The sequence below is a fragment of the Clostridium fessum genome (assembly GCF_027698965.1).
Lineage (GTDB): Bacteria > Bacillota > Clostridia > Lachnospirales > Lachnospiraceae > Otoolea > Otoolea fessa.
Genome location: NZ_JAQEQF010000008.1, coordinates 1 through 57,671 on the forward strand (window position 1 = coordinate 1; position 57,671 = coordinate 57,671).

Consider the following 57,671-nt stretch of genomic DNA (forward strand, 5'->3'; position numbering starts at 1 on the left):
CCTTCCGATACGGCTACCTTGTTACGACTTCACCCCAGTTATCGGTCCTGCCTTCGGCAGCTCCCTCCTTGCGGTTGGGTCACTGACTTCGGGCATTACTGACTCCCATGGTGTGACGGGCGGTGTGTACAAGACCCGGGAACGTATTCACCGCGACATTCTGATTCGCGATTACTAGCGATTCCAGCTTCGTGCAGGCGAGTTGCAGCCTGCAGTCCGAACTGAGACGTTATTTTTGAGATTTGCTCCACCTCGCGGTCTCGCCTCTCTTTGTTTACGCCATTGTAGCACGTGTGTAGCCCAAATCATAAGGGGCATGATGATTTGACGTCATCCCCACCTTCCTCCAGGTTATCCCTGGCAGTCTCCCAAGAGTGCCCAGCCGAACTGCTGGCTACTTAGGATAAGGGTTGCGCTCGTTGCGGGACTTAACCCAACATCTCACGACACGAGCTGACGACAACCATGCACCACCTGTCTCCTCTGTCCCGAAGGAAAGGCGACATTACTCGCCGGTCAGAGGGATGTCAAGATTTGGTAAGGTTCTTCGCGTTGCTTCGAATTAAACCACATGCTCCACCGCTTGTGCGGGTCCCCGTCAATTCCTTTGAGTTTCATTCTTGCGAACGTACTCCCCAGGTGGAATACTTATTGCGTTTGCGACGGCACCGAAGGACTTTGTCCCCCAACACCTAGTATTCATCGTTTACGGCGTGGACTACCAGGGTATCTAATCCTGTTTGCTCCCCACGCTTTCGAGCCTCAACGTCAGTTACTGTCCAGTAAGCCGCCTTCGCCACTGGTGTTCCTCCTAATATCTACGCATTTCACCGCTACACTAGGAATTCCGCTTACCTCTCCAGCACTCTAGTTAAACAGTTTCCAAAGCAGTCCCGGGGTTGAGCCCCGGGCTTTCACTTCAGACTTGCTTTACCGTCTACGCTCCCTTTACACCCAGTAAATCCGGATAACGCTTGCCCCCTACGTATTACCGCGGCTGCTGGCACGTAGTTAGCCGGGGCTTCTTAGTCAGGTACCGTCATTTTCTTCCCTGCTGATAGAGCTTTACATACCGAAATACTTCTTCACTCACGCGGCGTCGCTGCATCAGGGTTTCCCCCATTGTGCAATATTCCCCACTGCTGCCTCCCGTAGGAGTTTGGGCCGTGTCTCAGTCCCAATGTGGCCGGTCACCCTCTCAGGTCGGCTATTGATCGTCGCCTTGGTAGGCCGTTACCCCACCAACTAGCTAATCAAACGCGGGTCCATCTCACACCACCGGAGTTTTTCACACCGGACCATGCGGTCCTGTGCGCTTATGCGGTATTAGCAGTCATTTCTAACTGTTGTCCCCCAGTGTGAGGCAGGTTACCCACGCGTTACTCACCCGTCCGCCACTCAGTCAATCTAGCTTCCATCCGAAAACTTCCGTTAGATTGCTTCGTTCGACTTGCATGTGTTAAGCACGCCGCCAGCGTTCATCCTGAGCCAGGATCAAACTCTCATGTTAAAGTTTTGATTCCAGTCAAAATTCGCTTGGCTAATTTTAACCGTTATTACTGTTGTTTTGGTTCTTCGCAAAATTTGCATTTTGCTCATCGCGTTCAACTCGCTCATGCCTGCAAGCAGTCATGGACTTGTTTTTATCGCGAATGTTCTGAATGTTCTCTTGAACTTCAAGGCTTAACCAAAAGCCTTTGTTCTTAGAATTTTCAGGGTTTTACATACTGTTCAGTTTTCAAGGTTCCTGATGCTTTCGCATCGAACGCAGAAGGAGGGATTTGAACCCTCGCGCCGCTACTAACGACCTACTCCCTTTCCAGGGGAGCCCCTTCAACCTCTTGGGTACTTCTGCAGGTTGATTTTCATATCTTATGAAATTAATAACCGTTTTTGAAACGGAGAGAGTGGGATTCGAACCCACGCGCCCTTTCGGACAAACGGTTTTCAAGACCGCCTCGTTATGACCGCTTCGATATCTCTCCAAAAATGTGCTTAACCATTATATAATGGATATTCATTTTTGTCAAGGACTTTTTCACTTTCTTTTTGAAAGTTTTCACAATCACCTGTGCGTCTTGACTCTTTAATTTTTGTTTCCGCTTTCTCAGCGGCAACAGAACATATTTTATCACTACTAAAGTATAAAGTCAACTGTTTTTTTGACTTTATTTATATTTTTTCGACAATCGAAAAAAAGAGGACGAAAGACCCAAAAGTCCCTCATCCTCTTGATTCTATAACGTCTTCTGATTAGCCAATCAGCTTACCTACGTTCAGCTTAACGCCCGGGCCCATGGTAGAAGTCATGGTTACGCTCTTTAAGTAAGCGCCCTTTAAGGTAGCTGGTTTTGCCTTCAGGATAGCGTCAATAAGCGTCTGGAAGTTGTCCGCTAACTGCTCCTCTGTGAAGGAAGCTTTACCTACTGGCACGTGGATAATGTTAGTCTTATCAAGTCTGTACTCGATCTTACCGGCTTTGATATCATTGATAGCTTTGGTTACATCCATAGTAACAGTACCAGCCTTCGGGTTCGGCATTAAGCCCTTCGGTCCAAGTACACGACCAAGACGTCCTACAACGCCCATCATGTCCGGAGTAGCTACTACTACGTCGAAGTCTAACCATCCCTCGTTCTGGATCTTCGGGATCAGCTCCTCAGCGCCTACGAAATCTGCGCCTGCAGCCTGAGCCTCTTCTGCCTTCGGTCCCTTAGCAAATACAAGGATACGAACGGTCTTACCAGTTCCGTGCGGCAGTACAACTGCACCACGGATCTGCTGATCAGCATGACGGCCGTCACAACCAGTTCTGATATGAAGTTCTACGGTTTCATCGAATTTAGCACCTGCAGCCTTCTTCACGATGGAGATGGCATCTGCAGCTTCATAAAGGCTTGCGCGATCTACTAATTTAGCAGCCTCTACGTATCTTTTTCCTCTTTTCATTATAAAAAACCTCCTAGTGGTATTGTCGGGGAATTCCCTCCCACGTTACTGATAAACATCCCGAAAATTACTCGGCAACTGTGATACCCATACTTCTTGCTGTACCAGCGATCATGCTCATAGCAGCTTCAAGGCTTGCTGCATTTAAGTCAGGCATCTTTAATTCTGCGATCTTCTGCAGATCCTCTTTCGAGATGCTAGCTACCTTAGTCTTGTTCGGTGTAGCGGAACCGGATTTAATCTTGCAAGCTTTCTTTAACAAAACGGCAGCCGGCGGAGTCTTTGTGATGAAGCTGAAGCTTCTGTCAGCATATACAGTAATAACAACCGGGATGATCATATCGCCCTGGTCTGCTGTCTTAGCGTTGAACTCTTTCGTGAACTGTACGATGTTTACACCGTGCTGTCCAAGAGCCGGACCTACTGGCGGAGCTGGTGTAGCCTTTCCAGCAGGAATCTGTAATTTAATATATCCTGTAACTTTCTTTGCCATTGTTGGCACCTCCTATAAATTGTGGTAATTGCGGGGATTTCCCTCCCACAGGCTCATAAATGAACCTCTTTACATCATCTTCTTGATCTCTGTGAAGTTCAGTTCAACCGGTGTCTCACGGCCAAACAGTTCTACACGAATCGTCAGGGTCTGTCTTTCCTCGTTGATGGACTCGATAACACCAACGGTATCTTTCCATGCCCCTGTCGTTACAACAACCGTGTCGCCGACCTCAAAGTCAACGACAACGCCGGTTTCCTTAAATCCGAGACCGGCCATCTCCTCTTCCGTCAAAGGAACCGGTTTGGAGCCCGGACCAACAAACCCGGTCACTCCGCGGGTGTTGCGTACTACGTACCAGGTATCATCATTCATAACCATGTTGATCAGTACGTATCCGGGAAACATCTTCTTGGCAACCTGTTTATTGGCTCCATTCTTGACTTCGATAACTTCCTGCATCGGCACGGAAACCTCTAAGATCTGATCCTGAAGGTTCCGGTTCTCGATCGTCTTTTCGATGTCAACCTTTACTTTGTTTTCATAGCCGGAATAAGTATGCACTACATACCAATTTGCTTCTGCCATATTTCTCACCTTTGCCTTTACATAACGAAGTGCAGTCCAAACACGATTGCCGTGTCAAGAGCCGCAATGATAAGTCCCAGCGCAACGGAAACGGCGATGACCGCTCCAGTCTGCTTCGTAACTGTCTCTTTGTCAGGCCAGATGATCCTTTTGTACTCAGCTTTTAAACCTTTCCAGAAACTCTTTTTAGGAGCTTTTTTGGTATTTTCTGTATCACCCATTTTTGTCCTCCAAAGCGCTCAGGCAGATGCCCGATCGCGCAGAACCAACCAGTTACTCTTACTTCGTCTCTTTGTGTAACGTGTGTGTCTTACAGAATCTGCAGTACTTTTTGGTTTCCATTCTGTCCGGATGAGTTTTCTTATCCTTGGTCATGTTGTAATTGCGCTGCTTGCATTCTGTGCATGCCAGTGTAATTCTTGTACGCACAACTTCCACCTCCATTTTTCTTAGTATGCGATCTTTCCACTCTCCAACCGGAAATCTGGTTTTTGAGCATAAAAAAAAGACCTATGTTCTTCCATTCGCCCGTCTACTATATCATAAAAGAAGCGGCGCGTCAAGCAATAACTTGCCGACATTCGCCGCCTCTTTTATATTATAGATATCGTTTTCACTTAGTGCAGGCTGGAACCAGATTCTGCCCGCGCCTCATATTTCACATTATCAGGACTTACAATGATGCTATAAAACAATCAGAAAGGTTTATTCATCCACTTTCTCCTCGTTTACAGCGTCTGTCTTTTCTTCCACATTTTCATGGCTGTCTGTGGTATCCGGCTCCGCCTTTTCAGGCTCATCGGTTTCTTCCTCATCCGCCGCCTGGCTTCCGATAAAATGCGCCATTTTTCCAATCTTACCCATATGGCTTGTATCCACGCGGGTGATCTCCGGCTCATCAGCTTCCACAACATCATCCTCAAGCGCGGCGTTCTGATGCAGGGCGCCGCCCTCCTGATTCTCCGCATTTTCCGGATTTTTTGTCACGGATGGATATTCTTCCGGGTTTTCCTTGGCATCCGCAAGCTTTTCATTCATGAATGTCTCAAACTGCTTTTGCTCTTCCTCGCTGGAAAATGCCGACTTGGCGATAAACTGCCAGGTTTTCTCGTTCGTCTCAAGCAGATACATCCGCTCAATCTCAACCATCTGCTCAATGTCGCTGTAGCTGTAAGTCTTGGTCATCTCCTGTGCCGCAACCGTCATGGTCAGTGTCTTCTCATCCAGCGTCAGATGTACGACTGGGAAATTGCCCGTCTTTTCCAAATTTTTAAGTCCGCTCCGTTTCCAGATCATCCGCTCCTGGTTCTGGTTTGAAATCATGTAAAACATGCCAATGCCAACCAGCACCGCTATCACGATGGACGGTACAAGAAGAACCAGATTGCCCTTTGCCTGCATCACATTTTTTCCCAGAAAGAGAGCTAAAAATGCGACATATAAGAGTGCCGACACCATCTTCATTTTCTTGGACTCATGCTTAAGCACGTTCCAGTGAATCCAGTTTTTATAATCTTCCTTTTCAAGGCGATATTCAAATTCCTGCATTCTTTTTACTCCTTTTCTTTCTTACTTGAAATCTCCCCCGCATTCCTTCCGTCTCCTGAACCTCTTTTTGCCTCTCCCGCAAACTTTTAGATTCAAATGCTTTCTACTATTCTTTTCATCCAGAAATGCCGGAGTATTTCCACTTATAAGGCTTCCCTCTGCTTATCTTCTCTATCATATCCCACTTTAGCGTCCTTGTCCAATACAAACGGCAAAAAAACAGACTTTTTCGATCCCCGCAGACAGAAGCGCCCGGGTACACGCTTCCGCCGTGCTTCCGGTCGTATAAATATCATCCACGAGAAGCACGTTTTGCACACCACTTGCCCGGATTGCCTCCGCATCTGCCTGAAACGCCTGCTGTAAATTCTGGAGCCGTTCATCTGGATTCAGCTCTTTCAGGGGTTCTGTATTTCGTATCCGATATAAAAATTCCGGGCACACCGGCATTTCCAGCCGCTCGCCCATCCGCTTTGCCAGAACCTCCGCCTGATTGAAACCACGTTTCCGTTTCCGCGCCGGGTGGACCGGAACGGGAACCAGACCGTCAAACTGCCACTCCTCCCGATTTTCATGCTGCCTCAGCTTTTCCGCTGCAGCTTCGGCATAAAAATCGAGATATTCCCTCTTATTTTTATATTTAACCGCTGCCATCGAGCGCGCAGCTTCCTCCGTATAGTTAAAGAGTGCCATCCCACGCACAAATGACCGGCGGTGTTTCACACAGTCTGGACAATATTCGATTTCTTCACTCCAAACTTCTTTTCCACATTTCTGACAAACCGGCGATTTGACAGGCGAAAGCCTCAAAAGACACGAAGGACAGATAAGCCCGCCCTTCGGCGTCACGATCTCCCCGCAGACCGGGCAGCGCCTTGGATATAGCGCATCCAGAGCGGCGCGGGGGAATTGATTCCATTTTATATTTTTTATCACAATGTCTCCATAATTTCTTCAATGCGGTCGCGCAGTCCCGAATAGCGCTTCTGTTCCATCGCATTGTCCACCATCTGCTGAAACACATACGGGACACCGACCAGGCAGACACAGGCTCTTGCCCTTGTAACCGCCGTGTAAATCAGATTCCGCGTCATCAGCATATGCGGTCCGCTCCAGACCGGAATCACGACCGCCGGATACTCGCTTCCCTGCGACTTGTGGATCGTGATCGCATATGCCAGTTCCAGCTCCTCCAGCTGCTTGAAGCTGTACTCGACACGTTTTCCCTCATCATACTCCACGGTTACCAGCTCCGCAAAGGTATTGATCTCGCGGATGCGCCCAAGATCCCCATTGAACACGCCGGCTCCCTTGTCCACCGGGATGCCGCTGCGGTTGTAGGAAGTCCACTCAATCTGGTAATTGTTCTTGATCTGCATGACCTTGTCGCCCACACGAAACGTCGTCTCGCCATACTCTTTTTCCGCCTTTTCTGCCGATGGCGGATTTAAAAATTCCTGCAAAATGGAATTTAACCGTATCGATCCCAGCACTCCCTTCCGCATCGGCGTCATGACCTGTACCTCAAACAAATCGGCATGGACGTAATTTGGCAGTTTTTCACGTACCAGCGTGATCATTGCATTGATGATCGCATTCGGATCATCACGCTTTATAAAGAGGAAATCCCTGCTTGACTTTCCGATCGGAATGCGCTCTCCGGCATTGATGCGGTGGGCGTTGACGATAATATCGCTCTGCGCCGCCTGCCGGAAAATCCGGGTTAGCTTTACCACATGGAAACACTCTGACTCGATGATATCACGCAGGACATTGCCCGGTCCGACGCTCGGAAGCTGATCCACATCACCCACCAGAATCAGACGTGTGCCGACATTGACCGCCCGGAGCAGCGAATGCATCAGATTGATATCCACCATCGACATTTCATCGATAATGATGACATCAGCTTCCAGCGGATTGTCCTCGTTCCGCTCAAAATGCATCGAAGTCGTCCGGCTCTTCTCATCCTCCTCTGGCATTCCCGTCAGCTCTAACAGGCGGTGAATCGTCTTCGCCTCATAGCCTGTCGCCTCGGTCATCCTTTTTGCTGCGCGTCCGGTCGGGGCTGCCAGCAGGATATCCATGTCGCCCTTTTCAAAATACCGGATGATCGTGTTGATCGTCGTCGTTTTTCCGGTACCCGGACCGCCCGTGATTACCAAAAGTCCGCAGTTGACCGCCTCAATCACCGCGCGGATCTGCAGTTCATCCAGCTCGATCTGTTCCTCTTTCTGGATGACTGCCAGACTTTTCCGAATCTGTTCTTCCGATTCGGAACCAGTGATGTTTAAGTCGTGCAGCATGCGGGCGGTGTTTAGCTCGGTATAATAGTAGTGTGATGCATAAACGGCGCGTTCCGGGGCGTTTGCTATATTTGATACATTTGATGCATTCGGTTCACCCAAAACATCTGGCTGCGGCTGCATCTGCCCCGACACTGCCGATTCCGCCTGAACGAAAACATCCATTTCTGCTGTTTTCTGCTGTTTCCTCTCCCGGATCACCAGCCGTTTATCCATCTGCATATCCATCAGATGCTTGTCAATCTCGGAAATCTCAACCTGTAGAAGCTTTGCCGCCCGATCCGCCAGCTCGTCCTCCGGCAGGTATGTGTGCCCGTTCGCCGTCGCCTGATAGAGTGTATACAGGATGCCGCTCTTGATGCGGAAATCCGAATCTGCCACGATTCCTATCTTCGCCGCGATCTCGTCTGCCATCTTAAAACCAACGCCCGGAATATCGTCCGCCAGCTTATACGGATTGTTCTGGAGAATCGTGTACATTGCCGGACCGTATTCCTGGTAGATTTTAACCGCCAGATTGATGGAAATGCCATAATTTTGCAGAAACATCATCGCCTGGCGCATATCGCGCTTTTCCTCGACCTGTTCACCGATGGACATCGCCATTTTTTCACTGATTCCCTTGACCTCCGCGAGGCGTTCCGGCTCTTCTTCCATGATGCGGAATGTGTCCGCCTTAAATTTTTTAACAATCCTGGAAGCTAAAGCAGCCCCGACGCCTTTGATGGCGCCGGAGCCTAAATATCGTTCCATGGAAACAGTATCCTCAGGCGCTTTCAGCTCATAGCTTTCCACCGCCATCTGTTCCCCGTAAATCGGATGCTCGGTCATACGCCCGCTCGCCTCGATCATCTCGCCCTCTGCGATGTAGGAAAAAGTGCCAACCAGCACATATTCCTCCCCGTCGTCCAAGCCGCTGATAGAGAGAACCGTATAGCCATTGTCCTCATTGCGGTATTTTATTTTTTCAATATATCCTTTAACTGCTGCCATATTTTTATGCTATCCGTCTTCCGGCGGTTCTCTTTAATCGTAGTTTTTCTTCTCACCGTGTGCGAACTCGATAAACTTACCAGTTCCGATCGCAACTGCGGTCAGCGGATCCTCTGCGATCATCGTGGAAATGCCAGTTTTCTCCTCGATCAGGGCATCCAGACCGCTTAACAGTGCGCCGCCGCCTGTCAGTACGATACCACGGTCAAAAATGTCGGCTGCCAATTCCGGCGGCGTCCGCTCGAGTACGTTGTGAACGGCATCTACGATCTGGAGTGCCGGCTCGCGCAGCGCTTCCAGCGTCTCGTCGGATGTGACAACGATCGTCTTCGGAAGTCCGGTAACCAGATTTCGTCCGCGCACTTCCATCGTGATTACCTCCGGACGACGGTATGCCGCACCGATATTTATCTTGATCTCCTCAGCGGTTCTCTCACCGATCAAAAGATTGTGTTTCTTTCTCATGTAACGGACCAGTGCCTCGTCAAAGTCATCACCAGCCACTTTAATAGAAGTGCTGACTACGGTACCGCCCAGGGAAATAACGGCGATATCTGCCGTACCACCACCAATATCTACGATCATGTTGCCGCACGCCTTGGAAATATCGATACCAGCGCCGATCGCAGCTGCTACCGGCTCCTCGATGATCGAAACCTCGCGTGCGCCAGCCTGATAAGTCGCATCCTCAACCGCCTTGCGCTCTACCTCGGTCGCACCGCTCGGGATGCAGACGCTGATACGCGGCTTGCGGAGTGTCTTCTTGCCGACTGCCTTGTTGATGAAATATTTCATCATCTTCTCTGTCACTGTATAATCTGAAATAACCCCCTGGCGCAACGGACGGACCGCTACGATATTGCCAGGGGTTCTGCCGATCATCAGGCGGGCTTCCTCGCCGATCGCCATGATCTTATTCGTATCCCGATCGATCGCCACTACGGACGGCTCTTTCAGTACGACACCTTTTCCCTTGATATATACAAGGATGCTGGCTGTACCCAGATCGATACCAATATCATTGGACATCAACATAGTTGTTTTCCTCCTGCTCTGAATATGCACTCTTGAGTACATAAATCTATGAGTTTCATTGTATTTTATCTTCTTTATTTCAGCTTTTTTCGCTGCATCCAGCCCGCGCATTGTTTTAGAGCGGACTATACCACTTACTATTATATACAACTTTCGATTCTTTTGAAAGAGGTTTTTATTTTTTTATGGACTTTATATTTTTTTTATGAAAGGGACATATTTTAGTCACAAGTTTCTCCTATAATACAAGTATGTTATCCGAAAGGGTAACAGGCCTTTGTTTCAAGTGTTACTTGAAATAAAAAAGCTTTTTCATACTCATACCGGACGATACAAATCGTCCGGCCCCCCTAAGCCAATTTCTTTTTTATATATACCTACCATTCCCAATTTAAGAAAAACAGGAACGCCGTCGGACTCTCAGCCGATGGCGTTCCTGTTTTTTGTCAGTGCCAGGCACCTTAGAAAAAGGGCTCTATACTGAATGTTGGGGTACGCTGAAAAACATTTTTTTCTTATATTTTCAGACTCCACTCACTGCAGTCCCAGACCTTCGTTGCGAATCCCTCATAGAAATCCGGTTCATGGCAGATCAGAAGGATATTTCCTTTGTACGCCGCCAGCGCACGCTTTAACTCCTCCTTCGCCTCAACGTCCAGATGGTTCGTCGGCTCGTCGAGAAGCAGAAGGTTCGTCTCGCGGTTGATCAGCTTACACAGGCGCACTTTTGCCTGCTCGCCACCGCTGAGCACGCGCACCTGGCTCTCGATGTGCTGGGTCGTCAGACCGCATTTTGCCAGTGCGGAACGCACCTGGTACTGGGTGTAGGACGGAAATTCTTTCCAGATCTCATCGATGCAGGTCGTCGTATTGCCCGGCGCCATCTCCTGTTCGAAATAGCCGATGGAGAGATAATCGCCCAGCGTCACCTTGCCGGACACTGCTGGAATCAAACCTAAAATACTCTTTAAAAGCGTCGTCTTTCCAATTCCGTTGGCACCGACCATCGCAATCTTCTCGCCGCGCTCCATATAGAGGTTCAGCGGACGGGACAGGGGCTCGTCGTAACCGATCACCAGATCCTCCGTCTCAAAAATACATTTTCCGGAGGCTCTCGCCTCCAGGAAGTTGAACTCTGGCTTCGGTTTTTCCTTCGCCAGTTCGATCACATCCATTTTATCCAGCTTTTTCTGGCGGGACATCGCCATATTTCGCGTGGAAACACGCGCTTTATTACGTGCCACAAAATCCTGCAGCTGCGCGATCTCCTGCTGCTGACGCTTATACGCTGCCTCGAGCTGCGCTTTCTTCGCCTCGTGCACCTCGAGAAACTTGTCGTAATCGCCCACATAGCGGTCAAGCCGCTGATTTTCCATATGGTAAATGATATTTACTACGCTATTTAAGAACGGAACATCGTGTGAAATCAGGATGAACGCATTTTCATATTCCTGCAAATACCGTTTCAGCCACTCGATGTGCTGCACATCCAGATAGTTCGTCGGCTCGTCCAACAACAAGATATCTGGCTTTTCCAGAAGCAATTTCCCGAGCAGTACCTTCGTTCTCTGTCCGCCGCTCAAATCCGTTACATCGCGGTCCAGACCGATATCGGTCAGCCCCAGCGCACGTCCGACTTCCTCCACCTTCGCATCGATGGAATAAAAATCGTGGTTCATCAGAAGATCCTGGATCGTTCCCAGCTCTTCCATCATCACGTTCATCTCATCCTCCGATGCCTCGCCCAGATGGTCGCAGATTTCATTCATCTGCACTTCCAGCTCAAACAGGAAGGAAAATGCGCTCTTCAAAACCTCGCGGATCGTCATGCCTTTTTCCAGCACCGTGTGCTGATCCAGATAGCCGACGCGCACCCGCTTTGACCACTCTACTTTTCCCTCGTCCGGCTGCATATGCCCGGTAATAATATTCATAAACGTCGATTTACCCTCGCCGTTCGCACCGATCAGACCGATGTGCTCACCCTTTAACAGGCGGAACGAAACATCCTGAAAAATCGCCCGGTCACCAAAACCGTGGCTTAAATGTTCTACATTCAGTATACTCACGTGTGTACCTCTCCTATTTTTCTTTTTATTGTAAATTGTTTGTATTTGTTGAATTGTTCTTTGTTTTTCTGCAAATTTTATCCTGGAAAACAACTCCACTTCATATAAGATTTGCTTTCTGTACGTCTGCCTGCTGTCTGTGGCAAAGCCGACTTCGATTTATTGTACACGAAGCGTGCTTTTGTGGCAAGCGGAGATTTTGGAATTATCTTTTTTCACCCAGATGCCTTGAACTTTTCTAGATTTATATAGTAAGATAAGAAACAACTTCATTTTAGATACGTTTTTCAACCAATGAGAAAATGACTTGATTTTCTAAAGGAGGTTTTATGTATACCTATACCTGGTACCAATGGCTAGCTTTTTTCTATGTATACTGCTTTTTAGGGTGGATTTTCGAATCGACTTATGTTTCCCTGAAACAGAAACGGCTCGTCAACCGCGGATTTCTGCGGCTTCCGATGCTGCCGCTCTACGGTTCCGGCGCGGTGATGATGCTCTGGGTGTCTCTGCCGGTGCGGGACAGCCTGCCGCTCGTCTATATTTCCGGTTTTATCGCCGCCACGGCGCTTGAATATGTCACCGGCGCCGTCATGGAACGCCTATTCAAGGTCCGCTACTGGGATTACAGCAGCCAGCCGTTCCAGCTGCACGGCTATATCTGCTTGACTTCCTCGATCGCATGGGGATTTCTGACGATCCTTATGACCGATGTCATCCATGATCCGATCGCCCGCACTGTGCTTGCGGTTCCTCCGGTTATCCTGCTCATCTGCGATTTCGTCATCAGCGTTCTTTTCACCGCCGATGCTTACGAATCCATCAAGGCAGCCCTGGCTCTGGGTCATACGCTGGAAGCTATGACGAAGCTCAAAGCCGATATCGAAGAGCTCCAGTCCAAGATCGAGCTGTTGCGTGAGGAAGCCATTGAGCGCGGCGCCCTGACCCGTGAAGAAACAGCCGAAAAACTGGCAGCCGCCCAGGCAGAAGCCGCCCGCAGACTTGCCGCCGTCCGCAGTGACGCCGAAGAACGTCTGGCAACCGCACGCGCCGAGACTGCCAGACAGCTGCAGGCGGCTGCCACCGAACACAAAGAGCGCCTGGCTGAGACCAAGGCACTCGCCGAAAAACGCCTGTCCGATGTTCGAGAAGAAACCACCTCCCGCATCGAAGCTGCCAAAGCAGAAAACGCAGAACGCATCGAAGCTGCCAAACAGCGCGTCAACGAGCGCATTGCCGAAGTCCGCACCGAAGTCGATGCCCGCATCGCCTTCGACAACCGCCTCACCCGCCTGAGCACCCGGTTAGAAGAACTCAAACACCGCCGCCAGTCCCTGCGCCCGACTAAAAAGCTCCATGCCTTCTACCGCCGCGGGCTGCTGAGAGGAAATCCTACTGCGGTTTCGTCGAAATTTGCAGCGGCGTTGAAAGAATTAAAAGAACAAAATAGCACAAAAATAGGACCTTTCGCATGAACGAATGGTCCTATTTCTTTTAGGAACTTATTTCACATCTTCTTTTTATTTTTCTACAGCAGTCCATTGACAATCGCCATCACAGACTCGCCTACCTTCTCTGATTTCGCTGCCGCGTCTTCCAGGGAGGTACCTTTCACGCCGTAGTAGAACTTGATCTTCGGCTCGGTTCCAGACGGGCGGACGCAGAGCCATGCGTTGTCTTCCAGTTCGTAGTAGAGAACATTGGAGGATGGAAGTCCGGTCGGTTTTACCTCGCCGGTTGCCAGATCCTTGACGGTATCTGCCTTGTAATCGCGGACAGCCAGCACTTTATGTCCGGCAAAATCGGACGGTGTGTGGGCGCGGAAATATTCCATGATCTCCTGAATCTTTGCCAGTCCCTCGATGCCCTTTAAGCCGATGGACTTCACTTCATCTTTATAATAGCCGTATTTCTCGTACATCTCGACCATCGCATCCCACAGCGTCATGCCTTTTTCCTTGTAATAGGCAGCTGCCTCGCAGAGTGCTGCGGTCGCGGAAATGGCATCTTTATCGCGTGCGTATGTACCGATCAGGCAGCCATAGCTCTCTTCCATGCCAAACAGATAGGTTCCTTTGCCTTCCTGCTCATTTTTAAGAACCTGTTTGCCGATCCACTTAAATCCGGTCAGAACCTCGATGAGCTCTGCGCCGTAATTCTTCGCAACTGCATCTACCAGATTCGTCGTAACGATGGATTTAACAACCTGTCCATCTGCCGGAATCTTGCCGTTTGCCTGTTTCTGGCTGAGCACATACTCGCAAAGCAGGGAGCCGGACATATTGCCGGTCAGCGGAATGTATTCGCCGGACTTGGTATCTTTGACATACACGCCCAGACGATCGGCATCCGGATCGGTTGCCAGAACGAGGTCTGCATTTTTCTCTTTTGCCAGAGCCAGTCCCAATTCAAATGCCTCCTTTGCCTCCGGGTTCGGATAGCTGACGGTCGGGAAATCGCCGTCTGGAAGCTCCTGCTGAGGAACCACATATACATGGGTAAATCCAAGCTCTTTCATCACACGGCGTGCCGGGATATTGCCCGTGCCGTGAAGCGGTGTATACACGATCGTGATCTGATCCTGCATGCGGTCAATCGCGCCCTGATTGACTACCTGTGCCTTGACCTGTGCAATATATTTGTCGTCGATCGCTGCACCGATGATCTCGTAGAGTCCTTTTGCCTTTGCCTCTTGTGCTCCCATCGTCTTAACGGTGGAAAGATCGGTGATCGCCATAACTTCCTCAGTCACGCCCTTGTCATGCGGCGGTGTAAACTGTGCGCCGTCCTCCCAGTAAACCTTGTAGCCGTTGTACTCCGGCGGGTTGTGGCTGGCAGTGATGTTGATACCGGCGATGCAGCCAAGCTCGCGGACGGCAAAGGAAAGCTCCGGCGTCGGGCGCAGCGTCTCGAACCGGTACGCCTTGATGCCATTTGCCGCCAGTGTCAGCGCTGCTTCCTCGGCAAATTCCGGGGACATATGACGGGAGTCAAATGCGATCGCCACGCCTTTTGCCGCGCCGCCCTGCTTGATGATGTAATTTGCCAGTCCCTGGGTCGCACGGCGGACGGTGTAGATATTCATCCGGTTAATACCTGCACCGATGATGCCGCGCAGTCCTGCCGTACCAAACTCCAAATCCATATAGAAACGCTCTTTAATCTCATTTTCATCGCCCTCAATGGCGCGTAATTCCTCTTTCGTTGCCTCGTCAAAGTATGGATTTTCCAGCCATTCTTTGTAAATCGTCATGTAATCCTTCATGATTCACTTACCCCCTGCTTTCTTCTAGGATGACTTTCTTTTTCTCCATTATAGTATAATTATTCTGAAAAATAAAGAGAATTTCGGTTACTATTCTTTGTCTTTATTTTTTCTCTTTTCAAAGTTTCTCCATAATGTATCGAATACGCTTAACCAAAGAATTTATATGCATATGTAAATCAACATTTCTTATCGGATTGCCTCAAGAAAGAGGTTCCGCGCCGTCTGCTGTTCTTCCAGCTTCTGCAGTTTTTCAATGCTGCGGACTGGAATCCACGCCTTGCCTGCATTATAATAAAAATTTAACTGTTTCCAGTATTTTTCCGGATATAAAAACAGGTAATAGAGGTATGTCCGCTCCTGTGCATTCAACGGCAGAATACGATCATACGTCTCCAGCAGCCGCATACCCAGACGCAAATCCCAGCCATGCTTTTCCAATATTTTGCGCGTAAAATGATACAGGTCTTCGACCTGGACGCCCCGGTGCATCCGGTTAAATTCAATCACCGCCATCTCATTTTCTTCTGCCAATAAAATATGGTGCTGGTTCAGATCCCCGTGACACAGGTAGTTTTCCGGCTCGCCGTTCCGCTCGATCTGCGCTTTCAGCCCGCCTGCTGCTTCCTGCGCCTGCTCATAAAAGATGGCAAAGCTTCCGCTGACTGCCCTCTCAAAATCCGATTTACGCCGTTTTTTCCGGATATAATTCCGCGTACGGACAAGTTCCCGGTTGTGGCGCTCCATCTCCGCCACCGCCGGACGCGTGAGAATTGACCCCAGATTCCACGACTCATCGATCGCAATGCCGCGCAATGTCCGGTGCAGCTTCGCGATCTGCCCGACCGCCCGGACTACCTCCGCCTCGCTCTGCACACTGCACTCGCGCCCGGAAAACCATTCCTTCACAACACACCGCGTTCCATCCTCCGCCACCGACAAAAGCTCGCCCTCCCGGTTCCGCATATACTGATCGGTCCGGCATGTTTTCTGATTTTGCAGAACATTCATGATTTGTTCTTCAAATTCAAGACGTTTGACGGTCCCCTTATATTCCCGGAGGAGTTTTAACCCCTGACTCGTCTCGCAGATCCACGCGCCTCTTCCACGGCGCTTCGACTGCACTTCCAGTTCATACTGTTCCAGCACCTCGGTTGTTCTCTCGTTCACAGCTTCCCCCTCCTGCCTCTATCCGGCTGCCCGCCTTTCCATTTCCCAAAAGAATGTGGACAGCACATTTTCACGCCGGGCCACAGCTGCTGACAGCTATGTTAATTGCAACATTCACACGATTATGCAAATATGCACATCAGACACCCAGCCTGCTACTCCTAACCTATGAGAGGGGGCTTACAAATATGCTTATGCATAAATATCGCAGATTTGAAACACAGTGCACAAACTATCACACACAATCGCCAATGTGGAGTGATTACGAAATTCTGTTCATTGCCATCATTTTGACGGTATGTTACAATGATTCACGTTGGGATAAAAAAGCGGTCTGGCTATTTGTCCCAACAATCAGGCAAAAAATCAAATAATATATTTTACTGTAAATGAAAAGGAGGGCTCTCTTTGTCCATACAATCCGCTCATCGTTCCAACGATGAAAATACGCGCCCGCATTCAGGCGCAGCATCATCCCGTGAAGCTGATCTCGGCAGTGCGCCGATCGGGGCACTTCTTTTTAAACTGGCGCTCCCGGCAATTGCCGCACAGATCATCAACGTTCTCTATAACATGGTTGACCGCATGTACATCGGCCATATTCCGGACATCGGTCCCAGCGCCCTGACCGGCGTCGGCGTCACAATGCCAATTATCATGTGCATTTCCGCTTTTGCCGCGCTCGCCGCCATGGGCGGTGCCCCGCAGGCGTCGATCCTGATGGGAAAAGGCGACAAGGATTCTGCTGAAAAGGTACTCGGCAACTGTACCTTCATGCTGACCGTCATTTCGCTCGTCCTGACCGCCCTGTTTCTTGGCTTTGGGCGCCCGATCCTCCTGATGTTCGGCGCCAGTGAGAAGACAATTCTCTATGCCTGGAACTACATGAAAATCTACGTCTGCGGCACTTTCTTCGTCCAGATGGCGCTCGGACTCAATGCCTTTATCAACGCACAGGGTTATGCCAAAACCGGCATGATTACCGTTGCCATCGGCGCTCTCTGCAACATCATCCTCGATCCGATCTTTATCTTCGGACTGCATCTGGATGTGCGCGGCGCAGCACTTGCAACCATCCTTTCACAGGGTATTTCCTGTATCTGGATTCTGCGTTTTCTGACCGGAACGCATAGTACCCTGCGGATACGGCTCCGCAACCTGCGCCCGCAGAAGAAATTTATCCTGCCATGCCTGGCGCTCGGACTGGCGCCATTTATCATGCAGTTTACAGAAAGTGCACTGTCCATCAGCTTTAACACCAGCCTGTTGAAATATGGCGGCGATACCGCGGTCGGCGCGATGACGATTCTTTCCAGCGTCATGCAGTTTTCCATGCTGCCGCTGCAGGGGCTCACGCAGGGCGCGCAGCCGATCATCAGCTTTAACTATGGAGCAAAAAATATCGACCGTGTGAAAAAAGCGTTTCACCTGCTTCTGCGCTCGGCAGCCTGCTATTCCACCTTGCTCTGGCTCTTATGTATGCTGGTTCCACAGATTTTTATTTCCATCTTTACCAGCGACGCAGACCTTGCCAGCTATACCATCTGGGCGCTCCGGATCTATATGGCAGCTTCCCTGCTCTTTGCCGTCCAGCTCGCCTGCCAGCAGACTTTTATTGCCCTTGGAAATGCGAAAACATCCGTCTTTCTGGCATTGCTCCGGAAAGTGCTGCTTTTGATTCCGCTGATCTTTATCCTGCCGCATTTCGTTTCAAATCCGGTATTCGGCGTGTTCGTGGCAGAACCGATGGCAGATACGATTGCGGTGGCGACGACGGCAGCGCTGTTTTTCAGGGAGTATAAGAAATTGGGATAACTCTTTTAATCATCCTCTGATTGAAAATATTGTTGTTAAAAAAGCAAAAGGAAAAGAGACAAAATCGTTTGTCCGGCTTGTCCTGCCGGTTCCAAACGATTTTGCCTCTTTTCTCTTTTTATTTATTAATCTTCTTATGCTTTACTGGTTTTGTCATTCTGCGATTGTTTCAACACTTCCACCTCAGCCAGAAGCCGCTCTTTCTCATTCCAAGCCGGATTCTCCAGCACCTTTTCAAAGAGAAGATGCAGCGTTTTTCCAAGCGCCGGTCCCGGCTGGATGCTTGCCTGAATCAGGTCTTTTCCGGTTACCGCCAGAGTTTTAAGACGGATACAGTCACCGCGCTCCCGGATCTGCCTTGCAAGTGAGCGAACCATTTCCACCGCATCCATGCGCTCCGGCATCAGAACTTCCTGAAGGAGAAGCAGCCAGTCAAAGACCGTATCTTCCATCGCACTCATCGCGTGGCGGACAGCGCTTTCCTCCGGTTCCATCTGCGTGAATGCAAAACGGCTCAGAATCTTCGCCTTATCGATCGTGTCGTTGTCCATCTTAAGTTCTCTCAGAACCCGGACACAAGTTTCCTCGCCCGCCGGGGCAAGAAAATACGACCAGCGCAAGGCTTTTTCTGCTGGCAGATGTGCCGCAGCAGCAGAAATTTCCCCCGCCATGTCTGTCTCACATTCATGTTTCACGAACATGTGCCCCTGCTGCGCTGCCGTTTCCGTTTTGATCGCATCCTTGTCAGCAGCTGGCACATCCTTCGAATATACCTTCTCTTCCAACCTCTGCTTTGCACAGCTTTTCTGCTTTTTCCACGCCGCAAATACCTCCGGAAATGTCTTTGAAATGTACGGTGCCAGTCCTGCCGCCTCCGTTTTCCAGATAAATTCCGGGCGGTCGGACAGGAGTGTTTTTGTCAACTCCACCTGCACCCGTTCCTTGCTCACATGGACAAGGGAGGGCGCCAGCTCACAGAGCGCCTGCCAGGTCTTTTTCTCTATCGAAAATCCCAGCTGGGCCGAAAAGCGGACGGCACGCAGGATCCGGAGCGCATCTTCCGTAAACCGTTCTCCCGCATCCCCGACGCAACGGATCCGGCGCGCTGCCAGATCCTCCGCCCCGCCGAAAATATCGACAATTCCCGTTTCGTGGCTGTATGCCATCGCATTGATCGTGAAATCACGCCGTCTCAAGTCCTCACGCAGTTCGGCAGTAAATACGACTTCCTTCGGGTGGCGTCCATCCTCATATTCACCGTCAATCCGGTAGGTGGTTATTTCATATCCGATATGATCACGCATGACCGTGACCGTACCGTGCTGAAGCCCGGTGTCGATCGTGTGACCGAACACCTGCTTCACCTCCTCCGGGTGCGCCGAGGTCGTGATATCCCAGTCACCGGGAATCCGCCCCAGGATCGCATCGCGGACACAGCCGCCGACTGCAAATGCCTCGTAACCATGTTCTCGCAGCTTTCCCAGGATTTCCTCGACCTGGACCGGCATTTCTATCCGTTTTGGAATCATATTAATATGCCTTACCCCAGTAAACCATCTTCGTTGCCGGCTTGCCGCAGCATACGCAGGTGTCAGCCAGATGTTCCTGATTGAACGGGATGCAGCGGGAGGTTACGCCGACTACTTCTTTCAGTTTATCCTCGCACTCCTGATTGCCGCACCACATTGCCTTGATGAAGCCTGGCTTATTTTCTGCGATCTCCTTCATCTCATCCAGTGTTGTTGCTACATAAGTATGGGAATCTCTGTGTGCTTTTGCACGCTCAAACATATCGTGGTGAATCGTCTCCAGAAGCTCGCCAACCTTTGCTGCGATCTCATCCAGAGATACCGTAATCTTCTCATGCGTATCACGGCGAACCAGAACTGCCTGATTTTCAGCAATATCTCTCGGTCCGATCTCGACACGTACCGGAATACCGCGCATCTCGGACTCGCTGAACTTCCATCCCGGAGATTTGTCGGAATCATCCACTTTGACACGGAAGTTGGACAGAACCTCTTTTACCTCAAATGCCTTGTCCAGAACACCCTCTTTTGCCTGCTGAATCGGAACGATCATAACCTGGGTCGGAGCTACCTTCGGCGGCAGAACCAGACCATTATTGTCACCATGAACCATGATGATCGCGCCTACCATACGGGTTGTCATACCCCAGGAAGTCTGATGAACGTATTTTAATTTATTATCCTTATCCAGATACTGGATGTTAAATGCCTTTGCAAATCCATCGCCGAAGTTGTGGCTGGTGCCGGACTGCAGTGCCTTGCCATCGTGCATCAGGGACTCGATCGTGTAGGTTGCCTCTGCACCGGCAAATTTCTCCTTGTCGGTCTTGCGTCCGCGGATAACCGGAATTGCCAGGAAGTCCTCGCACAGATCCGCGTATACATTTAACATCATCTCGGTACGCTCCTGTGCTTCCTCAGCGGTTGCATGAGCGGTATGACCTTCCTGCCATAAGAACTCTCTGGAACGCAGGAACGGACGGGTGGTCTTTTCCCAACGTACAACCGAAGCCCACTGGTTGTAGTTTCTCGGCAGATCGCGGTAAGAATGTACGTCATGTGCATAAAAATCGCAGAACAGAGTCTCGGAAGTCGGACGTACACACATTCTCTCCTGTAACGGCTCTAAACCGCCCTGTGTCACCCACGCTACTTCCGGTGCGAAACCTTCTACGTGATCTTTCTCTTTTTCCAGAAGACTTTCCGGAATAAACATAGGCAGATATACGTTCTCTACGCCGGTTGCCTTAAAGCGCTTGTCCAGTTCATTGCGGATATTCTCCCAGATCGCATATCCGGCCGGTTTGATAATCATGCAGCCCTTTACACTGGAGTAATCAGAAAGCTCTGCTTTCTTTACGATGTCCGTATACCACTGGGCGAAATCTTCATCCATCGATGTGATGGCTTCTACCATTTTCTTTTCCTTTGCCATGTCGTTTCTCCTTGTTAAAAACATTTTATTGAAATCCGGCTTGCCGGATTTTGGCGCCGAGGCGCGACTGCCATCACAGCCATATTTCCCTGCGCCGAGTGTACATTGTTGTTTTTTATTTCGTAGAAATAAAAAAGCCATCCGATCCCTGCTGATCGCTGCGATCAAAGGGACCGAATGGCTTAACTTCGGCGGTACCACCCTGCTTAACCAGAATTTCGTTCCGATTCTGGCTCACTTAACTTCCGTTAACGCCGGAAATACGTTGCATTTTCATGCACAGCTCCAGGGCCGGTTCAACTTTCAGGGACACAAAAGCCTCGCACCATACGGCTTTCTCTCTGGACGTGTGTCAAAGTTTACTGATTCCTCTCTTCGCCTGTTTAGTTTCTTATTGTTTGATGTTCTAAAATCAAACGCCGGATTTCTTCCACGGCATCCACAAACTCAGCCGCGCAAATCCTGACAGTATTATGATTTTACGCCAATCGGTCGGGTTTGTCAAGGCTGGAACTCGCCCTTGTACAAGTCTTGACGATGCCTCGCATTTTTTACTCGGTCGTCACTGACTCGGTTGCGTCCGAACAAAAAATAATGTTTTTATCCCTATCTTACGAATCCTATTTTAATAAAATGTCCTCCCGGTACATCTCCGCCAGTGACCGCAGAATCTTCGCCGTCATCCCCCAGATGATTCCTTCCTCGCGGCGGTAGAAGTAGACATCGTAATGTCCGCGCCGCCAGCGGTAATCGCGTCCGCCCGGAACATCTTCAAACGGGAATGTCTCTTCCGGCACGGTCACAAGTTCTGTTTCATATCGCTCCGGTTCATGTTCCGCGAACCAGCGGAGCGGGACAGAAAAGGTATGATCAACCTCCGCCTCGGAATATGACCAGCGGTAGCCCTGCAGCGCACCTAAAAATGGAGAAATCTCCATCGCCCCGGGCGCTTCCAGCACATCCAACGGCGCGATAACGCGAATCTGGCGGCGACTGATTAAGAGTTCTTCCATCGCCTCACGGATCGCCGCCTGCTTCGGTGTCTCGTCCCGCTCAACGGCACCGCCCGGAAAACAGATTTCGCCCGGCTGAGTTTTTAAGCTTCCCGCGCGCACCTCAAACACCACGTGGTACTCCCCGCCTTTCTGAATCAAAGGTACCAGCACCGCCGCCCGACGGATCTTCTCCTTCTCCAGCCTTCCGGCTCTCCGGCTGCCCCAGACTCGGCTCATCTGCGCCAGCTCGCCGCCCTGTGTCTGTTCCAGGAATGATGCAACACATTGGTTAAATGCGTCCGGGTTCTCTGCTGCAATAAAATGGGTGCCCTCTAAAAGCCGAATCCTTGCGTTTGGCAGAGAACGTGCGATTTGGCGCGTGTGGCATTCGCGGATCATGTCGTCGCTCCCTGCTACCACAAGGACGGGCATTTTCAGGCGGTGGAGAAGTTCAGGGCGGATCCAGGGTTCATACAACATTAAGGATAAAAGCTCTTTTTTGTGTATATTTGCCTTCCGATCATTTTCCTTATTTTCAGGAATTTTTTCTTTCTGACAGCTTCTTCTCTGTTGTTTATTCAGTCCTTCCTGTCCATTCTGTTTTTCGTTTTCTTTTGAAAATTGCTTTTCTGTCCGCATTTTTCCTGCTGCCATCTGCATTTTTCCCCGTATCTGCCCGATGCCGCTTTTCTGCAGCCAGAGTTTCCCCACAACTCCCACATACTCCCGCGCCACATCCGCCAGCACGGACGGCTTCATGCCAAACGGGTTTAAGTTCGCTCCATTTAAAATCAGCCGATCGACATATCCCGGATATTTCAGTGCAAAAATCAGCGCAATATTGCCGCCGTCGCTGAACCCCAGCAAAATGATCCGCCTAAGTCCCCGGCGGTCAAGAAATCCTTTCAAATCATCAGCAAACCGTTCCAAGGTAAATGTCCCACGACCACGCGGAGAGCTGCCATGTCCACGGGTGTCCACCGCAATCACGAGATATTTTGATTCAAAAAAGGATATCTGGTTCACAAAATAGGAGCTGTCCTCTCCATTTCCGTGAAGCAGCACCATCGGCTGTCCGGAGCCTGACTCTTTTGTATATAAATTCACGTTTGTTCCTCCATATTAAATGATATGCATATTTATTTCAGCTTAACATCCAGCTATCTTCCAGCAACTCTTTCTCTGCTGTTTTCCAGAACTTTTATGCGTTTTTAATTCCTTATCTATTATATATGATCCTTTTGTCTCGCGGCAATTCTAAAAAATCCTTTCATCTCCTTAAATTTCCACATTCAAAAGCAATTTCAGATCGTCCATCCACCAATACTCCACTTTTCTCCTCTAAAAGCGCCTACTTAATGAGCATCCGCTCCTTCGTTCTCTTCCCCATACTCCTCCACAAAATCCTTAATAATCAACAGACCAATCGGACCCAGCAGAAATCCAAACAGACCGAACAGCTGCAAGCCCACATAGATCGCCGCCAGCGTTTCAAGCGGCGACAGCCCCATTTTCTTCCCCATCAGGTGCGCCTCCGTGAACTCACGCAGAAAATAACAGAGCAGATACAGCCCGAAGAGAATCAGCGCGTGTCCCCACTCCCGCTTAAACAGGAGAAAAAGACTCCACGGCACCAGCGCCGTCCCTGCGCCGAAGATCGGCAGGGCATCCAGAACCCCGATTCCGATTCCGCCCAGAATGTAATATGGATTTCCAATCAGCAAAAGCCCCGCCATCGAAAATGCCGAAGTCATCAGGAAAATGACCGACTGGGTTTTCAGCCATGCGCTTCCTGTCACCGCAAGGCGCCTGCCGAGCAGGAAAAATTCGCGGTGAAACATCGAATCAAACCGCCTCCGGCGCAGTTCGTCCATCTCCTGTAAACTCAAAATCGAGGCAATGAAAAATAAAACAACCACAATAACCGCGCGCACAATCCCCGCCGCAGCAGGAACTGATTTCTGAAGGAGCTGCGGCAGCAGGATCTCCTTGACCTGTCCACCGCCCTGCAAGCCTGTTCCGCGAAAGAGCTGCCCGATTTTACCGGCAGGCAGATGAAGGACTCGCTCGATCGACTGTTCAAATTGCTGTCCGAGCAGTGACAATTCCTCCATCCGTCCTGGAAGCTCTTCTAAAAAGTGTTCCAGCTCCTCCGTGAAACGCCGTCCCCCTGCTGCCAGCAGACCGACCAGAAAAATGCTCAGCAAAATCAGCTCCACGCCCCCGATCATACCGATGGGAACGCCGATCATGCGCCCGCGGAAGGAGATTCGCAGCCGTTTTTCGAGAAATGCTGCCGATGGCTGGAGAAGCAGCGCCATCAGATACGCTGCCAGAAATGGGAATATAAGCGGCAGCAGGTAACGGAAACTCAAATACACGCCCGCCGTGACTGCTACTGTGAGAAATGCTTTTTTCTGTTTTCTGCTGAGTGCCATCTGTCTGCTCCACCTTCCCGATTTTTTCTTTATGCCATACACCGTTATGGTTCTATGATTTCTACAGACATCCATTCAAACAAACGTCTTTTCCTTAAACCTACACGCCCTTTTTTCCGGATGTATGGCAACGAAAAACCACAGGAAACCAGTGTCAGCTCCCGCTTCTCCCGGCTCCTGCGGTCTCTTTTGTAAGCCCTCTTTAGTCGCTCCGGGGCTTACCCATGGACTTTGCCCATTTATGATTCGTACTTCCTTTGTACACACTCTAGTATGGGCAGGCTGGATAAAAATATACACGTCTTACCTTCTATTCACCCTTGACCTTTTATTTTCTTGACTTATAGAAAAGTTCGCTCACAGAACAAATTGCGGTTTGGTGGAAAACTCCATTCTTTTTCCCGTCACCGGGTGAAGGAACGATAAACGGACCGCGCACAGCGCCAGCGGTTCCCGGCGGGCACGTCCCACGGAAGCAGCCGCTGGTGCGCCATACTTGGTATCTCCCATGAGCGGTGTCCCATGCGCGGCAAACTGTACGCGTATCTGATGGTGGCGTCCTGTGTGAAGATGGATTTCCACCAGTGAACGCACGGTACCGTCTTCCTGTTCTTTTTTTTCTAATATCTGATATTCCAGCTCTGCCCGTTTCGCACCGGCGACCGACTTATCCACAATCCGGCTGGTGTTCGTTTTCCCGTCTTTCAACAGATAATCCACGTACTTACCCACATTATCCACAGGTTTTCCACATACGAGCGCCTGATAGATTTTCTCCAGTTTTCCCTCCTGTACCTGACGGCTTAAGTGCGCTGCCGCTTTCAGGTTCTTGGCATATACCATCACACCGCGCACCGGCTTGTCCAGTCGGTGGATAACTCCAACATACGGATCCACCGGGGCTGTGGACGCTTTTGGGGATAATCCTGTGGATAACTTTTTCGTCTCCTGCACCTTCTGGTGGAGATAATTTTTTATCTCGCTGACCATATCCGGCTCCAGGCGTCTCGATGTCTGCGACTCAACTCCAGCTGGTTTGACCACAACTAAAATATCTTTATCTTCGTATAATATATCTAACATAACCGATTTCCTCTCTACTTCATCCATGGATTCCCGAGCATTTTAACTTCTCAAATCATCTATGAGCCTTTTTTCTTTCTCTTCTTTAAAATTTTCATATGCAAACCATTGCATATATTTATTGCCAACTCACACGAAACGTGAAAACCTTTCGTTACTGTTCATACATTATATTATAACATATCCCATTCCCCTCTTGCATATTTTTCAGAAAAGATGTATAGTATATAAAAACATTCTATGTAGTTTTAAATACTACATATCATATTCACAATTACTTTATTGAGATTACGGCAAAGGAGGTTATCCTATGATTTTTAGTCAAAAACATACATCTGACACAACGGAACTCGTTGAAACAAAGCATCATAAATTCCACGTAAAGGATCCCGGAAGCGCGCTGACGCATTTTATCGCGATGATCGGCGCGGTGATCGCGGCAGTTCCGCTGCTTCACAAAGCGGCTGGAGAAGCAGATTCGCGCCATCTTGCGGCGTTGGCTGTGTTTATCGTCAGCATGATTCTGCTCTATGCCGCCAGCACGACCTACCACACCTTTAATATTTCCGAGCACGTTAATAAAATCCTGCGTAAGATCGACCACATGATGATTTTCATCCTGATTGCCGGAACTTACACACCGGTTTGCCTGATCGTCCTTGGAAATAACGCCGGTTACCGGCTTCTGGCGCTCGTCTGGGGTATCGCGATTGCCGGGATTCTCGTCAACGCGCTCTGGATCAACTGCCCGAAGTGGTTCTCCTCGCTAGTTTACATCGCGATGGGCTGGATCTGCGTGCTGGCGTTCCGTCAAATCGTACTGGCACTTCCGAAAAGCGCATTTCTCTGGCTGCTGACCGGCGGACTCATCTATACGGCTGGAGGCATTATCTACGCATTAAAACTGCCGATTTTCAATGAAACGCATAAAAATTTCGGTTCGCATGAGATTTTCCATCTGTTTGTCATGGGCGGAAGCCTGTGCCATTATGTGATGATGTACGCATTTGTAGCATAAGCGTGAAATACCCATTTCGTCTGACAGGCATTATGCCTCATACGTACACGAAATGCATACATTCAATTTTTTATGTCACATTCATTCTCCTTTCAAAAAAGGAACCGTCCTGATGCCAGTTGATAGACTGACCCAGGCGGTTCCTTTTCAATTCATTAAAAGCGTTTAAAAATTTTCTACGAAACTATTTTCTATGTTTTTACGTGCTTTCTCATGCTGCTCCTTTATCAAAGTCTCTTTTGATTTCCTTGTAATAAAGCACGATTCCCGTGACACCGACCAGCACTTCCGAGATCGGAAATGCAAACCAGGTAAAGCGCAGGTCAATCAGCGACAGCAGCCAGAAAATCGGAATCAGGCAGCAGATCTGGCGCATCACGGACAAAAAGAGACTGATCTTTCCATTTCCGATCGCCTGGAAGAAGACCGGGGTCATCAGTGAAAATACCGCCGGAATAAAACTTGCCCCGATGATAGGGAATGCATTTTTTCCGATCGCGATGACCTCACTGCTCTTTGAAAAAACCTGGAGCAGCTGCACCGGAAAGAAAACGAAGCAGATCACACCGACCAGCATAAACACACAGGAAAATCCATAGCTGTCCCGCATAATTTCCCGGCATCTCGCATAGCTCTTGGTTGCATAGTTAAAGCTGAGCACCGGAACGATACACGTCTGCAAGCCCATCAGCGGGATAAAGAAAAACGTCTGCATTTTATAATAAAGCCCCAGCACCGTCACTGCCGAATCTGAAAATCCGGCAAGGATCGCATTTAAGATCACGATATAAACTGTAAATAATGCCTGCATAATAATCGACGCGTAGCCAAACCAGTAGATCTGCTTGATATAGAGCGGCATTTTTGTGCGCTCTGGCAATCTGCCAACCCCGCCAAACGATGTGATGACCGCAGCTGCCACCTGTCCGCAGACAGTCGCATAGGCAGCACCCGCGACTCCCAGCTCCGGCACCGGACCGAGTCCGAAAATCAGGATCGGGTCAAGCACGATATTCGTCAGCGCCCCCACGGTCTGGGCGACCATCGGACGGTGCATATTGCCCCGCGACTGATGGACCTTCGTCCAGTTTCCTTCCAGAAATGCCCCGATGCTGCCGATACAGACAATCTGTCCGTAGATAACAGCACTCTCGATCGCTTCCGGGGTATTCGCACTTGTCAGGACATACGGACGCATACAGAAGATCGAGAAAATGGCAAATATAAACCAGGTTCCAAGCGCCAGAAGCGTGCCTGTTCCCGCTGTTTCTTCCGCCTGTCCCGGCATTTTCTGTGCATACAGGCGCGCCATGTAGGTATTCACGCCCACACCGGTTCCCACCGCCAGCGCAATGATGATGAGCTGCAACGGATAAATGACCGAAAGCGCCGTCAGCGCCGATTCGGAATATTTTCCCACAAAAAAACTGTCCACAATGTTATACATCGCCTGAATCAGCTGCGCCAGCATAACCGGAGGTGCGATTTGCAGCAATATCTTCGGAATTTTCTCCGTCCGGAAAAATTCTGTATCCGTTCCCGCCTTACTCTTCATCGTCCGTCTCCTCCAGTGCCTCTTCCAGAATCTGGTCATACTCCATAAACAGTTCCGTCATTCTGCGGATCTTGTCCTCTCCCAGACGTTTCGCCGCCCGTTCTTCCATCCGGCTTAACGAATATAATAATTTTTCCGAATACCGTTCGCCCTCCGGCGTCAAAACAAGCGCCTTTTCCTTCCCGGTGCTCTTTTCCGGATCCGCTACAAGAATCCCGTCTTTTTTCATCTCTGAAATCACATGGTTCACCGTCTGCCGCGGAAGCAGATATGAATCACAGATCTGCTTTTGCGTACAGAATCCGAATTCGCGGATGGTGTAAAGCACCAGCATCCGGTTATAGCTCACATTGTTATTCTTTGCCCACATCGAGTATATACCACGGCAGCGGATGATCGCCTGGTTGACCTGATCGTAAAGTTTTTGTATTTTATATTCCATAACCTTCCCCATTCAATCCCATTTGGGACTGAAAGAAGTATACGACAGGATTTTGAAATTGTCAATCTTTACTCGCTCCGCGATATCAAACCGATATGTTACAATGTACGAATAGTGATTTCCATGGTTTTTTAACTAATAGGCACGCACAATCATCGTCTTCCAGGAGCGGTCCTGGCATTTGTATTCCATCTGGATTTCAGTAAATAACATCCCCGCCTGCCTGTGAAACTTCGTAATCTTTGAAATAAGAAAAATATTCTGATGAAAATATCCTATATCGTTATTATCAAATTTGTTTCTGTGGAAACAAGCCGATGGTATGCTTGTTTCCACAGAAACAGTAACGTCAATAAAAATTGATATCACATTAAAAATTACACCTAAATGACTAAAGCGCCGTTCCTTTCTTCGGCGCAAAAAAACGACTCATATCGGTATGTTCCAGCGTAAGCAGTTCCACTTTCTTATCAATTCCACCCGCATACCCGGTCAGGCTTCCATTCGTTCCTACTACGCGGTGACATGGAATGATGATGGAGACCTCATTATGCCCCACTGCACCGCCTACCGCCTGCGCGGACATATGGGACGCATTTTGCATCTTCGCCAGCTTTTTTGCAATCTCCCCATAGGTAGTCGTCTGTCCATACGGAATTTGCAATAAAATCTGCCACACCGCCTGTCGAAATGCGGAGCCAGTCGGATGCAGCGGCGGAATAAAGTCCGGTTCTTTGCCAGAAAAATAAATATCCAGCCATCTCTTTGCCTCGGTTAAAATCGGGGATTCCTGTGAAATAGCTCCGTCTGGAAGTGTATTTGCAAAATACTTCTGCCCCTCAAACCACAGACCCGTGAGTCCGATCGCGTCTGCCGCCAGCAGAATATCGCCTAACTTTGATTTATATGTACATGTATATACTGTTTTATCCTTCACCGCGGACTCCTCCCAGGGTTATCGACTGCTTTTTTACATCCAATCGCTTTCTGCTTCCTCCAGCTTCTTCACAAGTGTATCTTTAAGAACCGTAAAAGCCAGAATAAAGCTATCGCGTATCAGCAGAATCAACTCGTCTATTTCATCCTCATTATATATAACAGAGGTATTGCGTTTTTTTAACATGAGTAACCATATCTCAGCATCATTGATAAATCCGATCTTATAACCAAGCTGGAAGTTAGTGATTTCTTTTTCCGGTATTCTCTGTCCCACGGATTTCCTCATGATAGAAATAATCTACGATCACCGGATGTCCCTGCGGGACTCTTCCATAAGGCATTTCATTATCCACAAAGGCACAATCATACTTCTTAGCCATTTTCTCAGCTTTTACTTCAAGTGCTTCAAAGTAGCTGCGGTTATGCTTGTTATAGATCTCGTCGTAAAGTGGTACAAGATCAGGATATTTTCCGGCGATATAATCCATAATTGTCTTTTTGAAACCGCCTCGAAGATTGAGATTTTCGAGCCAGAACAGATCGCACTGATCCTTTACCCGCTCAAAGATTGCTTCAAAATCCGTGATACCGGGGAATACCGGGGATACGAAACAGACTGTACGGATACCGGCTTCATATACCTGCTTCATAGCAGAGATACGGCGCTCAATGCTCGAAGCAGAGTCCATATCGTTCTTGAAATTTTCATCTAGTGTGTTGATCGACCATGAAACGGTTACACGTCCAAGCTTCTTCAGCAGATCAATATCCCGTACCACAAGATCCGACTTTGTGCAGATCAGAATATCTGCGTCACTGCCGATTAACTGCTCCAGAAGTTTTCTGGTATTCCCGAATTGCTCCTCCTGTGGATTGTAGCCATCCGTCACAGAACCGATGACCACACGCTGCCCGGCATATTTCTTCGGATTTTTAATTTCCGGCCAATGCTTCACATCAAGGAAAGTGCCCCATTCCTCCTTGTGCCCGGTAAAGCGCTTCATAAAAGAAGCATAGCAATACTTGCAGGCATGTGTACAGCCCACATAGGGATTGACCGAGTAACCGCCTACCGGCAGACTAGACTTAGTCATGATGTTCTTTGTTTCCACCTCACGAATGAGGATTCCATTTATTACTTCTTCCATGATTTCTGTACCTCTAACACTTTATTAAATTCTTCCGGCATTTCCTGAATCATATTTTCATCCCCTATGATAGGGACAAGGTCTTCCTTCATAAACACCGGAATGCCGAGCTTATGTGCCTGGTCCGCCAGAGACCATGCCCATTCCGGCTCCGTATGAATCTTCCTGCTCTGAGCCCCGGTCATAGTGCCGACAACGATCCAATTGATTCCGAAAAGGTCAACTGTGCCGGGATCGTCGAATAACGGTTCAAAGGTAACATGGTAATGTTTTGCTCTGACGTTTTTCCGAAGGGCGTCGATACGCCACAGTTCTGCTTTCCTCGTCACCGTAACGCCAAACCATGCGTTTTCCAGATCGGTATCAAAATCCAGCAAATCAGGTCGCTTGGTAAGGAACAGGAACTGATGCTGTGGATTTTCACGGATCTTTGCAAATACCTCGTCTCTCCATTCCGGCTTCCATCCGGAGAGATCGCTCATCCCGGTAAGAAGAAAGTTCTGCGGACGTTTCTTTTCCATCATCTTGAGCTTACTCGGAAAGAATTCAGGGTCAGCGAAGTCATCAATCATATGCCAGCGTTTCACGTTGTTGCGGGCATAGCAATATGTACACCCCACTGTGCAGCCGATGACGATATTCATGTTCTGAATCTGATCTTTGATACAAATACTCATGACTTCTGCCACTCCTCAAGATTCTTTCTGATGCGGTCGAGGCATTCCTCAAACCGGGTAATTTCTTCCTCTGAAAAACCTTTGTAGTAAATACTGCCCATCTCATCAGATACAGAATCGTACTCGCCCTTTAAGGCATGTGCTTTCTCAGTCAGAAACAGGAGTGTTTTCCTTTTGTCCGTTTCAGACTGAACACGGCTTATCAGCCCTTGATTTTCCATTCTTTCCAGCATCGTAGTAAGAGATGTTATCGCTAATCCGCATTTAATCGAGAGTGACCTGATTGAGATACCATCCTCCTGCCACAGCACATAAAGAATACGTCCCTGGGCTCCATTAAACGCATCGATATTTTTTTCGCTGAGAATCTTCTCAAAAATCCGGTCACCAAGCTGTTTTATTTTGGTGACAAGAAATCCGCCATTTGTTTTCATGCAAAAACTCCTATATAGTAGTTTATTAAAAACATACTATATAGGAGTTTTATTGTCAAGAGTTTATATGTCTTAATAGGTAAATTCCGTTTTTTTCAATTCTTCAAACTGGAATTGTTCAAGCTTTTTCAAATACTAACGTCCTTAATTCTGTTCAATAATTGATTTATAGTAGTTACCAAAGTCAGCAAGTGAATTAACAATTGGAAGCATTTTTGTTCCGAGTTCCGTTAAGCCGTATTCAACTCTCGGTGGCTGCTCATGGTAATCGTGGCGATATGCCAGCCCATCACTCATCATTTGTCTTAAACTATCTGTCAAAACCTTTTGTGAAATACCATCTATACTTCGTTGTAGCTCATTGAATCTCCATGGACGCTCTTTTAAGTTACGCAAAATCAGCAGTTTCCATTTTCCTCCGATAAGAGATACTGCTGTTGCAACTGGGCATTCCGGTAATTCTTCTTTTGCTCGCATAATTCTCACCTCCGAGTCTATTGTAACACATTCATTTTTGAGTGTACAGTTACAAAAAGGTGCGTACTTGTTTTTGTATGTGTCTCACACTATACTAATACCAAGCAACCAGAAACTACAAATTAACTATGGAGGTTATTATGGCAAATTACACAAAAACAACTATTGGAAAGGAAAACCGAATTGAGCTGCATGAAAAGTTGTCTTTAACAGGTGCAGAAATCAGTTTAAACGAACTACCTGCAGGAGCAAATGTCCCATTTGTTCATTCTCATAAAGAAAATGAAGAAATCTATGGAATTCTTTCAGGTAACGGCAAAGCCATAATTGATGGAGAAGAAATCAGTCTTTCAACTGGAGACTGGCTAAAAATCGCATCTACTGCAAAGCGTCAGTTTTTTGCATCCGATATTTCTGGAATTACTTATATCTGCATTCAGGTAAAAGAAAATTCTCTGGAACATTTTACAGCAGAGGATGCCGTAATCGGCTAATTAAAAGTATTTATTTACAGAAATGCACAGTTCCCGATATGCTAAGAACTGTGCATTCTTTTTCTTCAATTTTACGATTTCTCAATTTTTCAAACTTGAATTTGACTTGCCTATTTTCTTAAAATCTCATGTGGAGCTTCTATTTCATTTGCCAAGGTATGCTCTGTTAATTCTGACATCAATTTCAATTTTTTATTAATCAATGGTCGCATACAATTAGGAACATGTTCCTGATGCGCTCTGTGGATTGCTACACATTCCTTACAGTTTCCGTGATAACGACAGGCTTTCAGGCAAGGACAGTGATCTTTGTCTTTATACTCCTTACGAAATTCCGCTGCAAATTCTTCTTGCAGTCTCAACCCCTCGACACGGTTTCCCTTATGAAATTCTACCATTGCATCCAGTTCTTTCTGGTTCCCTTCAATCTTCATGTTATTATAGCGCCTCCATTTTCAACTATTCCTCATTTTCTGATAAATCCCGATTGTTCTAATCTTTTTTACGCCCACCTTCTTGCCCTTCGGACAAGAAGTATCCCTCGCTCAAAGAGCTCGGTCAATTCCGATTTTTCCACGTAAAAAAGGATGTGCCTTTTTGTGTAATAGGGAATTCCAGGGAATTTCCTATTACACGAGAAATTGCTCTCTCATCACAGTTCACACATTATGTAAACTGCAATCTCATCCCGCACAATCTAATTATATCGCAACTTTATTATCTCCGTTTATCCATTTATAGTCAAATACTATCATCAAATCGCCAAAATGGACAGCGCTTGCCAATACACTGATTGTTCTGAGCATAATGCGTACAATGGACTTCTGTGCATTCCATTTCGATTCCAAAATGCGTTTTTACAAAATCAACCGCCGCCAGAATCGCCAGATAAGAATCTCTTTTACAACACCTCGGACCGCCGGTGTGCGAAATCGCTTCCAGTGCTTTTGATGTCATCTGATTCGAAAGTCCCCAGGATTCCTCCGTCAGTGGCGTCGCCCCAGACAAGATAGATACAAACATACCTGCGCTGATTCCCGCTCCGCAGGCACCCCAGAATCCGCAGGTTCCTCCTGGAACGGCTTTTCCACGGTTCAGCATTTCCATCACAGATTCCCGCAGATTAATAGCACCTCCCGCATTTTTATATGCAGTAAGCAGCGCCGCTCCCACCATGACATGATGCTCCGGTCCATGCATATGGCAAAACGGTGCATCCATCATCTTCCGGACAATCTCGATCGGATTTCTGGATGTTTCGTCTATACACAGGGAAAGAATGGTGTCCAGTCCCTTCGTATGACAATCATTACAAACATAATGCCCGTTCTGGCATCTGGTCTTGCTCAATTCTTTTTTATGACATAATTCGCACTCCATCCATTCATCCTGTTCCAGATAAATAAGAGGTGCTTTACAGACAATACATTCTTCTTGCATGGGATTTCCATCTCCTTCACATTCATTTCCCGGCCAGCGCGTTGAGTTTCTGCACTATATCCATACTTCCCGACCGGAAACCTTCCAGATCGAGTGTAATGTACAGAAAACCCATTTCTTTTAATGTCCTGCAGATCGTCTCCCGCTCGGCAATCGCTTTTTCAAATTTATCCGCATCCACCTCGATCCGGACAATATCGCCATGCAGGCGCAGGCGCACATTTCCGCCAAACACGCTTCGAAGATAATCTTCGCCTTTCTCAATCCGCTTCAAAACTTCCATGTCAAAGGAAGTTCCATATGGAAGGCGGGTCGCCATACATGGCATGGACGGACGGGATGCAACGGAAATTCCTAAGTCAGCTGCAAATGCCTTGACATCCTTTTTCTCCAGTCCGCACTGTGCAAGTGGACTGACGACACCCAGCTCACGGAGTGCCTGGATACCTGGGCGGTACACATGCAGGTCGCTCTCATTGGTTCCGTCCATCACGCACGGAATCCCCTCTTCTTTTGCAAAATCCAGAAGTGTCGCGAACAGGTGGTGTTTGCAGATATAACAGCGGTTGACCGGATTCGTCCGGATGGCTTCCAGCTCCATCTCATTGATCTGGATAATTTTATGGATCGCGCCCAGCTCCTTTGCCACCCGCTCCGCGATCTCCAGATCACAGGCTGGGTGCAGCATGGTGTGAAATGTCACGGCATAAACCGGCATTCCCGTCTTCTTCGCCGTATCACACGCCAGCTTGAGAATCAGGCTGCTGTCCACACCGCCCGAAAAGGCGACACAGACCGGTGCTTTCGCTTTTTCTGCCATGAACTGTTTTAAAGCTTCTCTTTTTTCTGTCTCTGATATCATTGGTTTATTTTCCATGGTTCTTGATTCTCCTCTTAATTATCTAACGAGAATGCACTGTGCCGTTTTTCAATCTCAAAAGTGCCTACTGTAAACTAATACTTCCGTCTTCCATTACTCCGTGGAATACTTCCATGAAGCGCTTCCCTGTCTCCCGGCAGATCGCGCGCACGCTCTCATACTCCGGATAGCACGTATCCACGCCGCCGCGCGTGCAGATTTTTACCTTTGCTGCCCCGTAACGGGTCTGGATCTCCTTTACTTCCCGTGGCAGTATCGTCCTCTCTACTGGATAACGGCGCACACCAATCGTGGTCGTACAGGAGAATACAAGCTGTTCTAATTCTTCTCGTTTTTCTGCCGTTGTCAGTACATGAAGCACATACGCCGGACGGTTTTTCTTCATATATGCCGGTGTGTACCACACATCTCTGGCGCCCGCTTCCAGAAGCACCTCCATCGCATATCCCAGCGCCTCGCCGGTGCAGTCGTCCAGGTTTGCCTCCATGACCCACATGGAGCTCTCGTCGTGACCGTCTTTTCCAGTTTCTACTTCCACCGTTTTATCCGTCAGAAGCATCGCCCGCAGGATATTCGCGTGCGCGAAATCCTTATTTCCGGCGCCGATACCGATCTTTTCGATCTGGTACTTCTTCGGAAGCGCCGCTTCTGTCCGGAATGCCGCCGCGATCGCCGCGCCGGTCGGCGTTACCATCTCTCCTTCGACATCCCGAAGCGTCAGTTCCAAGCCCTGTGCCGCTGCGATATTTGCCGTCGCCGGAACCGGAACCGGCATTAAACCGTGCTGGCAGCGTGCGAATCCATGACCTTCGGAAAGCGGCGATATCACCACGCGGTGGATTCCCAGATCCTCCAGGCAGAATGCCGCACTGATAACATCCACAATCGAGTCAATTGCACCGACTTCATGGAAATGAACCTCGCTGACCGGGATTCCGTGTGCTTTCGACTCTGCCCCCGCCACAATCTCAAACATCCGGCGCGCCAGGTTTTTAACGCGGTCAGATGCATCCAGACGATCGATGATCTCGAAAATGTCATGGATGTTGCGGTGGACGTGAGGATGCATATGATCGTGGGTGTGAGCGTGATCACGGCTGTGCTCATGGTCGTGAGTGTGTTCATGATTGTGATGATGCTCATGGTCGTGCTCATCATGGCTATGTTCGTGCTCATGACCATGTTCGTGATCGTGATGATGTTCGTGGTCGTGATGATGCTCTTCTTCCTCTAAATGTACATCGAAATCATACGCATCGATTCCACATTTCTTCGTCCGCCCAAAATGCAGATGATACCCGGACACGCCCAAACTTTCCAGTGCCTGTACCAGTTTTTCCCGGCTTGCTCCAAGATCTAACAATGCGCCGACCGTCATATCTCCGCTGATTCCAGACGCACAATCCAGATATAAGATTTTCTCATCCATTTTTTACTTCTCCTTCCAGTCTTCTCTCTTTTGATACATTCCCGCTTTTCCGCTCTCATGCATCTATTGTCCTGTTTATTTCCACAATAACACAAACTTTCTATCACTCTGCCGTCTTCTTCGGCTCCCGCACCGCCAGGCGGTTGATCTGCGCCGCCAGATAGGCTGCGCCGTAGCCGTTATCGATATTTACAACCGAAATACCATTCGCACAGGAATTGATCATCGTGATCAACGCCGACAGTCCATGAAAACTTGCACCATAGCCGACCGAAGTCGGAACTGCAATGACCGGATTTTCCACCAGTCCGGCGACCACCGTGCCAAGTGCGCCTTCCATTCCCGCCGCCGCGATCACACAATTCGCCTGCGCGATCGCCTCGCGTTTAGATAAAAGGCGGTGGATCCCCGCTACCCCTACATCGTAGTAGCGTTCCACATGGCAGCCGAAAAATTCTGCCGTTTTGGCAGCTTCCTCCGCCACCGGAATATCTGCGGTTCCGCCCGTGCAGACCGCTACCAGTCCTTCCAGCTTCTGCGGCGTTTCCGATGGTTTTCTTGCCTGCAAAATTCTTGAAACCGGATCGTACTCTATCTCCGGAATGCGCGCCCGCACTAAATTCCACTGTTCCGGCGTCGCCCGTGTTCCGAGCACTTCCCCATTTTCCCGGTACAGCATCTCGAAAATATCCGCCAGATAGGCATCCGGCTTCCCTTGGCAGAACACCGTCTCCGGGAACCCCGAACGCAATTTCCGGTGCAGATCCAGCTTCGCATACCCTAAATCTTCGTAAGGAAGATTCTTGAGCACATTCTCCGCTTCCTCAATACTTGTATCCCCCCGTTTTACCTCTTCCAACAGCTTCCGAACATCCATTTTTCCTCCTCCTTACCAAATCCCGAATTATTAATCTCTTACTATCGCCCATCTTCTTGTCCTTTGGACAAGAAGCATCCCTCGCTCTTATGAGCTCGGTCAATCCCGATTTTCTCTGTCAATATGTGAACTGGCTAAACTGCTGCCATCTTTTCCTGCAATGCCTTTAAATCAATCCGCCGCGTGCAAATCCGCTTCAAAAGAGATTCCGAATGGCTCACAATCACCATTCCCAGCTCCCGCTCCTTTGCCTCCTGCAAAAGCGCCTGCCAGATCTGGCTCTGGGTCACTGCGTCAAACATCGCGGTGATCTCATCCGCCAGCAGATACCGCGGATTTGCCGCCAGCGCTCTGGCAATACAAAACCGCTGCAGTTCGCCTCCGGAAAGCTCCGATGGGAACCGATCCAGCCATTCTTCCCGGATGCCAAGCCGTCCCCGGCTCTCCTCATCCACCTGACCGCCCTCACTGAGAACCTGGCGCATCCGCCAGCGCGGGTTGACCGCCTGCTCCGGGTGCTGCCAGATTAACTGCACCGGCATACAGCCCCGGATATTCTCAATCGGTATGCCGTCAATCTCTACCGTTCCCGCCTCCGGTCTCTCATATCCCGCCAGCAGGCGACACAGCGTCGTTTTTCCATATCCGCTCGGCGCCACCAGCCCCACGCGCTCTCCCGGCTCAATTTTCAGGGAAATACGCGTCAGCACGTGGCGCCCGCCATTTTCATATGAAAAAGATAGGTTTTCCACCTTTAGTGACATCTCATTCTCCTCCAAAAAATTCATGTTCCGGCAGTGCCCGGTAGAGCGCCTGCGTGTATGGCTCTTTCAGATTCCGTCCCTCCCGGAAGTTCTCCGGCTTTACTTCCTCCAGAATCGTCCCGTCATAAAACACCAGAATCCGGTCCGCCATCTCAATCGCCAGTTCCAGATCATGAGTAATCAAAAGCACCGCTGCCCCGTCCTGTGCCATCTCTTTTAAATGACGGATCACATGGCGCGCGGTCATCGCCTCCAGCCCCGGTGTCGGTTCATCCGCCACAATCAGCCTCGGCTCCTGCATCAGTGCCGCTGCCATCAGGACGCGCCGCGCCATGCCGCCCGACAGCTCAAATGGATAACATTTTTCCACTGATTCATCCAGCCCGTACCGCTTCAAAAGCTGGCGGCATTTTGCCCGCGTCGCTTCATCTTTTCTGCCGCCGCAGATCTGATCCCCGACCCGCATCAACGGATCGAGGTAGGAAACCCCCTGCGGAATCAGGGAAATCCCATTGCCCCGCAGCCCGGCAAGCCGCGTCTCATCCAGAACCTCTCCCTGATAGGAAATTTTTCCTTCCATCCGGCAGTTGTACGGCAAGATCCCCAGAATCGCGTGCGCCAGCAGGCTTTTTCCCGAACCACTCGCCCCGACCACCGCCGTCAGCTCCCCACTGAAAAGTTTGCAGGAAAGGTCGCGGAGCGGATGGAGTTCGCGCCGTCTAAGCCCACGCGCGTACTGCGTAAAATATAAGTTTAGATTTTGAATTTTCAATATCGTCTTTTCCATGGAATCACGATTTTCACGCAATCTCCGTTCTTTGAGAACGTCTGTCTGTTCCAAATCTGATAGCCGCATCGTTTTTGATTGTTTCTGTCTTAATCGCATCATTTTATCAAAATATATGTTTTTCTGCCTCATTCCCAGCATCCTCTACTCATGCACGCTCCCCGGATCCATCAGCCGCCCCAGGCTCTGCCCGATCGCCTGAAATCCCAGCGTTACCAGCACCAGTGCCGCGCCCGGAAAGAGCGCCAGCCACCATTTTCCGGTAATCAGGTACGACATACTCTCGGATAAAATAACACCGATCGCCGGTTGCTCGGAGGAAAGGCCGAAGCCCAGAAAGGTCACGCCCGCCTCATGAAGAATCGCATGGGGAAAGAGAAGAATTAACCCGGTTACAAATTGCCGCGATACCTGCGGTACTATGTGGTTCCAGGCAATCCACCAGGGCTTTTTCCCCAGTTTTTCGGAGATCCGCACATACGGACTGTCCCGGATCTGTAAGATTTCCGCCCGCAAAAGCCTCGCCAGGGACGCCCAGTGCGTCAGGGCAATCCCGGCTGCTACACCCCGGAATCCCTTTCCCAGACTGTAGGAAATCAGGATCAGGAGAAGCATGTGCGGGATTCCCATTACCAGATTAATCAGCCCGCATACCAATGAATCCATCAGGCCCCCGCCAAGCGACGCCAGCAATGCAAGCGCCAATGCCACCGCGGCGCTGATCGCCGCGGTCAGAAGCCCCAGCCGGATGCTTAAAGAAAGCCCCGCAACCGTCCGTTTCAGCATATCCCGCCCCATCCAGTCGGTTCCAAACAGCCCGCCGGTTCCCGGAGGCAGGTTTTTTCTCGCAAAATCGACCTGCTGTGCGGCATCCTCCCAGACGATTCCAAGCACTGTCACCAGAATCAAGAAAAGGAGGGAAATTCCCAGCAGCCAGAGTGTTTTCTTTCTCATGCCCTACCTCCTTTCCTAAGTCTCGGATCGACCAGCCGGTACAGCCCATCCGCCGCTGCATTTCCTGCAAATACAAGCACGGCACTGATGAGTGTAATTCCCAGCAGAAGCGGGATATCGCTTCCCAGCCCCGCCGTGACCGCCGCCTGTCCGAGTCCCGGATAGGAAAAGACCTGTTCCACCAGCACCGAACCGCCGAAAATCTCGCTGATCGAGCCAAATTGCAGCGTAATTACCGGGAGAAGCAGGTTGCGGAGTCCATGCCGGAAAATCAGCCGCCAGCCGCTCTCGCCCCGCGCCCGCGCATAGAGTACGTAATCACTTTCCAGAATCTCAATCACTTTTTCGCGCGTGTGCATCGCAATCGAAGAAGTCCCTGTCAGTCCCAGCGTACACGCCGGCAGAAATGCGTGATACAGGCGATCCGCCAGGCTGACCTCGTCCGCCGCCATTCCCACCGGGACACTGAACCCGATTGGGAAGATGGGAAGCTGCACTGTAAAGAGAAGCAGCAGCACCAGCGCCAGCCAGAAGGACGGCGTTCCCGCGATCACGATGCAATAGCCCGTAATCAGGCGATCCACCCACTTGCCCCGTTTTGCCGCCGCTGCAATTCCTAAAAATATCCCCACGATTCCCGAAAACAGCCACGCAGACAGAAGGAGCCACACTGACGCAGACGCCTTTTCCGCGATCACCTCCAGCACCGGTCTGCGGTACAGAAGGGAAATGCCAAAATCACCATGACAGATGCCCGAAATCCAGCTAAAGAAGCGCTTCCAGACCGGCACACCAACGCCCCAGTACGCCTGCAGCTTCTCGATCTGCTCCGGCGCCATCGAGCCGAGCGCCGTCTGCCCGACATTCGTCTGCAGCGGATCGACCGGAGACATCGACACCAGCAGAAACGATACCAGACTGACTGCCAAAAGCAGCAGAATCAGGTGCAGCAGACTGCGCCCAAACCATTTCATCCTACTCATAGTACCACCGATCGACATTGTTGACGATGGACCAGCCGTGACCGTGCGGATGCACCTTCTGCTCTGCGACATGAAGCCCGTCTCTCACCCAGTACAGATGATCGACATTCACCAGCCAGATCCACGGAAGATCACCCTCGGCTGAAACACCCGTCTCGCCGTCCCACTGCGCCTTTTTCCACAATTCATACGAACTTTCCAGATCCGGTGCTGCCAAGGCCTCATCCATATAAGCGTCCACAGTCTCATTCGCATACGGCGAATATTCTGCCAGCCCCGTATCTGCCTTTGTATGGTAAATATTATAAAATTCCATCGGCGTGTGCGCGCCCCAGCCCCAAAGAAGCGGCTGCGACTGTGCTTCGTCATACGCAGTATCCCAGCCGGTGCCGCGGATCGATGCGTCAATTCCAATCTCTTTTAACTGCTGTGCCGTATCGGCTGCCAGCGCCTGACGCACCGAATCCCCGGTCGGATAGAGAAATTCCAGAATGGCTTTCACTCCATCCTTTTCGCGGATGCCGTCAGCATTTTTCTTCCATCCCGCCGCACCCAGCATCTCTTCCGCCTTCTCCACATCATAGGAAATGTTCTCCATTTCATCGTTGTACCACGGCATCTTGTCACAGACACTATATGCCGGGCTGCCGTAACCATTTAACACATGATCGATCATTTCCTGCCGGTCAATCGCCAGATTGATCGCCCGGCGCACCTGCACATCCGCGGTAAAATCATTGCCGATTTTTACGCCATCCTCCCGTACCGTCTCCGGCACTGCCGGGAGGTTAAATCCACGGTTGTCCACCGTCTCACAGTCCAAAAGACTGAATTCTGGAACCGACTGGTCTGCATAGGACGCCGCCGTGTACGCCACATCCACCTGCCCGGCGCGCACCGCCGCAAATGCCGCATCCTCTTCCATAAAGAGAATCGTGACCTGCCGCATCTTCGGCGCATCCCCATAATAATCCGGGTTGGCTTCCAGAATCACCTGCTGCCCCTTGTCCCACTGTTTCAGGATATATCGCCCGGAACCGATCGGATGTGTGCCGTAATCCGTTCCATATGCATGCTCCGGCACAATTCCCGTCACCGCCATCGTGTATGACCAGATAGCAAACGGGCGTTCCATCTCAAACACAACCGTCACATCATCGATCGCCTCCGCCTGTTTCAGCATTGAAAAATCGTTGACGGAACTCGTCTTTTTCAATGTGTTATAAGTGAATGCCACATCCTCCGCGGTCAGCGCCTCGCCATCCGTGAATTTCGCATCGTCGCGGATCGTCACCGTCCATGTCATTCCATCCTCGGAGGTCTCCACATCCGTCGCCAGATCATACCCGATACTCAAATCTGCTTCTGTCACCGTCAGGGTGCTCTGGATCAGCGGTTCATGCATATGCTCGCCCGCGCCCCAGCCATATGCCGGATCAAAGCCCGCCTCCGGCTCTGAAGTCGGCGGCATCGCGATAATAACGCTTGTTTGGGTATTTTCCGTCTGTTCTGCGCCGGAACCGCCTTTCTGCGCCTGATTTCCAGCGTTTCCGCATCCGGAAAGCATGACTGCCGCCGCTAAGGCAGTGACGCCAAGTGCCCTGGCTTCTCCGAACACCTTTCCAATGATTTTGCCTGTATTTTCTCGTTTTTTCATATTTTCTGTTGTACTCCTATATTTTTCTTTATGAAACAAAAGGATATCAGAAAAGTGCGGTCCCTGCTGAACCGCTGTACCTTCCTGGTATCCTTCTCCATTTTTCTTATTTATTTTATGTGCGGCTATTTAACTCGCTTCTCTGCCAACAGCATAGACACCTGATTCCTATTTTTTCGTTCCCCCGCTTCTGCAAGGCAGCATCTGCTTGTGCAGCGCTGTTTTCTTTTTCTTATATACATTTAGACTCATTTTAGATGTCTGTTATCTTATTATTATTCCGTCGGCGTCGTCTTTCTCACATTCGTCTCCAGGAAACGGTTATATCCGAGCCAGCCCGGATTCTCCCCGCCGCTCTTTAAGACTTCCAGCATCGTCTCCATCTTCGCATCGGTATTGTCCGCGAAATTCAATGCCAGCGCCTCCAGAAGCGCCGGTTTCTTCGGGGAACCGTACTCTAATTCGCCGTGGTGCGCAAGGATGCAGTGCTTTAACTCCGCCGCTGTCTTTGCCGGGAATCCCGGAATCTCCTTAATACGGTCTGCAACCATCATCGTGCCGATCACGATATGACCTAAGAGCTGACCATCGTCCGTATAATCATTTTCCGGAAATGCGGATAATTCCTGCACTTTTCCGATGTCGTGGAACAGCGCCGCCGTCAGAAGCAGATCGCGGTCCAGCGCCGGATATGACTTCGTGTAGAAATCACAGAGTTTCATAACACTTAACGTATGTTCCAAAAGTCCGCCCACAAAACCATGATGCACACTCTTCGCCGCCGAATGGAAGCAGAATTTCTTCACAAATGCCTTATCTTCCAGGAAATAGCTGGATGCCAGCTTTTTCAGGTACGGATTCTGGAAAGACTGCACCAGAGCCGTCAGCTCCTGATACATTATCTTGATATCCTTTGAGCTGACCGGAAGGTAATCGCTTTCCTGATACTCGCCCTCGTCCGCCTTGCGTATGCGCTTGATATTTAACTGGTTGGAACCCTGGAAAACCGTCACATCGCCGTCCACATAGACATACTGCAGCGGCTCAAAATCATTGATGCCCGGGGAACTTAAATCCCAGATTTTGCAGTCTACCGTGCCTGTTTTATCCTGAAGCAGCACGGAAGCGTACTCTTTTCCGTTTTTCGTCACCGCGTGCTGTTTCGTCTTACATAAATATACGTCCGAGACTCTCATTCCTTCCCGGAACTGTTCAATATATCTCATTCTGCCTATATCCTCCTGAATTTCTATCTGGCGCGCAGAGATACCAAAAATGGAATTTCCGTGTATCCGTCGCGCCCTTTCCGCATCACATTTACCGATACAGACACGCCGCTCGCGGAATTTTCAATCTGCGCCTGGAGATCTTTGAAACTTCCGATCTCCTTTGTGCCAAATTTCACAATAATATCGCCGGGCTGGATGCCAGCGTCATATGCCGGGCTGCCGGAGACTGCCTCCGTCACGTAAACGCCCGCCGGAATGCCGCTCCCCTGCATCGCACGGCTCACATCCTGTCCCAGGATGCCCAGATATGCCGCCGAAGCGCCATTCGTCAGCCGCTCCAGAATCGGCTTGTAGCTGGAAATGGTGTACGCCGCCGTCCGATCCGTACAGCTCTCGCTGCGGCAGGACTCCGATGTCCAGCCGACCATCTCTCCGGCTGTATTGATCAAAAAGGTACCCGTCTGCGAATTGCTGCTGATATCCGCATACAGGATCCGCGTCAGTCCATCTGTAATCTGCACATTGCGCGCCACGTAGGATACCGTTCCGAACGAAAGCGAATGCACCTGTCCGGACGGACCGCCGATACCTACGAGGACATCGCCTGCCTTGACCGTATATGAATTGGCAAGTGAAAGCACCTGCACCTTTTTCCGCTCTTCTTCCGGCAGATTGCCGGACGGCACCGCCACAACTGCCATTCCGAGCACTTCGTCAATCTGGCGCACTGTACCAGCGATCTTCGTTCCATCCGAAAATCTCACATTGATCGAATCTGCCGCCCGCACCGCATCGGCGTAAGTAAAGATCAGAAATTCTCCATCACTCTCCGCGATGACTGCACCTGCATAATCACCCGTATTTTCCACCGGATTTCCAAATATATCCGTATCCTGTTTGCCGGAGCTGACCGTCACGATCGACTTATCACCCTGTTCCCCGATTCCACGCAGCACCGACGTCATCGAATTAAAATTGTCTGCGGAAAACTGATAGCTGGAAAGCGCCTCGCTGACCGCCTCATCAATCTCCTGCTCCATTTGTTCCGGCTGCGCTGTCATATCCGCATCTGCACCGTCCGACGGCGAAACAGAGTCCGGATCGTCCTTGGAAAACTCGACTGAGGATGTCTCCTGCATCCTATTTTCCTGAAAACACCGATCCGCAAACGGCTTTACCGCCGCAAACGAAACCGCCGCGACTCCTCCAAATGCGGCTGACGCGCATACAAAGAGAGCCACCCGCTTCGCAATCTGTTTTCTGGTCAGCGGCGGCTTCACTATCGTTTCTCTCATGAATTCCCGTTTTTCCTTTTTTTCAAGTTCTTCTGAATCCGGCATTTCACTTTCCCCTTTGCATAACATATCCTAATTATACTTTCCTTCTTAAGGTTATGCAAGAAAAAAGTGCGAATGCTTGGCTAGACGGCGGGGAATGTGATATAATGTGAACACTTGACGAGGTCTTTTCGAGTCTAGTGAGAACTTATACCTGACCACTTAATGAGGTCTTTCACGAATTTAGTGGTCACGGTATCATGTGAACACCATTTAAATTAAGAGGATTACCACAACATGAATGAAAAAGCATTAAAAACTCTCGAATATACAAAGATCATCGACCAGCTCACGGAGTACGCCTCCACGGAGATGGGAAAACAGATGTGCCGGGAACTGCAGCCGTCCTGTGATCTGGGGACGATCCGGCAGAGCCAGACGGAGACGACCGATGCCCTGACGCGCGTCCGCATGAAGGGAAGTCTCTCCTTCGGCGGCGTGAAGGATGTGCGTGGTTCCATGAAACGTCTGGAAATCGGAAGTTCCCTGGGGATCCCGGAGCTTCTCTCTGTCAGCTCCCTGCTGACAGTCGCTGCCCGCGCGCAGAGCTACGGACGCCATGAGAAATCCGAAGAATTTCCAGATGATTCCCTTGATGAGCGCTTCCGCGCCCTGGATCCGCTGACGCCGGTCAACAATGAGATCAAGCGCTGCCTGCCATCCGAGGATGAGGTCAGCGATGACGCAAGTCCGGGACTTGCCAAAGTGCGCCGCTCCATGAAGATCGTGGGCGGACGCGTCCATACCCAGTTAAATTCTATTTTAAATTCCAGCCGGACCTATTTACAGGATGCCGTCATCACAATGCGCGACGGGCGCTATTGCCTGCCGGTCAAGGCTGAGTATAAATCCCAGGTTCCAGGCATGGTGCACGACCAGTCCTCGACCGGTTCGACTGTATTTATCGAGCCGCTCGCGATCGTCAAGCTGAACAACGAACTGCGCGAGCTGGAAATCCAGGAAAAACGGGAAATTGAGTTCGTTCTGGCAGCTCTTTCCAGCCAGCTTATGCCTTACACCGACGCGATCCTCTCGGATCTTTCGATTCTGGCAGAGCTCGATTTCATTTTCGCAAAGGCAGCTCTTTCCCGCCACTATAACTGCGTGGAACCGAAATTTAACAACAAACGGTATATCAATATCAAGGACGGACGCCATCCGCTCTTAAATCCGAAACAGGTCGTTCCGATCAACATCTGGGTTGGCGATTCGTTTGACCTTCTGATTGTGACGGGTCCAAACACGGGTGGTAAAACCGTTTCTTTAAAAACCGTCGGACTCTTTACCCTGATGGGGCAGTCAGGACTCCATATCCCGGCATTTGAGGGATCCGAGCTGGCTGTATTTGACAATGTATTTGCCGACATTGGCGATGAGCAGAGCATCGAGCAGAATCTGAGTACATTCTCCGCCCATATGACGAATATCGTTTCGATTTTAAATGAGGCGGACGCCAATTCGCTCTGTCTCTTCGATGAGCTCTGTTCCGGTACCGACCCGACCGAGGGCGCGGCGCTGGCGATTGCGGTTTTAAATTTCCTGCACAACATGACCTGCCGGACGATCGCAACCACGCATTACAGCGAATTAAAAGTCTTTGCGCTGACCGCGCCAGGCGTTGAAAATGCCTGCTGCGAGTTCAACGTCGAGACTCTCCGCCCGACCTACCGCCTGCTCATCGGTATTCCAGGAAAAAGTAATGCATTTGCCATTTCCCGCAAGCTGGGGCTGCCGGATTATATCATCGACGAGGCGAAAAACCAGATGGAGCAGAAGGACGAATCCTTCGAGGATCTGCTTGCCAATCTGGAAAACAGCCGCGTGACCATTGAAAAAGAGCGCGAAGAGATCGCCTCCTATAAACAGGAAATTGAAACGCTGAAGAACCGCCTCCAGCAGAAGGAAGAACGTTTCTCCGAGCAGAAGGAAAAAATGCTTTCCAAAGCCCGCGAGGAAGCTCAGAAGATCCTTCAGGATGCGAAGGACACCGCCGATCAGACGATCCGCAACATCAACAAGCTTGCCAAGTCTTCCGGCGTCAATAAAGAACTGGAAGCTGAGCGGACCAAGCTACGCGGCAAGATCCAGGATGTAGACAAGAAACTGGCAGTTAAGAAAACCGCCGCACCGAAAAAAGCCGTTTCCGCGAAAAAGCTGCGTCTCGGCGATACCGTGCGCGTTCTCTCGATGAATTTAAAGGGAACCGTCAGCTCCCTGCCGAACGCCAAGGGCGATCTGTATGTACAGATGGGAATTCTGCGCTCCCTCGTCAATATCCGCGATCTGGAAATGGTCGAGGAAGCATCCATCACCGGACCGGGACTTTCCGGCACGCATACGGGTGGTTCCCGCGGATCCGGAAGCGGAAGCAGCAAGATCAAGATGTCCAAGTCCTTCAGCGTATCGCCGGAGGTCAACCTGATTGGCATGACCGTCGATGAGGCGATCCCGGTACTCGACAAATACCTGGATGATGCCTACCTGGCGCATCTTCCGCAGGTCCGCGTCGTACATGGTCGTGGAACCGGCGCTTTGAAAGCGGGCGTACACCGCCACTTGAAGAAATTAAGCTATGTCAAGGAATACCGGCTTGGCGAGTTTGGCGAAGGCGATACAGGCGTTACAATCGTGACATTTAAATAAGAAATATCCATAACTGTGAAGGTACTGAACAGTTACAAATATCCAAAAAAACAGGAGGAATCAACATGGCTGAAAAGCAGCGCATTCTCATCGTAGATGACGACTACAACATTGCTGAACTAATCTCACTTTACCTGACGAAAGAATGTTTTGAAACGAAAATTGTCGGAGACGGGGAAGAAGCTCTCCGGGTATTTCCCGAATTTCAGCCCAACCTGATTCTCCTTGATCTGATGCTTCCGGGCATCGACGGCTATCAGGTCTGCCGGGAACTGCGAAGTACCTCCCAGGTGCCAATCATCATGCTCTCCGCCAAGGGCGAAATCTTTGATAAGGTGCTGGGGCTGGAGCTGGGCGCCGATGACTACATGATCAAACCATTCGATTCGAAAGAGTTGGTTGCCAGAGTCAAAGCCGTTCTGCGGCGCTACCAGCTGCCGGTGCAGATGCCTGCATCGTCCGTGACCGAACAGCATGGCAATTTTGTCGAATATCCGGATCTCATCGTCAACCTGACGAACTACTCCGTCATTTACAACGGACACTCGATCGAGCTGCCGCCGAAGGAACTGGAACTGCTCTATTTCCTCGCGTCCTCACCAAACCAGGTATTCACAAGGGAGCAACTTCTCGACCATATCTGGGGATATGAATACATCGGCGACACGCGGACGGTAGATGTCCATATCAAGCGGCTCCGTGAAAAAATCAAGGGCAACGACAAGTGGGCGCTGACGACCGTCTGGGGGATTGGATATAAATTTGAGGTAAAACGGTAACTGTTAGTAAAGGAACTGAACTGTTACGTGAAGAGGTAACCGGAGGTTTACCATGAAATCAAACCACTACACACATTCTCTTTATTATAAACTGCTGATCGGCTATCTCATCTTCGGTCTGCTTGGATTCATCACGATCGCGACCATCTCATCTGAGATGACCTACCACCATCTGGTGGAACGCGAATCGGAGGTTCTGTATGACGAGGCGACCATGATTGCCGATCGGTGCAGCAAAGCCTACGAGGGCAAAACCATCAATCTCGACTCGGCATACCCACAGCTCGAGGCGGTTTCCGCCTATCTGCAATCGGATATCTGGATCCTGAACCATGAGGGCACCATCGTTGCGGACAGCAGCGGCAGGCGTACCGGCATCGCAATCGACGATTTCGACCCGACCGCACAGGGCAACCGGCTCTATTCCATCGGACAGTATTACAACCTGTTTGACAGCAAAGTACTCTCCGTTTCCGCCCCGATCACAGGCAATATGAAGACCTACGGCTACATCGTGATTCATATGCCAATCCAGAACATTGAGGCGGAACAGAACGGATTTCTAAATATTATTTACATAACATCGATCATCCTGTTCTTCCTATCCCTGGTGGTGCTTCTTGTTTTTACAAAAGTGGTCTATTTCCCGCTCAAAAAGATTACGGTCGCAGCCAATGAATATGCAGCCGGAAACCTGGCACACAATATCCCGATTACCACCCACGACGAGATCGGCTATCTCGCCAGCACATTAAACTATATGTCCAGCGAGTTAAATGAAATGGAACAGTACCAGCACAATTTCATCGCGAACGTATCGCACGATTTCCGCTCGCCGCTGACCTCCATCAAGGGCTATCTCGAGGCGATTCTCGACGGCACAATCCCGCAGGAACTCTATCATAAATACCTGCACATCGTCATTTCCGAAACCGAACGCCTCAACAAGCTGACCCAAGGCATGCTGACACTCAACTCCCTGGACAGCAAAGGCTACTTAACCCGGACAAATTTCGATATCAACCGGACGATCAAGGATACCGCCGCAACCTTCGAGGGCACGTGCAGCGCGAAAGGCATCACGTTTGACCTGACCTTTGCGGATAGCATCCAGATGGTCTACGCCGATCTCGGAAAAATCCAACAGGTTCTCTACAACCTGATCGACAACGCGATCAAATTCAGCCACGAGGATTCGATCATTTACATCCAGACCTCCATCCGGTATGAAAAAATCTTCATTTCCGTCAAAGACACCGGCATCGGCATCCCGAAGGACAGCCAGAAGAAAATCTTTGAACGTTTCTACAAGACCGACTTATCGCGCGGAAAAGATAAAAAGGGGACCGGACTGGGGCTTGCGATTGTCAAAGAGATTGTTCAGGCACATGGGGAAAATATCGACGTTGTCAGCACCGAGGGCGTGGGGACGGAATTTATTTTTAGTCTGCCGAAGGCGACTGCGCTATAGCAAATTGAAACTGTCCAATTCCTTCGCAATTACAGCAAATCTTCCATCTGGCATCCCAGTGACCGTGCAAGCGCACGCACGGTTTCTGCGGATGCTTTTTGAATCTTCTTTTTTCCCTGTTCATACTGCTGAATACTCCGCAGCGTAACCCCCGATTGCTCTGAAAGATCCTTTTGGGTATATCCCGCCATCTTCCGGATCCGCCGCAACGCGTTTTTCCCCTGCTCTTTTCTTCGAATGATTCTGTCTGCCGCCTCAACAAATTTATCCTCCGGAGCTTCATGAAGTGCCGGATACATTTCCACAACCTCCCGGACCGGAAGCCCTGCTTCAATTTCCTTAAATTTCTTCTCACTGTACCACTGATAATACGCCAGTATCCAGCCACTCCAATACTCTCTGGAACAGGTAAATTCTACCTGCGGTTCCGGCAGTTCGTCCTTTTTTCCCGCTTTTCGAAGCACTTCCTCCGCAAGCTCCGTTCCAGAAAAGCCGCTCACTACTCTTGGTACACCTTCCCCAAATTTTTCTGCATACCCGGTTGTAAGAAACAATTTCCAAAAATCTTCCAGATCCATCCCACAGGCATTGACCGCATAATCTGTCATTTCCCCCAGATTCCTCATCGCATCATCCAGATATTCAATCCCATAAGCGCTCATCCTCAGCCGACACCTCCCCTCGAATCAAATCCCGCATATAAATACCGTCGATATCATCCTCTTCCACCTTTTTCCGGTATGCATTTCTAGCTTGCTCATCTCTGGCTCTTCGTTTTACATAATATTCCACTGAATCTACTCCTTCATAAGAAAGAAAGTGTATCGCCTGAAATGCCTTCTGACTCTTTAATACATACTGCTCTCCCAATTTTCCCAGCCGCATCGCATACGAAAGCTGCTCTAACGATATTTCATTATTTACAAACGCCCTTGCAAATGAAAAATACGAATCATCCGCCCGGTACCCAATCACCACATCATATCCGTCCACATCCGGGAGGAAATGTTCCAGCAGCCACTCTCTTCCCCGTTTCATGACCGCCGAAGAAAGGCGGATTTTCCGGTATTTCATCAAAATCGCCAGCCAATGAAGAACGCTGTAGTGCTTCTCCATCAAATTTAAAATCAAAAGACCGGTTTCATCCATTTCATACTGATTCACATAGCCGTCCTCCCGCTCGGCGCACGACCACTCCTTCGCCAGCTCCAGACTCTCCGTACAATAAAAGCCCTGTCCGTAGTCATTATAGACCTTTCCCTGACCATACATAGGAGTAGAAATAATTTCCAAGGAACCGTGATATAAAATTTTTCTCATTCTGAGGCAACCTCCTTATCTATTATGGGAGCAAGTAGAAACATGGGGTATATAAAAAATAGATTCGTTTTAATAAAAATAACTCTATAGAGATATTTTTATTAATATTATATCTCTATAGAGTTATTTAATCAATTTTTATTTCAGATCTTAAAAAGATATGCCACCTTACAGTACGCACCTTACACAAACTGTAACTGTCCTTTCACGATGTTTTGAATTACACCTACCGCGCCTCTTCCCCCGGAAAATGCGCGTCGGACCGCTTCAGAATCTCCCGTGCGGTCTTTGTCTTTCCAAGACCACCAAAGGTACACCGCAGTTCCAGCGGCAGCGACAGACCGATCTCATAGATTGCACCAATTGTCTCATCCAATGGGATCACTTTGTCATAGCCTGCCAGAATCATATTGGCGCTGGCGAGCGCATTGCTTCCGCCCATGATATTTTTGCCGAGACATGGCCATTCAACACGGTTTCCAACCGGATCGCAGGCAAGCCCTGTGATATTCTGAAGCCCTACAGACGCCGCATCCATACAATTTTCGATGGTTCCGCCCATCATCGCCGTGAGTGCCGCCGCTGCCATACCGGAACCGGCACCGCACTCTACCTGGCATCCTGCTACTTCCGCCGAAAACGTCGCTTCCTCTGCGAAAAAGACACCGACCAGACCCGCAACCAGAAGTCCCTGTACTACCATTTCTCTCGGAAGTGACAGCGCCCGCGCCAGTCCGATGACCGTTCCCGGCAGGCATCCGCAGGAGCCACAGGTCGGTGCTGCTACGATCACGCCCATGGAGCTCTTGCTTTCCATCACCGCCGTGATGCAACGGATGAGCTCATTGACAATCGGATCCGGAATCAGGCGTCCTGCCTGTTCGGCTGCTGCCACCCTGCTGACCTGCTCGCCCAGAATACGGTCCTGATATTTCGTCCCGGCTAATCCCGTCTCAACCGCCTGTTCCATGACCGACAAGATCTGTTCCATCTGACGGTATACGGCTTCTCTCGACTGACCGCCCCGACAAGCTTCATATTCCAATGCATACTCCCAGGACTCCATCGGATGCTCTTTCGCATAATCAACCAGGGCGGCTGCCGTTGAAAATGGAACCTGACAGGTTCTGCTGGAATGCGTCGGAAGCACCGGTTCAAGATAGCACGCCTGGTTGACACCCGCCACATCACGGACGGCTTGGATCACATTTTTTGTCAGCGGAACAGCTAATTTCCAATTATATAAGATCTGACCATTTTTCTGATCGCTCTGGAAAAATTCAGCATCCGGCAAAAGTGCTTCTATTTTTTTCTCAATTCCCGGTGCCACATCCGCAATCACCAGAAGCTCATAGAAATCTCCGGCTATCTGCACCGAAAATTCCTCGTATTTCTGCATCTCGACCATACCGCCGCCGACTGCGATCGCCTCCCAATGCACGACATTTCCATTCTGGTCCCAGACCTCTGCCCGGTAATTGCCCGGATGCTCTGCCCCATAATCAAGGATCCGGTATTCAATCTCCAATCCCCGTTCTTTCGCAATCGCCTCATACTGTGCGACATCCGGCGCATCCAGCTCCATATTCAAAAGCCCGCTGGCAAATCCCATATCCGTTCCGTGTCCCGTGTGCGATGCCGCCAGCGCACCATTGACATCAAAATCAACAATCGCTTTTTTCACCGGTGCATCCAGAGATTGCCGGATCATGGAGGCGATCCGCGCCGCCCCCGCCACATGGGAACTGGAAGGTCCGCGCATCACCGGACCGAGCACATCATTGAAGATACTGCAGGGTAGTTTTTCCATGGTTTGTCCTCCTTTTTGTATCAATCATTCCATGTTTTTTATTCATCATTTTTGATTCGTGTTTTTGTAAAGGAAAAGGGAACGTCCAACTTCAACGTCCCCTCTCGTTTCTATCGTCCCATTAAAATAAATGGAATTCTGGATACTACCGGAACATTCGTAATAATCGCTAATGCTGCCAGCATCGCTACCAGGAATGGTATTGCATTTCGAACCGTATCTCCAAATTTACATCTTGCAATATTGGTTGCCGTGTATAAGCAGACACCTACCGGCGGAGTTGCCAGACCGATGGTCAGGTTCAGGCAGACAATCATACCAGTCTGAATTGGGTCAACGCCCAGGCTTGCCATCGCCGGTGCCAGAATCGGCGCTACCAGCATGATTGCCGGAGCACTATCCATAAACATACCAACAACCAGAAGAACCAGATTGACCAGTAACAGTTTCACTGCTAAAGAAGTATGAAGACCAACCAGCATATTCGTTACAGAAACTGCCCATCTCTCATTGGAGATAACCCATCCAAACAGATAGCAGCCGCCGACAATCAGCATAACCGTACCACTGTCGATCGCGCTGTCGATAATCGATTTCCAGAGCTCTTTCCAACCAACGGTTCGGTATACAAATACCGACAGAATCAGGGAATAAAGAACCGCTGCCGCCGCTGCCTCGGTCGGAGTAAAGAAACCACCCATGATACCGCCAACAACGATGATCGGAAGTCCGATACATGGAAGTGCCTGTCTGGTTGCTTCCCATTTTTCCTTCCAGCTTGTCTTAGGACCTGCTGAAAAATCACGTTTCACTGCAAATACATAGACAACCAGCATCATGATAATACCCATCAAGATACCCGGTACTACTCCGGCGATAAACATATCGCCAACGGATACCTTCGCTGCCGCACCGTAAATAACAAATGCCAGACTCGGTGGGATAATCGGGCAGCAGCAGGATGCACACGCGGTCAGACCTGCTGTAAACGCCGGATCATACTTTTCATCCTTCATTGCCGGAATCATCAGGCATCCAACTGCCGCCGTACCAGCTACCGCCGAGCCTGAAACTGTACCAAACATCATACATACCAGAATGTCTACCATCGCCAGACCACCCTTGATATGTCCAACGAATGCCTGTGCGAAACGAACCAGACGCATGGTAATACCGCCGTGATTCATAATATTTCCTGCCAGAGCGAAGAATGGAAGACAAAGCATGGTAAAACTATTAATACCATAGATAATTCGCTGCGGAACCAACGCCAGGTTGGCATCACCGGTACTTAAAAGCGCATAGGAGACCGTCGCTACGATCAATACAAAAGCAATCGGAACGCCTAATGCAAGAAACAAGAAAAAGCTTCCAAATAAAATTATACTGCTGAACATATTGACCTCCTACTCTTCATCCCCCGGAAGAGGAATCTTTTTCGCTTCCCCGTAACATATATTTTCAAGAAGCTGCACAAATGTATAATAAATCATAATGAGACCGCTGACCGGAAGGGCTGCATAAAAGAGCGCCAGCGAAACCTTGATCGTCGTTCCCAGATGTGGAATCTGTGCAACTGTATAGTTCCAACCTGAAATTGTAAATAAAACAAGTGCAAATAATAAAATCACATCCGCCAGAACCAGCATAAACTGACGTGTTTTTCCATGGCACAAGTTAATTACCATGTCAACACCAATATGAAGCAGATGACGGCTTGCTACGGCACTGCCAAGCATCGTGGTCCAAACGAAGATATAACAGGAGAACTCCGTTGCCCATGGCATCGTAGCTCCAAACCATCGCAAAATAAACTGGCCGATTACCGCGATACATAAAGCAATTGACGTAACCCCTAATGCAACTCTGGCAACCGTATTGATCACGTCGCCAATCTTGTGAAGTTTTTCAATCAATCCTGCCATTTTTCTCCCCTCTTTGTAAATGTACTCCCGAAAACAGGCTCCGGGAGTACATGATAGTTCAAAAATTATTGTACTTTATTTCGCTGCGCGAACCATCTCAACCAGACCTTCCCAGGTCGGATGTGCCGCGTACATTTTATCATATACCGGAGCAACTTTTTCTTTCCATGCATCAATATCAGTCGGACGTGTTACGGTATAACCTTTTTCTTCATACTCAGCAATCTTTGCCTCGTCATTTTCCAGGAACCAAGCTCTCTGCTCTTCGCCTGCTTTTATAGCTGACTCTTTCACGAGTTTCTGGTCTTCTTCGCTTAAACCCTCATACCATTTTGAAGAAGCAACAATGATACCGCTGGAATAGTAATGATGAATATCGCAGATATTATTAATAACCTCAATATAACCATCTGCTACTGCATATAATGCACTATTGTCTGTTCCATCTACAACGCCATTCTGAAGTCCTGTGAACTGCTCACCAGATGCCAATGCAACCGGTGTAGCACCAAGTGCTTCGTAGGTTGCCACGCAAACTTCATTCTGCATGGTTCTCATACGAACGCCCTTCATATCATCTACGGTATTAATTGTCTTATCTTTAGTCAGGATATTTCTCCAGCCATCCTCATGGAAACCAAGTCCTGTAATTCCATCAACCGCGCTTAACTGCTCCAGAAGGGAATTGCCAAATTCTCCCTCCAGCGCTTTATTGACATTATCCTCATCCTCAAACAGGAATGGAAGCTCAAAAATACCTAAATCTGGTACAAATCCGCCCAGTGCACCAGTTCCTACCCAGCCGATTTCCAGGTTATTATTCTGAACCATCTCAACACACTCAACCTCGTCGGTTGTCATATCGCCTGCATAAACCTCTACTTTAATCCGTCCGTTGCTGCCCTCCTCGACCAGCTTTTTAAAAGCATTCGCACCGTAATCATACGGAGAACCGGTTCCACATACATGTGCTACACGGATCGTCATCTCCGCTCCGGAAGTATCTACGCTGGAACCACTATCTGCTGCTTCGGTTCCGGCTGCAGATGCGGATGAAGAAGAATTTCCGCCTGAACACCCCGCCATTGCCATCGCTCCGATTACCAATGCCATCGTACCGCAAAGCCATCTCTTTTTCATAAAGTATCCTCCTTTATACTGTTTTTATGTGAACTCCCGAGGTACTTCTTTCCCTCAGAAGTACCTCCCTGTACCTTTAAACTCTTATTTTATTTCTATCGATTTAGCCTAATAAGAAACCTTCCGGGAATGGATCGTCCGGATCGAATAACCATGTACTCTCTCCCATCACAAACGCCCGTCCGCTGATCTCCGGTACTACTGCCGGAATTCCTGCCACCTCTGTCTCTTCAACGATATGGCAGTGGAATAAACTTCCAATCAGGCTCTCATGCACAAACGACTGTCCGACTGCCAGCTTTCCTTCCGCATGAAGAAGTGCCATCTTCGCTGATGTACCGGTTCCGCAAGGGCTTCGGTCAATCGCTGCCGGGGGAATGACAACTGCATTTTTTACATCCGAAACCCCTTCTGTACCCGGTTCGAAAAATTCCACATGCGTTACCTGGTTCATGATTTCCAGATACGGATGCTTGACTGTTACCTGCTCATTGATAAACTTTTTAAGATAATTTCCTTTTTCGACAATCTCTTTTGCATTTTCTTTATCCAGCTTTAAGCCCATTGCCGATGCCGGTACTAACGCAAATACATTTCCACCGTATGCGATGTCTAACGGAATCTCACCATATCCAGGAACCTGTACCTTTACATCCCGATTCATCACAAATGCCGGAGCATTTTTAAAGGATACCCGCACCGCCTTGCCATCTTTTACCTCAATTTTCACTTTTACCAGTCCAGATGGTGTATCTAAGGTCGCATATGTATACGGTTCCTCCGCTTTTAAGAGTCCGCTTTCAATCAGTGCCGTTGAAACTCCGATCGTATCATGTCCGCACATCGGCATCCAGTTTCCAACCTCGTAATATAAAACACCAAAATCTGCCTCCGGATTGCACGGCTTGGTAACAATCGTTCCGGACATTACGTCATTTCCACGCGGTTCAAAACAAATTGCTTTTCTCATCCAGTCCTGTTCCTGCATCATATAGAGCATCTTTTCTTCCATCGTGTTCCCCGGAATTTCCGGAAATCCCGATAAAATGGTTCGGGTTGGCTCTCCCTCTGTATGTGTCTCGATACAGGTTACTGCCTTTCTCCCCTTAATCTCCTGCAAACAAAATTCATTCTTTTTTTCCATAGGCTCCTCCGTATTAAAAATTTTGTCCGTTCTCTTTCAGTTTTCTGAAATCTCGTTGTTAAAATCATATCATGATGAAAACTTTCAAAAAACATCATTTTTAATACAAAGTTTTTTGTGTTTTGGTTATTATGATGCATGACGTCAGTTAACGGTAGATACTTTCGATTCTATCATAGTATACTTTTGGATACTTTTTCTATTTTC

General features: G+C 49.4%; 51 protein-coding genes, 2 tRNA genes, 1 rRNA gene and 1 other annotated feature. Of the genes, 7 read left to right on the forward strand and 47 right to left on the reverse strand.

Annotated features, from left to right (window positions below; translation table 11 throughout):
• From PG862_RS10665 to PG862_RS10725, 13 genes are all read right to left on the reverse strand, one after another.
• Window positions 1-1,510: ribosomal RNA gene (locus PG862_RS10665) — 16S ribosomal RNA — on the reverse strand; the annotation flags it as partial.
• Window positions 1,511-1,766: 256 nt separating this feature from the next.
• A tRNA-Ser gene (locus PG862_RS10670) sits at window positions 1,767-1,855 on the reverse strand.
• A gap of 44 nt (window positions 1,856-1,899) precedes the next feature.
• A tRNA-Ser gene (locus PG862_RS10675) sits at window positions 1,900-1,985 on the reverse strand.
• 268 nt (window positions 1,986-2,253) lie between these two features.
• The gene (rplA, locus tag PG862_RS10680) at window positions 2,254-2,949 is read right to left on the reverse strand and encodes a 50S ribosomal protein L1 (RefSeq protein ID WP_022359097.1); all 696 of its coding nucleotides are present in this window, start codon (window positions 2,947-2,949) and stop codon (window positions 2,254-2,256) included.
• Between the two features lie 67 nt (window positions 2,950-3,016).
• Window positions 3,017-3,442 (reverse strand): 50S ribosomal protein L11, encoded by a 426-nt coding sequence (gene rplK / locus PG862_RS10685; RefSeq protein ID WP_022359098.1) that lies wholly within the window; start codon window positions 3,440-3,442, stop codon window positions 3,017-3,019.
• Between the two features lie 69 nt (window positions 3,443-3,511).
• Window positions 3,512-4,030, reverse strand: a complete 519-nt coding sequence (gene nusG / locus PG862_RS10690) for a transcription termination/antitermination protein NusG (protein ID WP_022359099.1) — start codon at window positions 4,028-4,030, stop codon at window positions 3,512-3,514.
• Between the two features lie 17 nt (window positions 4,031-4,047).
• Window positions 4,048-4,251, reverse strand: coding sequence for a preprotein translocase subunit SecE (gene secE / locus PG862_RS10695; protein ID WP_022359100.1), 204 nt, complete (start codon window positions 4,249-4,251; stop codon window positions 4,048-4,050).
• Window positions 4,252-4,309: 58 nt separating this feature from the next.
• Window positions 4,310-4,474, reverse strand: coding sequence for a 50S ribosomal protein L33 (gene rpmG, locus PG862_RS10700; RefSeq protein WP_207722866.1), 165 nt, complete (start codon window positions 4,472-4,474; stop codon window positions 4,310-4,312).
• A gap of 261 nt (window positions 4,475-4,735) precedes the next feature.
• Window positions 4,736-5,578 (reverse strand): YcxB family protein, encoded by an 843-nt coding sequence (locus PG862_RS10705; protein WP_118653108.1) that lies wholly within the window; start codon window positions 5,576-5,578, stop codon window positions 4,736-4,738.
• 186 nt (window positions 5,579-5,764) lie between these two features.
• Window positions 5,765-6,514 carry a ComF family protein gene (locus PG862_RS10710; RefSeq protein WP_270707366.1) on the reverse strand — a complete coding sequence of 250 codons (750 nt, stop codon included), beginning with the start codon at window positions 6,512-6,514 and terminating at the stop codon, window positions 5,765-5,767.
• Complete coding sequence (gene recD2, locus PG862_RS10715) at window positions 6,511-8,877, reverse strand: SF1B family DNA helicase RecD2 (protein ID WP_270707368.1); 2,367 nt, start codon at window positions 8,875-8,877, stop codon at window positions 6,511-6,513. Before recD2 ends, PG862_RS10710 begins: the two co-directional genes overlap by 4 nt.
• Window positions 8,878-8,910: 33 nt before the next feature.
• Window positions 8,911-9,912 carry a rod shape-determining protein gene (mreB, locus tag PG862_RS10720; RefSeq protein ID WP_022359104.1) on the reverse strand — a complete coding sequence of 334 codons (1,002 nt, stop codon included), beginning with the start codon at window positions 9,910-9,912 and terminating at the stop codon, window positions 8,911-8,913.
• 515 nt (window positions 9,913-10,427) lie between these two features.
• Window positions 10,428-11,981 carry an ABC-F family ATP-binding cassette domain-containing protein gene (locus PG862_RS10725; protein ID WP_022359105.1) on the reverse strand — a complete coding sequence of 518 codons (1,554 nt, stop codon included), beginning with the start codon at window positions 11,979-11,981 and terminating at the stop codon, window positions 10,428-10,430.
• Window positions 11,982-12,310: 329 nt separating this feature from the next.
• Here PG862_RS10725 and PG862_RS10730 point away from each other — a divergent pair, with 329 nt between their 5' ends.
• A complete protein-coding gene (locus PG862_RS10730; RefSeq protein ID WP_270707370.1) occupies window positions 12,311-13,456 on the forward strand; it encodes a putative ABC transporter permease in 1,146 nt (381 codons plus the stop codon).
• A gap of 53 nt (window positions 13,457-13,509) precedes the next feature.
• On the opposite strand, the gene PG862_RS10735 is transcribed toward PG862_RS10730, so the two are convergent.
• Window positions 13,510-15,246 (reverse strand): phospho-sugar mutase, encoded by a 1,737-nt coding sequence (locus tag PG862_RS10735; protein ID WP_022359107.1) that lies wholly within the window; start codon window positions 15,244-15,246, stop codon window positions 13,510-13,512.
• Window positions 15,247-15,435: 189 nt separating this feature from the next.
• Window positions 15,436-16,416, reverse strand: a complete 981-nt coding sequence (locus PG862_RS10740) for a phosphotransferase (protein WP_118472558.1) — start codon at window positions 16,414-16,416, stop codon at window positions 15,436-15,438.
• A 414-nt stretch (window positions 16,417-16,830) separates the two neighbouring features.
• On the opposite strand from PG862_RS10740, the gene PG862_RS10745 reads away from it, so the two are divergent.
• Window positions 16,831-18,231, forward strand: a complete 1,401-nt coding sequence (locus tag PG862_RS10745) for an MATE family efflux transporter (RefSeq protein ID WP_270707442.1) — start codon at window positions 16,831-16,833, stop codon at window positions 18,229-18,231.
• A 134-nt stretch (window positions 18,232-18,365) separates the two neighbouring features.
• Here the strand turns inward: PG862_RS10745 and PG862_RS10750 are convergent, their stop codons facing one another.
• The 5 genes from PG862_RS10750 to PG862_RS10770 all read right to left on the reverse strand — a co-directional run bounded on the left by PG862_RS10750 (window position 18,366) and on the right by PG862_RS10770 (window position 25,711).
• Window positions 18,366-19,760, reverse strand: a complete 1,395-nt coding sequence (locus PG862_RS10750) for a CCA tRNA nucleotidyltransferase (protein ID WP_270707372.1) — start codon at window positions 19,758-19,760, stop codon at window positions 18,366-18,368.
• A gap of 1 nt (window position 19,761) precedes the next feature.
• Window positions 19,762-21,195, reverse strand: a complete 1,434-nt coding sequence (gene proS / locus PG862_RS10755) for a proline--tRNA ligase (protein WP_022359111.1) — start codon at window positions 21,193-21,195, stop codon at window positions 19,762-19,764.
• Between the two features lie 165 nt (window positions 21,196-21,360).
• Window positions 21,361-21,580: a binding site (T-box leader), on the reverse strand.
• A 235-nt stretch (window positions 21,581-21,815) separates the two neighbouring features.
• Window positions 21,816-23,297: an alpha/beta fold hydrolase gene (locus PG862_RS10760; protein ID WP_270234911.1), complete on the reverse strand. Its 1,482-nt coding sequence runs from the start codon at window positions 23,295-23,297 to the stop codon at window positions 21,816-21,818.
• Window positions 23,298-23,545: 248 nt separating this feature from the next.
• Entirely contained in the window at window positions 23,546-24,628 is a 1,083-nt protein-coding gene (locus PG862_RS10765) for an AI-2E family transporter (RefSeq protein ID WP_270707373.1), read from the reverse strand.
• A 357-nt stretch (window positions 24,629-24,985) separates the two neighbouring features.
• A complete protein-coding gene (locus tag PG862_RS10770; RefSeq protein ID WP_270707374.1) occupies window positions 24,986-25,711 on the reverse strand; it encodes an RluA family pseudouridine synthase in 726 nt (241 codons plus the stop codon).
• A gap of 310 nt (window positions 25,712-26,021) precedes the next feature.
• On the opposite strand from PG862_RS10770, the gene trhA reads away from it, so the two are divergent.
• Complete coding sequence (trhA, locus tag PG862_RS10775; protein ID WP_270707375.1) at window positions 26,022-26,729, forward strand: PAQR family membrane homeostasis protein TrhA; 708 nt, start codon at window positions 26,022-26,024, stop codon at window positions 26,727-26,729.
• 211 nt (window positions 26,730-26,940) lie between these two features.
• On the opposite strand, the gene PG862_RS10780 is transcribed toward trhA, so the two are convergent.
• The 8 genes from PG862_RS10780 to PG862_RS10815 form a co-directional block, all read right to left on the reverse strand.
• Window positions 26,941-28,284: an MATE family efflux transporter gene (locus PG862_RS10780; RefSeq protein ID WP_118469497.1), complete on the reverse strand. Its 1,344-nt coding sequence runs from the start codon at window positions 28,282-28,284 to the stop codon at window positions 26,941-26,943.
• Complete coding sequence (locus PG862_RS10785; protein ID WP_118492846.1) at window positions 28,274-28,726, reverse strand: MarR family winged helix-turn-helix transcriptional regulator; 453 nt, start codon at window positions 28,724-28,726, stop codon at window positions 28,274-28,276. Before PG862_RS10785 ends, PG862_RS10780 begins: the two co-directional genes overlap by 11 nt.
• Window positions 28,727-29,117: 391 nt before the next feature.
• Window positions 29,118-29,663, reverse strand: a complete 546-nt coding sequence (locus PG862_RS10790) for a methylated-DNA--[protein]-cysteine S-methyltransferase (protein ID WP_117796692.1) — start codon at window positions 29,661-29,663, stop codon at window positions 29,118-29,120.
• Between the two features lie 33 nt (window positions 29,664-29,696).
• Window positions 29,697-29,939, reverse strand: coding sequence for a nucleotidyltransferase substrate binding protein (locus PG862_RS10795; protein WP_242995798.1), 243 nt, complete (start codon window positions 29,937-29,939; stop codon window positions 29,697-29,699).
• Window positions 29,905-30,813: a radical SAM mobile pair protein B gene (locus tag PG862_RS10800; RefSeq protein WP_117796693.1), complete on the reverse strand. Its 909-nt coding sequence runs from the start codon at window positions 30,811-30,813 to the stop codon at window positions 29,905-29,907. The genes PG862_RS10795 and PG862_RS10800 overlap by 35 nt, the downstream gene beginning before the upstream one ends.
• Complete coding sequence (locus tag PG862_RS10805; protein ID WP_117796694.1) at window positions 30,801-31,490, reverse strand: radical SAM mobile pair protein A; 690 nt, start codon at window positions 31,488-31,490, stop codon at window positions 30,801-30,803. The genes PG862_RS10800 and PG862_RS10805 overlap by 13 nt, the downstream gene beginning before the upstream one ends.
• Window positions 31,487-31,924, reverse strand: a complete 438-nt coding sequence (locus tag PG862_RS10810; RefSeq protein WP_117796695.1) for a radical SAM mobile pair system MarR family transcriptional regulator — start codon at window positions 31,922-31,924, stop codon at window positions 31,487-31,489. Before PG862_RS10810 ends, PG862_RS10805 begins: the two co-directional genes overlap by 4 nt.
• Window positions 31,925-32,068: 144 nt before the next feature.
• Window positions 32,069-32,401, reverse strand: coding sequence for a winged helix-turn-helix transcriptional regulator (locus tag PG862_RS10815; protein ID WP_008373705.1), 333 nt, complete (start codon window positions 32,399-32,401; stop codon window positions 32,069-32,071).
• Window positions 32,402-32,541: 140 nt separating this feature from the next.
• Here PG862_RS10815 and PG862_RS10820 point away from each other — a divergent pair, with 140 nt between their 5' ends.
• Window positions 32,542-32,895, forward strand: a complete 354-nt coding sequence (locus PG862_RS10820; RefSeq protein ID WP_270707376.1) for a cupin domain-containing protein — start codon at window positions 32,542-32,544, stop codon at window positions 32,893-32,895.
• A 110-nt stretch (window positions 32,896-33,005) separates the two neighbouring features.
• Here PG862_RS10820 and PG862_RS10825 read toward each other — a convergent pair whose 3' ends face one another.
• From PG862_RS10825 to PG862_RS10880, 12 genes are all read right to left on the reverse strand, one after another.
• Window positions 33,006-33,329, reverse strand: coding sequence for a hypothetical protein (locus PG862_RS10825; protein WP_004613237.1), 324 nt, complete (start codon window positions 33,327-33,329; stop codon window positions 33,006-33,008).
• A gap of 307 nt (window positions 33,330-33,636) precedes the next feature.
• Window positions 33,637-34,335 (reverse strand): DUF5714 domain-containing protein, encoded by a 699-nt coding sequence (locus PG862_RS10830; protein ID WP_107001868.1) that lies wholly within the window; start codon window positions 34,333-34,335, stop codon window positions 33,637-33,639.
• Window positions 34,336-34,357: 22 nt separating this feature from the next.
• Window positions 34,358-35,212 (reverse strand): ATP-dependent sacrificial sulfur transferase LarE, encoded by an 855-nt coding sequence (larE, locus tag PG862_RS10835; protein ID WP_270707377.1) that lies wholly within the window; start codon window positions 35,210-35,212, stop codon window positions 34,358-34,360.
• 67 nt (window positions 35,213-35,279) lie between these two features.
• Window positions 35,280-36,644, reverse strand: coding sequence for a nickel pincer cofactor biosynthesis protein LarC (larC, locus tag PG862_RS10840; RefSeq protein WP_270707378.1), 1,365 nt, complete (start codon window positions 36,642-36,644; stop codon window positions 35,280-35,282).
• Window positions 36,645-36,747: 103 nt separating this feature from the next.
• Window positions 36,748-37,521: a nickel pincer cofactor biosynthesis protein LarB gene (gene larB, locus PG862_RS10845; RefSeq protein ID WP_270707379.1), complete on the reverse strand. Its 774-nt coding sequence runs from the start codon at window positions 37,519-37,521 to the stop codon at window positions 36,748-36,750.
• Between the two features lie 134 nt (window positions 37,522-37,655).
• Window positions 37,656-38,285: an ABC transporter ATP-binding protein gene (locus PG862_RS10850; RefSeq protein WP_118638494.1), complete on the reverse strand. Its 630-nt coding sequence runs from the start codon at window positions 38,283-38,285 to the stop codon at window positions 37,656-37,658.
• Between the two features lies 1 nt (window position 38,286).
• Window positions 38,287-39,126 (reverse strand): ABC transporter ATP-binding protein, encoded by an 840-nt coding sequence (locus PG862_RS10855; RefSeq protein WP_270707380.1) that lies wholly within the window; start codon window positions 39,124-39,126, stop codon window positions 38,287-38,289.
• Between the two features lie 90 nt (window positions 39,127-39,216).
• A complete protein-coding gene (locus tag PG862_RS10860) occupies window positions 39,217-40,026 on the reverse strand; it encodes an ABC transporter permease (protein ID WP_270707381.1) in 810 nt (269 codons plus the stop codon).
• A complete protein-coding gene (locus PG862_RS10865) occupies window positions 40,023-41,009 on the reverse strand; it encodes an ABC transporter permease (RefSeq protein WP_333563209.1) in 987 nt (328 codons plus the stop codon). The genes PG862_RS10860 and PG862_RS10865 overlap by 4 nt, the downstream gene beginning before the upstream one ends.
• Window positions 41,002-42,666: an ABC transporter substrate-binding protein gene (locus PG862_RS10870; RefSeq protein WP_333563210.1), complete on the reverse strand. Its 1,665-nt coding sequence runs from the start codon at window positions 42,664-42,666 to the stop codon at window positions 41,002-41,004. Before PG862_RS10870 ends, PG862_RS10865 begins: the two co-directional genes overlap by 8 nt.
• 275 nt (window positions 42,667-42,941) lie before the next feature.
• On the reverse strand, window positions 42,942-43,892 hold the full coding sequence (locus tag PG862_RS10875) for a 3'-5' exoribonuclease YhaM family protein (protein WP_270707382.1): 951 nt from the start codon (window positions 43,890-43,892) through the stop codon (window positions 42,942-42,944).
• 23 nt (window positions 43,893-43,915) lie between these two features.
• Window positions 43,916-45,190, reverse strand: a complete 1,275-nt coding sequence (locus PG862_RS10880) for a S1C family serine protease (protein ID WP_270707383.1) — start codon at window positions 45,188-45,190, stop codon at window positions 43,916-43,918.
• Window positions 45,191-45,469: 279 nt separating this feature from the next.
• Here PG862_RS10880 and PG862_RS10885 point away from each other — a divergent pair, with 279 nt between their 5' ends.
• From PG862_RS10885 to PG862_RS10895, 3 genes are all read left to right on the forward strand, one after another.
• Window positions 45,470-47,875 (forward strand): endonuclease MutS2, encoded by a 2,406-nt coding sequence (locus PG862_RS10885; RefSeq protein ID WP_118522497.1) that lies wholly within the window; start codon window positions 45,470-45,472, stop codon window positions 47,873-47,875.
• A 65-nt stretch (window positions 47,876-47,940) separates the two neighbouring features.
• A complete protein-coding gene (locus PG862_RS10890; RefSeq protein ID WP_107001860.1) occupies window positions 47,941-48,654 on the forward strand; it encodes a response regulator transcription factor in 714 nt (237 codons plus the stop codon).
• A 52-nt stretch (window positions 48,655-48,706) separates the two neighbouring features.
• The gene (locus tag PG862_RS10895) at window positions 48,707-50,125 is read left to right on the forward strand and encodes a sensor histidine kinase (protein WP_270707385.1); all 1,419 of its coding nucleotides are present in this window, start codon (window positions 48,707-48,709) and stop codon (window positions 50,123-50,125) included.
• A 29-nt stretch (window positions 50,126-50,154) separates the two neighbouring features.
• On the opposite strand, the gene PG862_RS10900 is transcribed toward PG862_RS10895, so the two are convergent.
• The 7 genes from PG862_RS10900 to PG862_RS10930 all read right to left on the reverse strand — a co-directional run bounded on the left by PG862_RS10900 (window position 50,155) and on the right by PG862_RS10930 (window position 57,464).
• The gene (locus PG862_RS10900) at window positions 50,155-50,787 is read right to left on the reverse strand and encodes a helix-turn-helix domain-containing protein (protein WP_022358806.1); all 633 of its coding nucleotides are present in this window, start codon (window positions 50,785-50,787) and stop codon (window positions 50,155-50,157) included.
• Window positions 50,768-51,445, reverse strand: coding sequence for a DUF3990 domain-containing protein (locus tag PG862_RS10905; RefSeq protein WP_107001858.1), 678 nt, complete (start codon window positions 51,443-51,445; stop codon window positions 50,768-50,770). Before PG862_RS10905 ends, PG862_RS10900 begins: the two co-directional genes overlap by 20 nt.
• Window positions 51,446-51,671: 226 nt before the next feature.
• Window positions 51,672-53,255 (reverse strand): L-serine ammonia-lyase, iron-sulfur-dependent, subunit alpha, encoded by a 1,584-nt coding sequence (locus tag PG862_RS10910; RefSeq protein WP_118472546.1) that lies wholly within the window; start codon window positions 53,253-53,255, stop codon window positions 51,672-51,674.
• Window positions 53,256-53,365: 110 nt separating this feature from the next.
• A complete protein-coding gene (locus PG862_RS10915; protein ID WP_118629598.1) occupies window positions 53,366-54,652 on the reverse strand; it encodes a TRAP transporter large permease in 1,287 nt (428 codons plus the stop codon).
• A gap of 9 nt (window positions 54,653-54,661) precedes the next feature.
• On the reverse strand, window positions 54,662-55,180 hold the full coding sequence (locus tag PG862_RS10920) for a TRAP transporter small permease (protein ID WP_118469284.1): 519 nt from the start codon (window positions 55,178-55,180) through the stop codon (window positions 54,662-54,664).
• A gap of 75 nt (window positions 55,181-55,255) precedes the next feature.
• The gene (locus PG862_RS10925; RefSeq protein ID WP_270707389.1) at window positions 55,256-56,320 is read right to left on the reverse strand and encodes a TRAP transporter substrate-binding protein; all 1,065 of its coding nucleotides are present in this window, start codon (window positions 56,318-56,320) and stop codon (window positions 55,256-55,258) included.
• 103 nt (window positions 56,321-56,423) lie between these two features.
• Complete coding sequence (locus PG862_RS10930) at window positions 56,424-57,464, reverse strand: proline racemase family protein (protein ID WP_022358812.1); 1,041 nt, start codon at window positions 57,462-57,464, stop codon at window positions 56,424-56,426.
• Between the last annotated feature and the right edge of the window lie 207 nt (window positions 57,465-57,671).

Coding starts and splice junctions, on each gene's coding strand:
- PG862_RS10785 (WP_118492846.1), bottom strand. CDS start 28,726: ATGGAATATAAAATACAAAAACTTTACGATCAGGTCAACCAGGCGATC.
- PG862_RS10765 (WP_270707373.1), bottom strand. CDS start 24,628: ATGGCACTCAGCAGAAAACAGAAAAAAGCATTTCTCACAGTAGCAGTC.
- PG862_RS10735 (WP_022359107.1), bottom strand. CDS start 15,246: ATGAAGGATTACATGACGATTTACAAAGAATGGCTGGAAAATCCATAC.
- PG862_RS10850 (WP_118638494.1), bottom strand. CDS start 38,285: ATGTCACTAAAGGTGGAAAACCTATCTTTTTCATATGAAAATGGCGGG.
- PG862_RS10860 (WP_270707381.1), bottom strand. CDS start 40,026: ATGAGAAAGAAAACACTCTGGCTGCTGGGAATTTCCCTCCTTTTCTTG.
- PG862_RS10875 (WP_270707382.1), bottom strand. CDS start 43,892: ATGAGATATATTGAACAGTTCCGGGAAGGAATGAGAGTCTCGGACGTA.
- PG862_RS10770 (WP_270707374.1), bottom strand. CDS start 25,711: ATGTTAGATATATTATACGAAGATAAAGATATTTTAGTTGTGGTCAAA.
- rplA (WP_022359097.1), bottom strand. CDS start 2,949: ATGAAAAGAGGAAAAAGATACGTAGAGGCTGCTAAATTAGTAGATCGC.
- mreB (WP_022359104.1), bottom strand. CDS start 9,912: ATGTTGATGTCCAATGATATTGGTATCGATCTGGGTACAGCCAGCATC.
- secE (WP_022359100.1), bottom strand. CDS start 4,251: ATGGGTGATACAGAAAATACCAAAAAAGCTCCTAAAAAGAGTTTCTGG.
- PG862_RS10730 (WP_270707370.1), top strand. CDS start 12,311: ATGTATACCTATACCTGGTACCAATGGCTAGCTTTTTTCTATGTATAC.
- PG862_RS10890 (WP_107001860.1), top strand. CDS start 47,941: ATGGCTGAAAAGCAGCGCATTCTCATCGTAGATGACGACTACAACATT.
- trhA (WP_270707375.1), top strand. CDS start 26,022: ATGATTTTTAGTCAAAAACATACATCTGACACAACGGAACTCGTTGAA.
- PG862_RS10800 (WP_117796693.1), bottom strand. CDS start 30,813: ATGGAAGAAGTAATAAATGGAATCCTCATTCGTGAGGTGGAAACAAAG.
- larE (WP_270707377.1), bottom strand. CDS start 35,212: ATGGAAAATAAACCAATGATATCAGAGACAGAAAAAAGAGAAGCTTTA.
- PG862_RS10705 (WP_118653108.1), bottom strand. CDS start 5,578: ATGCAGGAATTTGAATATCGCCTTGAAAAGGAAGATTATAAAAACTGG.
- recD2 (WP_270707368.1), bottom strand. CDS start 8,877: ATGGCAGCAGTTAAAGGATATATTGAAAAAATAAAATACCGCAATGAG.
- PG862_RS10925 (WP_270707389.1), bottom strand. CDS start 56,320: ATGAAAAAGAGATGGCTTTGCGGTACGATGGCATTGGTAATCGGAGCG.
- PG862_RS10895 (WP_270707385.1), top strand. CDS start 48,707: ATGAAATCAAACCACTACACACATTCTCTTTATTATAAACTGCTGATC.
- PG862_RS10900 (WP_022358806.1), bottom strand. CDS start 50,787: ATGAGCGCTTATGGGATTGAATATCTGGATGATGCGATGAGGAATCTG.
- PG862_RS10810 (WP_117796695.1), bottom strand. CDS start 31,924: ATGAAAACAAATGGCGGATTTCTTGTCACCAAAATAAAACAGCTTGGT.
- larB (WP_270707379.1), bottom strand. CDS start 37,521: ATGGATGTTCGGAAGCTGTTGGAAGAGGTAAAACGGGGGGATACAAGT.
- PG862_RS10805 (WP_117796694.1), bottom strand. CDS start 31,490: ATGAGTATTTGTATCAAAGATCAGATTCAGAACATGAATATCGTCATC.
- rplK (WP_022359098.1), bottom strand. CDS start 3,442: ATGGCAAAGAAAGTTACAGGATATATTAAATTACAGATTCCTGCTGGA.
- rpmG (WP_207722866.1), bottom strand. CDS start 4,474: ATGGAGGTGGAAGTTGTGCGTACAAGAATTACACTGGCATGCACAGAA.
- proS (WP_022359111.1), bottom strand. CDS start 21,195: ATGGCAAAGGAAAAGAAAATGGTAGAAGCCATCACATCGATGGATGAA.
- PG862_RS10880 (WP_270707383.1), bottom strand. CDS start 45,190: ATGAGAGAAACGATAGTGAAGCCGCCGCTGACCAGAAAACAGATTGCG.
- PG862_RS10870 (WP_333563210.1), bottom strand. CDS start 42,666: ATGAAAAAACGAGAAAATACAGGCAAAATCATTGGAAAGGTGTTCGGA.
- PG862_RS10930 (WP_022358812.1), bottom strand. CDS start 57,464: ATGGAAAAAAAGAATGAATTTTGTTTGCAGGAGATTAAGGGGAGAAAG.
- PG862_RS10815 (WP_008373705.1), bottom strand. CDS start 32,401: ATGCGAGCAAAAGAAGAATTACCGGAATGCCCAGTTGCAACAGCAGTA.
- nusG (WP_022359099.1), bottom strand. CDS start 4,030: ATGGCAGAAGCAAATTGGTATGTAGTGCATACTTATTCCGGCTATGAA.
- PG862_RS10910 (WP_118472546.1), bottom strand. CDS start 53,255: ATGGAAAAACTACCCTGCAGTATCTTCAATGATGTGCTCGGTCCGGTG.
- PG862_RS10820 (WP_270707376.1), top strand. CDS start 32,542: ATGGCAAATTACACAAAAACAACTATTGGAAAGGAAAACCGAATTGAG.
- PG862_RS10885 (WP_118522497.1), top strand. CDS start 45,470: ATGAATGAAAAAGCATTAAAAACTCTCGAATATACAAAGATCATCGAC.
- PG862_RS10830 (WP_107001868.1), bottom strand. CDS start 34,335: ATGCAAGAAGAATGTATTGTCTGTAAAGCACCTCTTATTTATCTGGAA.
- larC (WP_270707378.1), bottom strand. CDS start 36,644: ATGGATGAGAAAATCTTATATCTGGATTGTGCGTCTGGAATCAGCGGA.
- PG862_RS10905 (WP_107001858.1), bottom strand. CDS start 51,445: ATGAGAAAAATTTTATATCACGGTTCCTTGGAAATTATTTCTACTCCT.
- PG862_RS10750 (WP_270707372.1), bottom strand. CDS start 19,760: ATGATTCCAAAACGGATAGAAATGCCGGTCCAGGTCGAGGAAATCCTG.
- PG862_RS10915 (WP_118629598.1), bottom strand. CDS start 54,652: ATGTTCAGCAGTATAATTTTATTTGGAAGCTTTTTCTTGTTTCTTGCA.
- PG862_RS10825 (WP_004613237.1), bottom strand. CDS start 33,329: ATGAAGATTGAAGGGAACCAGAAAGAACTGGATGCAATGGTAGAATTT.
- PG862_RS10780 (WP_118469497.1), bottom strand. CDS start 28,284: ATGAAGAGTAAGGCGGGAACGGATACAGAATTTTTCCGGACGGAGAAA.
- PG862_RS10920 (WP_118469284.1), bottom strand. CDS start 55,180: ATGGCAGGATTGATTGAAAAACTTCACAAGATTGGCGACGTGATCAAT.
- PG862_RS10865 (WP_333563209.1), bottom strand. CDS start 41,009: ATGAGTAGGATGAAATGGTTTGGGCGCAGTCTGCTGCACCTGATTCTG.